General features: G+C 72.1%; 45 protein-coding genes (1 of these 45 running past the window's edge). 27 read left to right on the top strand and 18 right to left on the bottom strand.

The window, feature by feature from the left end; translation table 11 throughout:
• Positions 1–176: 176 nt before the first annotated feature.
• Positions 177–4,598 (bottom strand): Pls/PosA family non-ribosomal peptide synthetase, encoded by a 4,422-nt coding sequence (locus tag N912_RS56630; RefSeq protein ID WP_064745479.1) that lies wholly within the window; start codon positions 4,596–4,598, stop codon positions 177–179.
• Between the two features lie 147 nt (positions 4,599–4,745).
• Positions 4,746–6,041, bottom strand: a complete 1,296-nt coding sequence (locus tag N912_RS0135305) for an aspartate kinase (protein ID WP_051581240.1) — start codon at positions 6,039–6,041, stop codon at positions 4,746–4,748.
• A gap of 199 nt (positions 6,042–6,240) precedes the next feature.
• Between N912_RS0135305 and N912_RS0135300 the strand changes: the two genes are divergently transcribed.
• Positions 6,241–6,987 carry a Clp protease N-terminal domain-containing protein gene (locus tag N912_RS0135300; RefSeq protein WP_028926133.1) on the top strand — a complete coding sequence of 249 codons (747 nt, stop codon included), beginning with the start codon at positions 6,241–6,243 and terminating at the stop codon, positions 6,985–6,987.
• Positions 6,988–7,013: 26 nt separating this feature from the next.
• On the opposite strand, the gene N912_RS0135295 is transcribed toward N912_RS0135300, so the two are convergent.
• Genes N912_RS0135295 through N912_RS56625 form a run of 5 tightly spaced genes read right to left on the bottom strand, consistent with a single transcriptional unit; the run spans position 7,014 to position 9,946 of the window.
• Positions 7,014–7,928, bottom strand: a complete 915-nt coding sequence (locus N912_RS0135295) for an aldo/keto reductase (RefSeq protein ID WP_028926132.1) — start codon at positions 7,926–7,928, stop codon at positions 7,014–7,016.
• Complete coding sequence (locus N912_RS0135290) at positions 7,925–8,380, bottom strand: SRPBCC family protein (protein WP_028926131.1); 456 nt, start codon at positions 8,378–8,380, stop codon at positions 7,925–7,927. Before N912_RS0135290 ends, N912_RS0135295 begins: the two co-directional genes overlap by 4 nt.
• Positions 8,377–8,721: an ArsR/SmtB family transcription factor gene (locus N912_RS0135285; RefSeq protein WP_028926130.1), complete on the bottom strand. Its 345-nt coding sequence runs from the start codon at positions 8,719–8,721 to the stop codon at positions 8,377–8,379. Before N912_RS0135285 ends, N912_RS0135290 begins: the two co-directional genes overlap by 4 nt.
• A gap of 8 nt (positions 8,722–8,729) precedes the next feature.
• Entirely contained in the window at positions 8,730–9,389 is a 660-nt protein-coding gene (locus tag N912_RS0135280; protein ID WP_028926129.1) for a DUF899 domain-containing protein, read from the bottom strand.
• Between the two features lie 35 nt (positions 9,390–9,424).
• Entirely contained in the window at positions 9,425–9,946 is a 522-nt protein-coding gene (locus N912_RS56625) for a winged helix-turn-helix transcriptional regulator (RefSeq protein ID WP_037068145.1), read from the bottom strand.
• An 86-nt stretch (positions 9,947–10,032) separates the two neighbouring features.
• On the opposite strand from N912_RS56625, the gene N912_RS56620 reads away from it, so the two are divergent.
• The 7 genes from N912_RS56620 to N912_RS56610 all read left to right on the top strand — a co-directional run bounded on the left by N912_RS56620 (position 10,033) and on the right by N912_RS56610 (position 17,683).
• Entirely contained in the window at positions 10,033–10,488 is a 456-nt protein-coding gene (locus tag N912_RS56620; RefSeq protein WP_051581239.1) for a tautomerase family protein, read from the top strand.
• Between the two features lie 432 nt (positions 10,489–10,920).
• Positions 10,921–11,574 (top strand): thiaminase II/PqqC family protein, encoded by a 654-nt coding sequence (locus tag N912_RS56615; protein WP_051581238.1) that lies wholly within the window; start codon positions 10,921–10,923, stop codon positions 11,572–11,574.
• 151 nt (positions 11,575–11,725) lie between these two features.
• Positions 11,726–12,634 carry an STAS domain-containing protein gene (locus N912_RS0135260; protein ID WP_028926128.1) on the top strand — a complete coding sequence of 303 codons (909 nt, stop codon included), beginning with the start codon at positions 11,726–11,728 and terminating at the stop codon, positions 12,632–12,634.
• Positions 12,635–12,654: 20 nt separating this feature from the next.
• Positions 12,655–13,044, top strand: coding sequence for an STAS domain-containing protein (locus N912_RS0135255; RefSeq protein ID WP_028926127.1), 390 nt, complete (start codon positions 12,655–12,657; stop codon positions 13,042–13,044).
• A 1-nt stretch (position 13,045) separates the two neighbouring features.
• Positions 13,046–13,456 (top strand): anti-sigma regulatory factor, encoded by a 411-nt coding sequence (locus tag N912_RS0135250; protein ID WP_028926126.1) that lies wholly within the window; start codon positions 13,046–13,048, stop codon positions 13,454–13,456.
• On the top strand, positions 13,449–14,219 hold the full coding sequence (locus N912_RS0135245) for a PP2C family serine/threonine-protein phosphatase (RefSeq protein WP_028926125.1): 771 nt from the start codon (positions 13,449–13,451) through the stop codon (positions 14,217–14,219). The genes N912_RS0135250 and N912_RS0135245 overlap by 8 nt, the downstream gene beginning before the upstream one ends.
• On the top strand, positions 14,216–17,683 hold the full coding sequence (locus tag N912_RS56610; RefSeq protein ID WP_051581237.1) for a SpoIIE family protein phosphatase: 3,468 nt from the start codon (positions 14,216–14,218) through the stop codon (positions 17,681–17,683). Before N912_RS0135245 ends, N912_RS56610 begins: the two co-directional genes overlap by 4 nt.
• A gap of 7 nt (positions 17,684–17,690) precedes the next feature.
• Here N912_RS56610 and N912_RS64715 read toward each other — a convergent pair whose 3' ends face one another.
• Positions 17,691–18,074, bottom strand: a complete 384-nt coding sequence (locus N912_RS64715) for an STAS domain-containing protein (protein WP_051581236.1) — start codon at positions 18,072–18,074, stop codon at positions 17,691–17,693.
• A gap of 187 nt (positions 18,075–18,261) precedes the next feature.
• Here N912_RS64715 and N912_RS0135230 point away from each other — a divergent pair, with 187 nt between their 5' ends.
• A complete protein-coding gene (locus tag N912_RS0135230; RefSeq protein WP_028926123.1) occupies positions 18,262–19,476 on the top strand; it encodes an ABC transporter permease in 1,215 nt (404 codons plus the stop codon).
• A 125-nt stretch (positions 19,477–19,601) separates the two neighbouring features.
• Here N912_RS0135230 and N912_RS0135225 read toward each other — a convergent pair whose 3' ends face one another.
• Positions 19,602–21,230, bottom strand: a complete 1,629-nt coding sequence (locus N912_RS0135225) for a long-chain fatty acid--CoA ligase (RefSeq protein ID WP_245645638.1) — start codon at positions 21,228–21,230, stop codon at positions 19,602–19,604.
• Positions 21,231–21,500: 270 nt separating this feature from the next.
• On the opposite strand from N912_RS0135225, the gene N912_RS0135220 reads away from it, so the two are divergent.
• From N912_RS0135220 to N912_RS0135205, 4 genes are all read left to right on the top strand, one after another.
• Positions 21,501–22,832, top strand: coding sequence for a glutamate mutase L (locus N912_RS0135220; protein ID WP_037068143.1), 1,332 nt, complete (start codon positions 21,501–21,503; stop codon positions 22,830–22,832).
• A 93-nt stretch (positions 22,833–22,925) separates the two neighbouring features.
• Positions 22,926–24,416: an adenosylhomocysteinase gene (gene ahcY / locus N912_RS0135215; protein ID WP_051581235.1), complete on the top strand. Its 1,491-nt coding sequence runs from the start codon at positions 22,926–22,928 to the stop codon at positions 24,414–24,416.
• 2 nt (positions 24,417–24,418) lie between these two features.
• A complete protein-coding gene (locus tag N912_RS0135210) occupies positions 24,419–24,883 on the top strand; it encodes an NUDIX domain-containing protein (protein WP_028926119.1) in 465 nt (154 codons plus the stop codon).
• A gap of 111 nt (positions 24,884–24,994) precedes the next feature.
• Entirely contained in the window at positions 24,995–25,630 is a 636-nt protein-coding gene (locus tag N912_RS0135205; RefSeq protein WP_028926118.1) for a dTMP kinase, read from the top strand.
• On the opposite strand, the gene N912_RS0135200 is transcribed toward N912_RS0135205, so the two are convergent.
• Positions 25,627–26,184: a TetR/AcrR family transcriptional regulator gene (locus N912_RS0135200; RefSeq protein ID WP_037068141.1), complete on the bottom strand. Its 558-nt coding sequence runs from the start codon at positions 26,182–26,184 to the stop codon at positions 25,627–25,629. The genes N912_RS0135205 and N912_RS0135200 overlap by 4 nt on opposite strands.
• A 79-nt stretch (positions 26,185–26,263) precedes the next feature.
• Between N912_RS0135200 and N912_RS0135195 the strand changes: the two genes are divergently transcribed.
• A complete protein-coding gene (locus tag N912_RS0135195) occupies positions 26,264–26,707 on the top strand; it encodes a DoxX family protein (protein WP_028926116.1) in 444 nt (147 codons plus the stop codon).
• On the opposite strand, the gene N912_RS0135190 is transcribed toward N912_RS0135195, so the two are convergent.
• A complete protein-coding gene (locus N912_RS0135190; RefSeq protein WP_028926115.1) occupies positions 26,699–27,574 on the bottom strand; it encodes an LLM class flavin-dependent oxidoreductase in 876 nt (291 codons plus the stop codon). The two genes, N912_RS0135195 and N912_RS0135190, sit on opposite strands and share 9 nt — an antisense overlap.
• A 120-nt stretch (positions 27,575–27,694) precedes the next feature.
• Here N912_RS0135190 and N912_RS0135185 point away from each other — a divergent pair, with 120 nt between their 5' ends.
• On the top strand, positions 27,695–28,567 hold the full coding sequence (locus tag N912_RS0135185; RefSeq protein WP_028926114.1) for a sterol desaturase family protein: 873 nt from the start codon (positions 27,695–27,697) through the stop codon (positions 28,565–28,567).
• Positions 28,568–28,581: 14 nt separating this feature from the next.
• Here the strand turns inward: N912_RS0135185 and gad are convergent, their stop codons facing one another.
• On the bottom strand, positions 28,582–29,991 hold the full coding sequence (gad, locus tag N912_RS0135180; RefSeq protein ID WP_028926113.1) for a glutamate decarboxylase: 1,410 nt from the start codon (positions 29,989–29,991) through the stop codon (positions 28,582–28,584).
• 125 nt (positions 29,992–30,116) lie between these two features.
• Positions 30,117–30,605, bottom strand: a complete 489-nt coding sequence (locus tag N912_RS0135175; protein WP_028926112.1) for a VOC family protein — start codon at positions 30,603–30,605, stop codon at positions 30,117–30,119.
• 45 nt (positions 30,606–30,650) lie between these two features.
• On the opposite strand from N912_RS0135175, the gene mtrA reads away from it, so the two are divergent.
• The 3 genes from mtrA to N912_RS56600 all read left to right on the top strand — a co-directional run bounded on the left by mtrA (position 30,651) and on the right by N912_RS56600 (position 34,826).
• Positions 30,651–31,328 carry an MtrAB system response regulator MtrA gene (gene mtrA / locus N912_RS0135170; RefSeq protein ID WP_028926111.1) on the top strand — a complete coding sequence of 226 codons (678 nt, stop codon included), beginning with the start codon at positions 30,651–30,653 and terminating at the stop codon, positions 31,326–31,328.
• 70 nt (positions 31,329–31,398) lie between these two features.
• Positions 31,399–33,096: an MtrAB system histidine kinase MtrB gene (gene mtrB, locus N912_RS56605; protein ID WP_084211496.1), complete on the top strand. Its 1,698-nt coding sequence runs from the start codon at positions 31,399–31,401 to the stop codon at positions 33,094–33,096.
• The gene (locus tag N912_RS56600) at positions 33,093–34,826 is read left to right on the top strand and encodes an LpqB family beta-propeller domain-containing protein (RefSeq protein ID WP_051581234.1); all 1,734 of its coding nucleotides are present in this window, start codon (positions 33,093–33,095) and stop codon (positions 34,824–34,826) included. Before mtrB ends, N912_RS56600 begins: the two co-directional genes overlap by 4 nt.
• Here N912_RS56600 and N912_RS0135155 read toward each other — a convergent pair.
• Entirely contained in the window at positions 34,814–35,965 is a 1,152-nt protein-coding gene (locus N912_RS0135155) for an FAD-dependent oxidoreductase (RefSeq protein ID WP_028926110.1), read from the bottom strand. The genes N912_RS56600 and N912_RS0135155 overlap by 13 nt on opposite strands.
• Before the next feature lie 154 nt (positions 35,966–36,119).
• Here N912_RS0135155 and N912_RS0135150 point away from each other — a divergent pair, with 154 nt between their 5' ends.
• From N912_RS0135150 to secA, 4 genes are all read left to right on the top strand, one after another.
• Positions 36,120–36,623: a carboxymuconolactone decarboxylase family protein gene (locus N912_RS0135150; protein ID WP_028926109.1), complete on the top strand. Its 504-nt coding sequence runs from the start codon at positions 36,120–36,122 to the stop codon at positions 36,621–36,623.
• A gap of 375 nt (positions 36,624–36,998) precedes the next feature.
• A complete protein-coding gene (locus tag N912_RS56595; RefSeq protein ID WP_156994238.1) occupies positions 36,999–37,859 on the top strand; it encodes a ComF family protein in 861 nt (286 codons plus the stop codon).
• A 219-nt stretch (positions 37,860–38,078) separates the two neighbouring features.
• Positions 38,079–38,747, top strand: a complete 669-nt coding sequence (gene hpf / locus N912_RS0135140; RefSeq protein WP_028926108.1) for a ribosome hibernation-promoting factor, HPF/YfiA family — start codon at positions 38,079–38,081, stop codon at positions 38,745–38,747.
• A 208-nt stretch (positions 38,748–38,955) separates the two neighbouring features.
• Positions 38,956–41,922 carry a preprotein translocase subunit SecA gene (secA, locus tag N912_RS56590; RefSeq protein WP_064745478.1) on the top strand — a complete coding sequence of 989 codons (2,967 nt, stop codon included), beginning with the start codon at positions 38,956–38,958 and terminating at the stop codon, positions 41,920–41,922.
• A gap of 159 nt (positions 41,923–42,081) precedes the next feature.
• Here the strand turns inward: secA and N912_RS0135130 are convergent, their stop codons facing one another.
• Positions 42,082–42,687, bottom strand: coding sequence for an Rv3235 family protein (locus N912_RS0135130; RefSeq protein WP_028926107.1), 606 nt, complete (start codon positions 42,685–42,687; stop codon positions 42,082–42,084).
• Between the two features lie 249 nt (positions 42,688–42,936).
• Between N912_RS0135130 and N912_RS0135125 the strand changes: the two genes are divergently transcribed.
• Entirely contained in the window at positions 42,937–43,959 is a 1,023-nt protein-coding gene (locus tag N912_RS0135125) for an ABC transporter ATP-binding protein (protein ID WP_051581232.1), read from the top strand.
• Complete coding sequence (locus tag N912_RS0135120; protein ID WP_084211480.1) at positions 43,956–44,810, top strand: ABC transporter permease; 855 nt, start codon at positions 43,956–43,958, stop codon at positions 44,808–44,810. The genes N912_RS0135125 and N912_RS0135120 overlap by 4 nt, the downstream gene beginning before the upstream one ends.
• Positions 44,811–45,117: 307 nt before the next feature.
• Here N912_RS0135120 and N912_RS0135115 read toward each other — a convergent pair whose 3' ends face one another.
• The 3 genes from N912_RS0135115 to N912_RS0135105 all read right to left on the bottom strand — a co-directional run bounded on the left by N912_RS0135115 (position 45,118) and on the right by N912_RS0135105 (position 47,870).
• Positions 45,118–45,510, bottom strand: coding sequence for a hypothetical protein (locus N912_RS0135115; protein ID WP_028926104.1), 393 nt, complete (start codon positions 45,508–45,510; stop codon positions 45,118–45,120).
• Positions 45,511–45,789: 279 nt separating this feature from the next.
• Positions 45,790–47,016, bottom strand: a complete 1,227-nt coding sequence (locus N912_RS0135110; RefSeq protein ID WP_028926103.1) for an alpha-hydroxy acid oxidase — start codon at positions 47,014–47,016, stop codon at positions 45,790–45,792.
• A 56-nt stretch (positions 47,017–47,072) separates the two neighbouring features.
• Entirely contained in the window at positions 47,073–47,870 is a 798-nt protein-coding gene (locus N912_RS0135105; protein WP_028926102.1) for a TrmH family RNA methyltransferase, read from the bottom strand.
• Positions 47,871–47,903: 33 nt separating this feature from the next.
• Here N912_RS0135105 and N912_RS0135100 point away from each other — a divergent pair, with 33 nt between their 5' ends.
• The 3 genes in view from N912_RS0135100 to N912_RS61005 are tightly spaced (at most 47 nt apart) and all read left to right on the top strand, a layout consistent with a single transcriptional unit that may run on beyond the window.
• On the top strand, positions 47,904–49,325 hold the full coding sequence (locus N912_RS0135100; protein ID WP_028926101.1) for a WS/DGAT/MGAT family O-acyltransferase: 1,422 nt from the start codon (positions 47,904–47,906) through the stop codon (positions 49,323–49,325).
• A gap of 2 nt (positions 49,326–49,327) precedes the next feature.
• Positions 49,328–49,849 (top strand): DUF6912 family protein, encoded by a 522-nt coding sequence (locus N912_RS0135095; protein ID WP_028926100.1) that lies wholly within the window; start codon positions 49,328–49,330, stop codon positions 49,847–49,849.
• A gap of 47 nt (positions 49,850–49,896) precedes the next feature.
• Positions 49,897–50,913: the start of a serine/threonine-protein kinase gene (locus N912_RS61005; protein ID WP_051581231.1), read on the top strand. The gene runs 1,182 nt beyond the window's last position; 1,017 of the gene's 2,199 nt are visible here — the first part of the coding sequence; it begins with the start codon at positions 49,897–49,899; the stop codon falls past the right edge of the window.

Below are 50,913 nucleotides of genomic sequence, written 5' to 3'. Positions count from 1 at the left end.
GGGAAGCCAGACCCAGCGTGGTCATCTGGCTGTGGTCCCGTCTACAGACGGGACGCAACCGAACCCACCTGACGCGCCCAGCCACCAGCCGGGGACGGCACCAAGCAACCTACAAACTCAGGTCGTCGGAAATCGCGCCAGCGATTTTCGAACGAAACAAATAACGACACGCACGATCACGAACCAGCGTCCCTCATCCTCTTCTCCATCGCGTCCAACGCCTTTTCGAGCTGGGTGATCCGATCCAGTAACTGGGGGACGCTCGGTGCGGGCGGTGGGATGAACGCGGCCTTCGGGACGGGGGCCAGCGCGACGGTCGGAGAGTCCACCGTCCTAGGCCGCTGCACCGATGCCGCGGGGATCGCCACGGTGGGCGGTTCGACACGCGGCGCCGGCGGCCTCGGCGTGAACGCCGTTGTTGGTGCCAGCGCGGCGGCGGCCACCGGCGCCGGCACGGGCACCGCCGCGGTCTCGGGCACCGGCAGGGCGGCCCGGACCTCGGTCGCCGGGTTGCCCCGCCAGCGGGTCCAGGGCGTGACCTCCTCGCCCTTCATCAAGAAGGCATCGGCCTCCAGAGCGGAGCCATCCCCCATCGTGACGCCATAGTGCACGAACGCCTTGACGCCAATGGTGCAGCCAGCCCCCACCGTGGTGTACCCGGACTTGAAGTACCCGTCCTCCAGGGAGTGGCACTGGATCACGGACCCCGCGTTCAACACGGCGTCGTCACCAATGGTGACCAGAGACTTCTCCGGCATCGCCGCGCCGTCGTCGAAGACCCGCCGCCCCATGCGCACCCCGGCCAACCGCCACAGCATGCTCTGGAACGGCGTGCCGCCCAGCGCGGGCGTGGTGTAAACCTTCCACAGTCGCTCGTGCCCCCAGAAGTACTTGTCGTAGATCGAGCAGAACTGCGGGGTCAGCGGCCGGAACCCGAGCACCGCGCGTTCGAGCAGCGCGCCGTAGACCACGTTCACCACCACTGCCGCCACCAACGCCCCGCCGATGGCGAACGGACCAAAACGGCCGTACAAATGCAGGCCCACCACGCCGATCAGCAAGGTGGCCAGGAACCCGATCCAGCGCAGCAGCAGCACGGTGGCGATGGTGCGGGCGTTGTGGCGGTTCTTCGCGGCCAGCCGGCGGCGGACCTCGGCGGGGTCGTTGAGGTAGTCCAGCTCGTCGTCGCGGGCCGGCGAGCGCGGGATCTCGAAGCACGGCGAGCCGAGCAGGCCCACGTTCTCCCGCACCGGGCCGTCCACCGGGACCATCACCTTGGTGGCCAGCAGGACGTTCGCGCCGGTACGCGCCTCGGCCGGGAACGCGATGTTGTTGCCCAGGAAGTTGTTCTCCCCGACGGTGACCTGGGAGAGCCGGAACGCGGTGCTGGAGTAGTCGGCGTTCATCACCGACAGGCCGTCGGACACCATGGTGCCGGTGCCGATCCTGGTCAGGAACGGCGAGTCGTGGTTCATCTCGGTGCCGAAGTTGGAGCCGGTCTGCTCCACCCGGGACAGGTCGTAGCCCAGCCCGACCACGTACCGGACGATGAACGAGCTGTCGCCCAACAGAAGCATGAAGAACTTGGAGTTGGTCAGCCCGGAGACCGCCGAGGCCACGATGTAGTGGAAGCCGTAGAGCGGGTACGAGCGGTCGGGCTTCAGGAACACGTTCAGCAGCCTCGGCACGGTGAACATCACCAGCAGCGCGGCCACCAGCCCGCCGAGGAAGACCAGCATCGACGCGGCCGCCAGCATGACGTAGAAGCCGGGCGTGGCCAGCCGCGCGCTGGTGCCGGAGAGCAGCTCGGCCAGCACCGGGACCTTGGTGACCAGCAGCACCCCGATACCCAGCGCGAGCGGGGCGAGCACCAGCACGCCGAGCAGTTGCAGCGCGCTGAACAGCACCTTGCGGGCGGAACCGGCGTGCTCCAGCGGCATCGTGCGGTAGTTCGCCGTGGTGGGCTCGGCCGGCGAGCCGTGCCAGACCTGGCCGGCCGGCACCCACTGGCCCTCGTGCAGCGACGAGGTGTGCCCGAGCTGCGCGCCGTCGAACATGGAGGTGTTGACGTCCAGCACCGTCGCCTCGCCGACCAGCACGTCGTTGCCCAGGGTGATCGACCCGGTCCGCACCACGCCGGCCTCGACCCGGTACCCGGTGAACGAGCAGTTCTTGTGGATCACGGTGTCGTCGCCGATGTCCAGCAGGTCCGTCACCACCGGGACCACCTTCGACCGGATCACCACGTTGCGGCCGATCTTGGCGCCCAGCGCGCGCAGGTAAACCAGGTACAGCGGGGAGCCGGCGAACAGCACCATCGGGTTCGTCCGCACCAGCGTCTTGACCAGCCAGAACCGTAGGTAAGCCACGCTCCACAGGCGTATCTCGGTGGGCTTCCAGGCGTCCACCAGCAGCCACTTGGCCAGGATCGGCAGCACCACCAGCCCGGCGAACACGCCCGCGCCGAACATCGCCGCGCGCAGGTACAGCTGCCCGAGGTCGGGGGCCGTGGAGAGCCACCGGAAGCCCAGGTGCAGCAGCAGGCCGGCCAGCGCGACACCGGCCAGGAACACCAGCAGCTGGGCCACCCCGGTGAGCGTGTAGCGCGCCGAGCTGCCCGGGGGCACCGGGCGAGCGGCCGAGGCGGGGCCGGCGGGGGCGGCCCCCTTCCCCGCCCCCGCCGCCACCGACGACCCCGATCCGGGGGCCGAGGTTGGGGCCGCGTCGCCGAGCAGCGCGGCGAGCTGGCGGACCGTCGGGTTGAGGTACATCTCCTTCATCGAGATCCCCGGCAGCCCGTGCTGCTTGCGCAGCCGCGCCGAGAACTGGGCCATGAGCAGCGAGTTTGCGCCCAGCTCCTCGAAGAAGTGGCTGTCCACCGAGACCTCGTCCAGGCCCAGGGTGGTGGCCAGCGCGTCGGCCAGGATCTGCTCGGTGTTGCTGGCGGCGGCCACCACCTCGCCGACCGGCGCGCGCATCTTGCGCTGCCCGGGCGGCGGCAGGTTCTTGCGGTCGGCCTTGTCGCTGGTCGTCATCGGGATGACGTCGAGGTACTCCAGGTAGGCGGGCACCATGTACGACGGCAGCCGCTCGCGCAGCAGCTCGAAGATCTTCTCCTCGTCCACCGAGGCGGTGTCGGTGCGCAGGCTGTAGTAGCCGACCAGCTCGATGGTGCCGGGCACCGGCTCGTAGGTGTCCACCACGGCCTGGGCGATGCCGGGCACCTGCAGCAGCACGGACTCGATCTCGGTCAGCTCGATCCGGTAGCCGCGGATCTTGACCTGCAGGTCGATCCGGCCCTGGTACTCGATCTCGCCGTCCTCGTTGACCCGGCCCAGGTCGCCGGTGCGGTAGATCCGCCCGGACGGGTTGGCGGGGATGTCCAGGAAGTCGTTGATGAACGCCTTCTCGGTCAGGTCCTCGCGGTTGAGGTAACCGCAGGCCAGGCCGATGCCGGCGATGCCGATCTCGCCGACCTCGCCGTGCGGCAGCGCGCGGTACGGGTCCTCGGTGTCCAGGATGACGGTGGCGTAGGTGGGCAGCGGGACGCCGATGGTGACCGGCTTGTCCGGGTGCACCTCGCTCCAGGTCGCGGTGACGGTGGCCTCGGTCGGGCCGTAGACGTTGAGGAACCGCCGGCCGGGGCGGTGCCAGCGGGCGATCAGGTCCTGCGGGCAGGCCTCGCCGGAGACCAGCAGGAATCGCAGCAGCGGCAGGTCCTCCTCGATGGTGGCCAGCAGCGTGGGCACGCAGCACATGGCGGTGATGCGGCGGCTGGTCAGGAACTCGTGCAGGTCGGCGCCGAGCAGGCTGGCGCCGCGCGGCTTGGGGACCAGGGTGGCGCCGGCCAGCCAGGGCACCCAGATCTCCTCCACGGAGAAGTCGAAGGCGATGGTCAGGCCCTGGTAGACCCGGTCGCGGGAGCGGATGCCGTAGACCTCGGCGGCGACCCGGATGAAGTTGCAGATGCTGGGGTGGTCGATCGCGACGCCCTTGGGGCGGCCGGTGGAGCCGGAGGTGTAGATGATGTACGCCAGCTCGTCGGTCGCGACACCGCGTTCGAAGTTCAGCAGCCGCTCGTGGCGCTGCTCCTCGATGAGCGGGGCGGCCTGGTCGATGAACAGGACCTCGGCGCCGAGCTCGTGGACGTCCGGGACTCGTTCGGTGACGCTGGACATGGACAGGACCAGGGAGACGTTCGCGTCTTCGATGATGTACGCCATCCGGTCGGACGGGAAGCCGACGTCCAGCGGCACGTACGCGGCGTTGACCTTGAGCACGGCCAGCATGCCGAGGTAGGAGTACACCGGCTGGTCGAACAGCAGCGCGATCCGCTCGCCGGCGTTGACGCCGCGCAGCCGCAGGTAGCGGGCGAGCTGGTTGGCGCGGGCGTCGAGCTGGTCGTAGGTCAGCGACAGCTCTTCGGAGTCGACGGCGAGCTGGTCGGAGCGGCCGTACGTGCGGTTCCAGTCGCAGCGCTCCTCGAACAGGTGGTCCATCCGCTCACCCCGGCGCGCCCGCCAGCCGTGCGGGGAGTCGTGCGCGACCAGGACCAGCCGGTCGGTGGACGGTAGGTTGGCGAGCTGGGTGCTCGTCATGGCGTCTCCCTGAGCGGTCTTCGGCGTGTGCATCGAGTGTGGTCGCGGGACGGCCGGGGGACGATCGTGCGTGCCCCCGGAACGGATGGGCTGACCCCCGGAGTGGGGGTAGGGCCAGCCCTACCCATGGTCGCCCGTCGGCGCTGGTCAGGCGGCCGCCGGCACGGGGTCGGGCTCGTCGGCGGTGGCGTCGGCGTCGGCGTCGGTCGGGATGAACGTGTCGTGCAGCAGCCGGACCGCGTCGGCGACCTCGCCGGAGGCCACGTGCACCGACACCCGGCCGGGCGTGGTGGTCACGAACCGGGCCTCGATCCCGGCCCGCTCCAGGGTGGCCAGCGCGCGGGCGACGATGCCCGGCTTGCGGGCGATGCCCAGGCTGACCACGCTCACGGTGCCCAGCTCCTGCTCGGTCTGCACCGGCACGCCCAGGTCGGCGATGGCGGCGGCCACCTCGGCGGGGTCGACGCCGGGCACGGTGAACCGCACGGTGTCCTCGGAGCCGTCCGGCACGATCGCGCCCACCGCCGCGCCCCGCCCGGCCAGCGCCGTGGTGACGCCGGCGGGGGTGACGCCGCGCGCGGAGTACAGCGGCTCCTGGAACCGGTGCGCGACGCCGGCCACCGTCGTGTTCTCCGCGCCCGCGTCCGGAGCTCCACGCCGGATCCAGGTACCTTCCTGGGAGCTGAAGCTGGAGCGCAGGTGGATGTCCACGCCGTGCGCGGCGGCCAGCTCGACCGACCGGGGCTGCAGCACGCCGGCGCCGGCCTCGGCCAGCTCCAGCATCTCCTCGTGGCGCAACGCGGGCAGCGGCCGCGCGCCGGGAACCACCCGTGGGTCGGCGGTGAACACGGCCGGCACGTCGGTGAAGATCTCGCATTCGGTCAGGCCCAGCCCGGCGGCCACCGCGACCGCGGACGCGTCCGAGCCACCCCGGCCGAGCGTGGTGACCTCGCCGTCCGGCGAGACCCCCTGGAACCCGGTCACCAGCACGATCGCTCCCTCCTCCAGCGCGGCGACGACCCGGTCCGGGCGGACGTCGCGCAGCCTGGCGTTGCCGTGCATGCCGTCGGTCAGCACGCCGGCCTGGGCGCCGGTCAGCGACACGGCGTAGGAACCGAGCTCGTGCACCGCCATCGCGGCGAGTGCGCAGGAGATCGACTCGCCGACCGCGAGCAGCGCATCCATCTCGCGCATCGGCGGGCGAGCGGACATTTCGTAGGCCATCCCGGACAGCTCGTCGGTGGCCTTGCCCATCGCCGACAGTACAGCGACCACCCGGTGGCCGGCACGCTGCGCGTCGACCATCCGGCCGGCGACGGCCCGCAGCCGGTCGTGGTCCGCGACGGACGTGCCGCCGAACTTCCACACCAGCGTGCGCCGCCGGTCGTCGCGGGTGCCCAGGTCGTCCCGGGTGTCCAGTCGCATGGCGGCCGACGTGCTCATCGCTTCCTCCTCGATCCGGCGCCGACGCGAACCCTCGGCGTCGCTATCAGAGGTTGCCGTTGTGGTGCGGTCCCGGGCGACAGGGAGCGCCCCCGATCGCCGGGTGCCATCCCGTCAAACTCGGGTAGGGAAGGCCCCAGACAAGATCGCGTCAACTTCTGGTTGACGCTCGCGGGTGCGTCAACCTATGGTTGACGGCATGACGGACCCAACGCCGGTGGCCGGCCAGGTGCGGCTCGACGACCTGATCGGCGCCATCAAGAAGGCGCACAACGACCCGCTCGAACAGCTCTCCGACGCGGTCATTGCGGCCGACCACCTCGGCGAGCTGGCCGACCACCTGATCGGCCACTTCGTGGACCAGGCCCGCCGCTCCGGGGCGTCCTGGACGGAGATCGGCCAGAGCATGGGCGTCACCAAGCAGGCGGCGCAGAAACGGTTCGTGCCGAAGAGCGAGCTCGACGCGAGCCAGGGGTTCAGCCGGTTCACCCCCCGGGCCAGGAACGCCGTGGTGGCCGCGCAGAACGAGGCCCGGGCGGCGAGCAGCGCGGAGATCCGGCCGGAGCACCTGGTGCTCGGGCTGCTGGCCGAGCCGGAGGCGCTGGCGGCGCGGGCGATCGTGTCGCGGGGCGTGGCGCTGGAGGAGGTGCGGCGGGCCGCGACGGCGAAGCTGCCGCCGGCGGCCGCGGAGATGCCCGCGCTGGTGCCGTTCGACGCGGCGGCCCGCAAGGCCCTGGAGCTGACGTTCCGGGAGGCGCTGCGGCTGGGCCACAACTACATCGGCACCGAGCACATGCTGCTCGCGCTGTTGGAGCAGGAGGACGGCGCGGGGGTGCTCACCGAGCTGGGCATCGACAAGGCCGGCGTCGAGGCCAACGTCACCGAGGCGCTCGGGCGGCTGACGAAAACCCCGACTCACCCTGACGAAAACCCCGACTCGCGGTGACGGTGCGCGCGCGGGCGGGCGGGTGGTCAGATCCAGGGGAGGGAGGCGCGGGTGGTCCAGTAGGTGGGTGGGGGTTCGGCGAGCTTGGCCAGGTCGGCTAGGTCGGACTGGGTGAGGGTTACGGACCGGGCGGTTAGGTTGGCGTGCAGTTGGTCGACGGAGGACGGGCCTAGGAGGACGGTGTCGGCCCAGGGTTGGGAGAGGGCGGCGGCCAGGGATATGGCGTCGGGGGTGGTGCGGTAACGGGCGGCCAGTTTGAGTACGGGCTCCGGCGCGTTCACCGCTAGGCGGCCGTTGGCCAGGGGTTCTTTGACCAGGACGCGCAGGCCGGCGGCGTGGGCCTCGGCCAGGCGGGCGGCGGCCGAGGGTTCTAGGGGGTTCCAGGTGGACTGGACCGCGGTGAACACCTCCAGGTCCATGGCGCGGGCGATGGTGTCGGCCTGGTTCGGGCCGGACGTGGAGAAACCCAGCGGCAGGCCGGAGTCGACCATGGCGGCGAGCAGCTCGCGGTCGGTCAGGAGCGGGCTGTCGGGCGTCAGCGAGTGCACCTGGTAGAGGGCCAGGCGCTCGCCAAGGAGTCGGCGCGACTCGTCCAACTGGGCGCGGAACCGGGCCAGCGAGTGTTCCTTCTGCTCGTGCACCGGCGCGTCCAGCCGCCAGCCGCCGACGTAGGCGTAGCCCCACTTGCTGGACACCGTCACGTCGCGGTGGCCGCGTGCCGCCAGCCAGCCGGCCAAGAACTCCTCGGCCCGGCCGTACGAGCGGGCCACGTCCACCCAGCGCAGCCCGGCGGCGTACCCGGCGTCCAGCACCTCCCAGCTGGCCGCGCGCAGCTCGTCCACCGTGCGGTCGGGCGGCAGCGCGTCGGTCCGGCCCAGGTTGATGTACGCCGGGCGGCCCAGTGCGGCCAGCCCGAGGCCCAGCCGTTCGCTCGCGTTCACGTACCCATCGTCGCGAGGTGCGCGGCCAGGTTGTCGAAGCCCCCCGACCAGCCGTCGGCGTGGGCGTCGCGTTCCTCGGCGGTGCCGAAGGCGGCCTGGTGGAACGTCATGACCGTCTTGCCGTCCTGGTCGGCAAGGCCGATGGTGATCACCGACTCGTCGACCCTGGTGCCCGGCGGCCGCTCCCAGGCGAACGTGAACACCAGCCGCTCGGGCGCGCGCAGCTCCAGGTAGACGCCGCCGGCCCACTGGTCGGCGTCCAGCTCGGGGTGGCCGATGCGGATCCGCCACCGGCCACCGACCCGGGGCTCGGACTCGGCGGACATCGTCGTCGCCCCGGCCGGTCCCCACCACAGGGCCAGGTGCTCGGGGTCGGTCCAGGCCCGGAACACCAGCTCGCGGGGCGCGTCGAAGGCGCGGGTGATGGTCAGCTCCCGGCCGGCGGCGGTCATTCTCGGTCTCCGTCCTGTAGCCGTCGCAAATGTTCGTCCAGGCGGTCGAAGCCCTCGTCCCAGAACCGCCGGTAGCCGAGCACCCAGGTGGCCACGTCGGCCAGCGGGCCGGCGGCCAGCCGGCACGGCTTGGCCTGGGCCGCGCGCCCCCGGGTGATCAGGCCGGCGCGTTCGAGCACCTTGAGGTGCTTGGCCACCGCCGGGACGCTCATCTCGAACGGCGTGGCCAGCTCGGTGAGGGTGGCCTCGCCGGCGGACAGCCGCGCCAGGATCGCCCGCCGGGTGGGGTCGGCGAGCGCGGCCAGCGTGGCGCTGAGCGGGTCGGTGGCGGTGTCGGGCATGTCGGCCTTTAGTTGGCGGCGGTCTCGTAGCTGTCGTGCAGCTTCCACCAGTGTCCGGGGCCGTCGGTGCCCCGGCTGTTCGGCTCCCAGGCCTCCTGGCGGCCCAGCGCCGTCAGGTCCAGGTAGCGCAGCGTGCCGATCAGCTGGTCGCCGCCCCGGCCGTTGGTGAAGTAGGTGCGGTAGACGTTGTCGCCGTCGCGCAGGAACACGCTGATCCCGTGGTACTTCGGGGCGCCGCAGTCGGCGGAGAACGTGCTGCCGTACGCGGAGTACCACGGCACCGTCCAGCCCATCCGCTGTTTGTACTCGGTGAGCTGGGCCAGCGGCGCCGGCGAGGTCATCACCAGCGTGGTGTCCCTGGCGTGCAGGTGCGCGAGGTGTCCGATGTTGTCCGCGATGATCGAGCAGCCGGGGCAGCGGTGGTCCGAGCCGGCTTCCATCATGAAGTGGTACACGATCAGCTGGCGGCGGCCCTCGAACAGGTCCAGCAGGGTGGCCCTGCCGTCCGGGCCGTCGAACTCGTAGCCGGCGTCCCAGGCGACCATCGGCAGCCGCCTGCGCTCGCCGGCCAGGGCGTCCAGCGCCCGGGTCATCTCCTTCTCCTTGACCAGCAGCTCGGCCCGCGCCCGCTGCCATTCCTGCTCGGAGACCACCTGTGGCAGGTCCATCGTCGTGCTCCTTCCGTGTTTAACCGAGTAGTTTATTAACTACTTGGTTTATATACGGCAGGTGGGCCGGGTGTCAAGCGGGCCAGCACCCGGGTGCCGGGGGCGGCGGCCGCGCCGGGGCCCGGTTGCGCCTCGATGTCCCGGCCGGTGACCGGCTCACCGCAGGACGAGCAGGTCACCTCGGGGGTGAAGCGGTGGCCGCAGGCGCGGTGCACCACGCGCAGCGGCGGGCCGCCCGGCGGGGTCGCGTGCCGGTCGCCCCAGGCCATCAGGACCAGCAGGGCGGGCGCCAGGTCCCGGCCGGCCTCGGTCAGGTGGTACTCGTGGCGGACCGGGCGGGTCTGGTAGGGCCGTCGCTCCAGGATGTCGTGCTCGACCAGGTAGGCGAGCCGGCGGGTGAGCAGGTTGCGGGAGATCCCGAGGTCCTCGGCGATGTCGTCGAAGCGGTGCAGTCCGAGGTGGACGTCGCGCAGGATCAGCGGCGTCCACCACTCTCCGACGATCTCCAGGGTCTGCGCGATCGAGCAGTGCATCTGGGCGAAGCTGGTTCGTTGCACGAGGTCATCCTATGGGTTGACTCACTGAACTGACCCCCGCTAGCGTCTTCGTACGTCGGATGGGTTCAATGAAAGGACTAACTGCGATGCCTTTTGTCGAGCTGTTCGCCCCGAAGGGCGCGCTGGACTCCGAGCGCGGACGGGCGGCGAAGCGCGAGCTGGTGGCCGAGGTGATGAAGGCCGAGGGCGCGCCGGACACCCCGGCCGCGCGGGCGATCTCCTGGCTGGTGGTGACCGAGCCGGAGGGCTGGTACGTCGGCGGGGAGGAGGCCGGCGCCGGCGAGCCGCCGCGCTACGTGGTGCGGGTCAGCGTGCCGGCCGGGTCGCTGGACGACGCCAAGCGCGCGGACATGATCGACCGGGTGACCCGGGTGCTGGCGGGTGCGGAGCCCGACGGTGAGCGGCTGTACCGGGAGCCGGTGGCCTGGGTGTTGATCAACGAGGTCGCGGAGGGGAACTGGGGCGCGGTCGGGCGGGCCGTCGGGCTCAGCGACATCGTCGGGTTCGTCGGCACCGGCCAGCTCGCGCCCGCGCCGGCCTGACCGTCGGCGTCGGTGGCGGCGCGGGCACGAAAAGGGCCGGGTAGCCGCAGTCACGCCGTTTGCGGGTAACGGTCGTCGACCAGGCGGCTACCCGGCCAGGCAGGCCGGCTGGGTGCTCGGAAGCGTTGAGCCCTCGGGCCGGCCGAATCAAGGTGAGGTTGTCGCGGTGGTTCCCCCTGCCCAGGGCGTACCCACACGCCCGGCGCGGTACGGCCCCCTCGACCCGGCCGGCAGGTTGCGAGTGATCAGCAACACACCGCCCGGGCCCTGATCGAGAATAGCCGCAGGATTGTTGTCGGGTCAAACAAATTCGGTGACGCCCCGTCCGCGCCCGTTCGCCGAACCGATCACGCGGTAACTGGAGCTGCCCCTCGCCACACCGGTCCCGGCCATGCCAGGGTGGTGCCCGGGGACCGACCAAGGGGGGTGGCGATGGACGCGGCGACGCTGTGCGCGGGCGTGCGCGAGGACCTTCGGGACGTCGAGGCGAAGATCCGGGACAACCGGTGGCTCGCCGAGGCGGAGGCCGGTCGGTTACCCGTGTCGGCGCTGCGGGCGTTCGCCGGCGAGCAGCTCGCGGTGATCCCCAGCGACGAGCGCTCGTTCACCGCGTGCGCGCAGCGGTTCGGCGACGAGCCGGCGCACGGCTACCTCACCGGGATGGCCGCCGGCGAGCGGGTCGCGCTGGCCGCGCTGGACTCGTTCGCCACCGCCGTGGGGCTGGATGCGGACGCGCGCGCGAGGTACGAGCCGCAACCCGGGTGCCAGGCGTACCCGTCCTATGTTGCCCGGCTGGCCAGGGACGGCTCCCCGGCCGAGGTCGCCGGCGCGTTCCTGGTCAACCTGGAGGCCTGGGGGGACTGCTGCCGGCGGCTGCACGCCGCGCTCGGCGAGCACTACGGGCTCGGCGAGGCGGACCGCGCGTTCCTCGCCCACTTCGCCGGCCCGACCGACGAGCTGGAGCGCATCAGCCTGGAGGTGATCGACGCCGGGCTCGCCGCCGGCGTTCCGGCAGCGGCGGTCGCCAGGGCCGCCCGGCTGCTGCAGGCCTACGAGCTGCAGTTCTGGGGTGGGCTGCCATGCTGAGACCGGACGTGACGAACACCCATGTGGTCGCTGGTTTGCCGCGAGGCTTCGGCGGTTACCCTCGTGCGGGATTGTGGCGGCCGTCATGACCCTCCGGGTGAACTCGGCGGGTCGAACGGCCGCCATCCGGTTCATAGAAGGTGGTGGTGTGATGTCGGAGGTACCGTCGGTTCCGGACGCGTCGGTGCTTGCGGCCGAGCCGGCGATATCCAGCGAGGCCCTGCTCCCGCAGCTGGTTGAGCACCTCCGGCAGAACCGCACGGTGCTGCGCGAGGAGTGGGCCCGACGGATCACCGACGCCCGGCTGTTGACCGCGATGACCCCGGAGGAGATCTTCTCCGAGGCCACCTCGGTCTACGACAACTACGTCGAGGTGCTGCAGACCGGCAGCGTGGAGGCCCTGCAGGCCTACGCCCGCAACCTCTCCGAGCGGATCATCCCTCGTGGCGTCGAGACCGACGAGGTCGTCGGCATCGTGCTGCTGCTGCGCGACGTGCTCTCCCGCTCCCTGTTCGAGAAGTACCAGTCCAACTTCGACCTGCTCAACCGGGTGCTCGACGCCTACGAACCGGCCGCGAACCGGATCGCGAACACCGTGGCCGTCAGCTTCGTGCAGGAGCGCGAGCGGATCATCCGGCAGCAGCAGGAGGCCATCCGCGAGCTGTCCACGCCGGTGCTGCAGGTGCGCGAGCAGCTGCTCATCCTGCCGATCATCGGCGTGCTGGACGACCAGCGCGCGCGGCAGCTGACCGAACAGTTACTGCTGGCCATCAGGGCGAACCGGGCCAAGGTCGTGGTCATCGACTTCACCGGCGTGCCGACCATCGACTCCACGGTGGCCAACCACCTGGTGCAGACCGTCGACGCGTCCGGGCTGATGGGCGCCAGCGTGATCATCACGGGGCTGTCCTCCGAGATCGCGCTGACCCTCGTCACCATCGGTCTGGAACTGTCCAAGATGAACGCGGTCGGGGACCTGCAGGGCGGCATCGAGGAGGCCGAGCGGTTGCTCGGCTACGAGGTGAGCCGCACCAGCGAACGCCTCCGCGACTCGCGCTGACGGGTGGGGCGCCTCCCGCCATGTTGGTCCCCATCCTCAAGCAGGGCACGTACCTGATCGCAACCGTTCAGGCGGCGATGTCCGACGCCGACGCCCAGCAGCTCCAGGACGACCTGATGGAGCGGGTGAGCCGGTACCGCGCGCAGGGCATCATCGTCGACGTCACCGCGATCGACGTGATGGACTCCTACGCCGCCCGCTCGCTGCAGACCATCGCGCACATGACCCGGCTGCGCGGTGCGGACACCGTGATCGTCGGCCTGCAACCCGAGGTCGCGTTCACCATGGTCCAGCTCGGGCTGGCCTTCGACGACATCCACACATCCCTGGACCTCGAGGACGGCCTGGCTTTCCTGGACCGTCAGGCCGAGCTGCGGCGCCGCCAGGGCACGACAGACGGCAGCCGCTGACGTGACCGATGGCATGGTCGTTGCGGTGGACGGCCCGGACGACATAGTCACAGCTCGTCAGGCCGGTCATGCCATGGCCGTCGAGCTCGGGTTCTCGCTCACCGACGTCACCATGATCGCGACCGCGATCTCCGAGGTGGCCCGCAACATCACCAGCTACGCCGGTCACGGCGAGGTGCGGCTCAACGTGGACAACCGCAGGGGCCGCGACGCGCTGGTGGTGGAGGCCGCCGACGAGGGGCCCGGCATCGAGGACGTCACGCGGGCCATGGAGGACGGCTTCTCCACCAGCTCCGGGCTGGGGCTGGGGCTGCCGGGGGCGCGCCGGTTGATGGACGGGCTGGAGGTTCGTTCGGAGCCGGGGCGGGGGACACTCGTCACGATGTGGAAATGGGTGCCGAACAGTGCGTGACGAGGGGCGCCTGGGGCCCATCGAGTGGGCGGTGGCGGGCCAGCCGGTAGCCGGGGAGGACGTATCCGGCGACCATTGGGTCGTGGTCGACGCGGGCGGTGCGGCGCTGGTCGGGGTCATCGACGGCCTCGGGCACGGCGAGCGGGCCGCGGAGGCCGCGCACCGTGCCGTGGCCGTGCTCTCCGAGCGCCCGGGCCAGCCGTTGGACGCGCTCATGCAACGCTGCCACGATGCGCTCACCCAGAGCCGGGGGGCCGCGATGTCGCTGGCGTTGATCACGTACGGCACGGACCTGCGGGCCGCCGGCGCTCCGGTGGGCGCGGACGCCCGGTCGGTGGCCGCCGAGGCTCGCGGCGGCAACGGGTCGCTGGGTTCCGAGGCTCGTTCGGTCAACGGGTCGCTGGGTTCCGAAGCTCGTTCGCTGGACGGGCCGCGCAGCGCGTTGACCTGGCTCGGGGTCGGCAACGTGCGCGCCAGCCTGGTGCGGGCGGTGCCGGGCGGGCCGGTGAGCAGGGCGGCGGCGCTGTTGCACGGCGGGGTGGTCGGCTACCGGCTGCCCTCGCAGCTGCGCGCCCAGACGCTGACCATGCGCCCCGGCGACCTGCTGGTCATGGCCAGCGACGGGCTGACCGACGCGTTCGCCGACGACCCGCCGCTGGCGCAGTCCGCCGGCAAGATCGCCGAGGACATCCTGGCCAGGTACAACAAGGGCACCGACGACGCGCTGGTGCTCGCCGCCCGGCACCGGGGCACGCCGCCATGACGCCCTCGGTCGACGAGTTCCGGCTCGCCTACGGCGCCGCGCTGCGCCGGCACCTGGCCATCGGCGACGAGGCCAGCCTGGTGGCGGGCCACGAGCTCGGCCGGAAGGCGCTGACCGACGGACTGAGCATCCTGGACGTGACGGAGAGCCACTTCCGGGTGCTCGCCGAGCTCACCGACCACTCCGACCCGACCCAGGACGTCGCGCTGCGGTTCCTGCTGCAGACGCTGGCCGCGCTGGACATCGCCACCCGAGGGTTCCTCGACCGCACCCGCGGCTACCAGCAGCAGCGGGCGCGCGCCGAACAGCTCGCCGAGCTGGACGCCGCCAAGAGCGAGTTCTTCGCCAACGTCAGCCACGAGTTCCGCACCCCGCTGACCCTGATCACCGCGCTGGCCGAGGACAGCCTCGCCGACACCGACCGCCCGCTGCCCGCCGAGCAGCGCGAGCGCGTCCAGGTGGTGCGGCGCAACGCCGGGCGGCTGCGGCGGATGGTCGACGACCTGCTCGACTTCGCCCGCATCGAGGCCGGCCGGCTGCGCCCCGAGCTGGTCGTGGTGGACCTGTCCGCGCTGACCCGCGAGGTCGTCGAGTCGTTCGCGCCGGCCGTCTACCGCTGCGGCCTGGAGCTGCGGGTGGACTGCCCAAGGCTGCCGGCGCCGGTCGCGGTGGACATCACCATGTGGGAGAAGGTGCTGCTCAACCTGCTGTCCAACGCGGTGAAGTACACCCTGGACGGGCGGATCTCGGTCACCCTGCGCGCGGTGGACGGGCACGCCGAGCTGGCCATCGCGGACACCGGCACCGGCATCCCGGCCGACGAGCTGCCGCACGTCTTCGAGCGCTTCCACCGGGTGCACGGCCAGGGCGGCCGCTCGCGCGAGGGCGCCGGGATCGGGCTGGCGCTGGTGCACGAGCTGGCCGAGATCCTGGACGGCGGCGTGGCCGTCCGCTCCACCGAGGGCGTCGGCAGCACCTTCACCGTCCGGCTGCCGCTGACCCCGGCCCCCTCGGCGCCGGCGGCCGCGCCGGTCACCCCGTCCCCGCCGAGGCGGCACACCCCGGTGTACCTGGAGGAGGTGCTCGGCTGGGACGCCCCGGCCAGCGACGGGGCCGGCGAGGTCACCGGGCCGGTGGCGGGGCCGACGGTGCTGGTCGTGGAGGACAACCCGGACCTGCGGCAGTACCTGAGCCGGCTGCTGGCCCCGCACTGGCGGGTGCTGACCGCCGTGGACGGCCTCGACGGGCTGCGGCTGGTGCACCAGCACCGGCCCGACCTGGTGCTCGCCGACGTCATGATGCCGCGACTGGACGGGTTCGGGATGCTGCGCCGGCTGCGCGCGGACTCGGCCACCGCGTCGATCCCGGTGGTGGTGCTCTCCGCGCGCGCCGGCGAGCAGGCCGCCGTGCGCGGGCTGGACGCCGGCGCCGACGACTACCTGCACAAGCCGTTCTCCGGCCCGGAGCTGATCGCCAGGGTGCGGGCCAACCTGGAGCTGGCGCGGCTGCGCACCAGGGAGGCGGAGTTCCGCCGGCTGCTGGTGGAGTCCCTGCAGGAGGGGTTCTTCATCGCGGACGGCCAGGCCAGCATCCTGGAGGTCAACTCGGCGTTCCTGGAGCTGACCGGGTACGGCGCCGAGGGCCTGCCGTACCGGTGGCCGCACCCCTGGCTGCCCGAGGACGCGCGCGGGCGCGCGGAGATCGAGGCGGCGCTGCGGGCCTGCCTGCGCGGCGGCGGCGGACGGTTCACGCTGCCGATCCGGCGCCGGGACGGCTCCCGCGCGTGGCTGGCGGCCAGCATCAACTCCCTGGCCGAGCAGGACGGCGCCGGGCGGGTGTACGTCGGCACCATCCGCGACATCACCGCCGAGCGCGCCTCGGCCGCCCGCGAGCACGCCGCCGCCCGGCTGACCACCGCGCTGGGCGGCGCCACCGGGGTGGCCGACGTGCTCGCCGCCGGCCTGGAGGGCTGCCGCGCGGCGCTGGACGCCCAGCGGGCGGTGGCCGCCGTCTGGTCCGAGTCCGGCGCCGACCCCGAGGTCTATACCGAGAAGAGCATCAGCGGGACGACGAGCATCGGCAGGCCCGTCGCTCCGGCCGGCATGGCGTGGGCGGACGTGGACGAGCGCACCCGCGAGGTCCTGGAGCGCGCCCGCCACCAGACCGCGCTGACCGTGACCACCGTGCCCGCGCCCTCCGACACCGAAGCCGGTGCCCACGGCGTGGTGGTGCCGATCAGCGCGAGCGGCGATGCGGCGATCTGGCTGGAGCTGCCCGGCCCGCGCCCGGTCACCGCCGACGAGCGCGCGCTGGTGGCGCTGCTGGCCAGCCACCTGATCCTGGCCTTGCAGCGGGCGCGCAACTACGAGCAGGCCCGTACCGTCTCGCTGACCCTGCAGCACGCCATGCTCGGCCCCTCCGACCTGCCGCCCGGGTTCGCGGTCCGCTACGAGCCGGCCGTGCAGCCGCTGGAGGTCGGCGGCGACTGGCACGACGTGGTGCCGCTGGCCGACGACCGGATCGCCGTGGTGGTCGGCGACTGCGTCGGCCGGGGCCTGGAAGCGGCCGCCGTGATGGGCCAGCTGCGCAGCTCGTGCCGGGCGCTGCTGCTGCGCGGCGCCGGCCCCGGCGAGGTGCTCGACGACCTGGACGCGGTGGCCGCCCGCATCCCCGGCGCCCGCTGCACCACCGTCTGCGCCGTGATCATCGACCCGGCCCGGGGCGAGCTGCGCTACAGCAGCGCGGGACACATGCCGGCGCTGCTGGCCACCCCCGGCGCCGCCGGCCGCCTCCTGGAGGACGCCAGGGCCGCCCCGCTGGCCACCGGCGCCCGCGCCCCCCGCCCCGAGGCCACCGAAGCGCTCCCGCCCGGCTCCACCCTGCTGCTCTACACCGATGGCCTTGTCGAACGCCGCCGGGTGTCCATCGACGTCGGCATCGATGCCGCCGCCGCGCTGCTCGCCGGCGCCGCCGAGACCACCCCGGACGACGTCAGCGACCAGCTGCTGGCCGAGCTGCGCCCGGACGGCGGCTACGACGACGACGTCGCGGTGCTGGTCTACCGGCAGCCCCCGCCGCCGCTGCACGTCGACATGGCCGCCGACGCCGTCCAGCTGGCCCCCATCCGCCGCCGGCTGCGGGCCTGGCTGGCCGCCGCCTCGGTGCCCCCGGACACCGCCGCCGACGTGGTCACCGCCGCCAGCGAGGCCTGCACGAACAGCATCGAGCACGCATACCGGGGCGAGGCCGCCGGCCGGGTCACCCTGACCGCGAGCGCCGACGACGGATCCGGCCTGGAGGTCACCGTCGCCGACACCGGCACCTGGAAGACCCCGGCGGCCGACCCCGGTCACCGGGGCCGGGGCATCACGATGATGCGCGCCCTGACCGACACGGTGAACATCGACCGGGTCCCCAGCGGCACCTCGGTCCGGATGACGAAGAACCTCCGCCCGAGCGCCTAGAGCGCGCTCAGTTGGCCGGCACGTCCAGGGCGGTCAGGGCCTCGGCCACGGTGGGGTAGACGTCGAACATCGTGGTCATACCGGTGATCTCCAGCGGGCGGGCCACCAGGTGGTTGGCGCTGCCGGCCAGGACCATCCTGGTGTCGCCGGCCAGGTCCAGGGCTTCGGCGAGGGTGGCCAGGCCGGAGGAGCCCAGGAACTCGACGGCGGCCAGGTCGACCACCAGGGAGCGACAGCCGGAGCTGAGCTGCTCGCGCAGGGCTCGGGCCAACGCCGGTGCGGTGACCATGTCGAGCTCGCCGTCGACGTGCAGGATGCGGACGCCGTTGGCGGCGTCGATGACCTGGAGTCCGACGGTGCCCTGAGGGTCGGTGGGCCGAGAAGACGTCACAGCGACCTTCCCACAAACACTCCCAGACGCTCGTTCACGCACGCCCCCACGCCGGGGGCAGAACCATCGGACACCATACACCGCACCGCCGCCGCGACGAGCCGAACCGGTCGACCGGGTTATCGATCCAGGTGGTTCCCAGGGTCTGTGCAGGGAGCTTTCAGGGTCCGCTGGGAGCGTCGGGCCGGTGAACATCCGCGAAGCGTTCGTCATCGCGTCGCGCAGCCTGCGAGCGAACAAGCTCCGCTCGGTGCTGACCACCCTGGGCATCATCATCGGGGTGGCCGCCGTGATCGTGCTGGTGGGGCTGGGGGACGGCATCAAGTCAGGGTTCAACGAGTCGTTCGGGAAGATGGCCAACCAGATCACGGTGTCCAAGGTCAGCGGCAGCGTGATCGGCGGCGGGGTGCGCAACCTGACCGACGCGGACGTCCGTGCGCTGGAGAACCCGGCACAGGCGCCGGACGTGGCCAGCGCGACCCCGGTGGTGACCGGGACCGCGCTGGCCACCTACGACCAGCGCAAGTACCAGACCTCGATCACCGGTTCGACCAGCGACTACCTGCGGGTGTCCGACCGGGGCGTGGTGGTCGGGCAGATGTTCACCCCGGCCCAGGAGCGCGCGAGCGCCAAGGTGGCGCTGCTCGGGCCGAACGCGGTGGCCACCCTGTTCGGCGGCGACGCCGGCGCGGCGCTGGGCAAGCAGGTACGGCTGGGCCGGGCCAACTTCACGGTGATCGGGGTGCTGGAGAGCAACGGGATGGGTGACGACGCGGCGCTGGTGCCGATCGGCGCGGCGCGCAGCTACCTGGTCGGCGGGGCGGACACGGTCAACCAGATCATCGTCAAGGCGACCAGCCCCGCCACGGTGCAGGCCGCGCAGGACCAGATCACCCGCACCCTGGACGACCGGCACCACATCGGCGACCCCACCCAGCGCGACTTCAAGCTCATGGCGTTCCAGAACCAGCTCGACCGGATGCGCGAGACGCTCACCTTCCTGACGGTGTTCACCGTGGCGATCGCGAGCATCTCGCTGATCGTGGGCGGCATCGGGGTGGCGAACATCATGCTGGTCTCGGTGACCGAGCGGACCAGGGAGATCGGCATCCGCAAGGCCATCGGCGCCCGCCGCAGCGCGATCATGAAGCAGTTCCTGATCGAGTCCACCGTGCTGGCCGGCATCGGCGGTCTGGCCGGCGCGGCGGTCGGCGTCGGGCTGACACTCGGCGCGGCCTACGTCATCCCGAAGCTCGCACCGAACTTCGGCACCCCCGACGTGTCCGTGCCCGCACTGGCCGTCTCGTTCGTGTTCAGCCTGGTCATCGGCCTGCTGGCCGGCGGCTACCCCGCGCTGCGGGCGGCCCGCCTGCGTCCCATCGAAGCGCTCAGGTTCCAGTGACCACCGTTTCCCCAGCTCACGACCCGTGAGTGGATAGAGGTGCTATGGCACCTCTATCCACTCACGGCATCTGACCAGCGGAAACGTGGTCGTTAGGCGTGTTCGTGCTGGTCGGGGAGCGCCGGTTATGAGGACGTCTCCGGCAGCGTGTAGCCGGCGAACTTCTCCCGCAGCTGGCGTTTCGAGAACTTGCCGACGCTGGTCTTGGGGATCTCGTCGATGAACTCCACGGCGTCGGGCAGCCACCACCTGGCGACCCGGGGGCGGAGGAACTCCAGGAGCTCCTCGGCGGTCAGGGTCTCGCCGGGTTTGGTGACCACGCAGGCCATCGGGCGTTCGACCCAGCGTTGGTGCGGGATGGCGATCACGGCGGCCTCGGCGACCTTGGGGTGGGCCATGATCTCGTTCTCCAGCTCCACCGAGCTGATCCACTCGCCGCCGGACTTGACCAGGTCCTTGGTGCGGTCGACCAGGCGGATGAAGCCGTAGGAGTCGGCGGTGGCCACGTCTCCGGTGCGCAGCCAGCCGTCCTCGGTGAACTGGGCACCGCCGCCCTCGCCCTTGTAGTACTCGCGGGCCACCCACGGGCCGGCGGCCTGGATCTCGCCGCTGTGCTGGTCGTCCCAGGGCACCTCCTCGCCGGTGTCCGGGTCGACCAGGCGCAGGTCGACCAGCGGGAAGGCCTGGCCCTGGCGGGCGCGGACGTCGGCGCGCTGGTCCTCGGTCATCGCGGCGTGGTGGCTGCGCACGGTGGAGGCGGTGGCGATCGGGCTGGTCTCGGTCATGCCCCAGGCGTGCAGCAGCGGCATGCCGAGCTTCTCCCGGTACGCCTCGGACAGCGCCTTCGGGGCCGCCGAGCCGCCGCAGAGCAGCGCGCGCAGGTGGGACAGGTCGTAGTCGTCGAGCAGCGGCAGCGCGCCCATCCAGATGGTGGGCACCCCGCCGGTGAGGGTGACCTTGTGCTGGGCGATCAGCTCCAGGATGGCCTTGGGCGTCATGTTCGGGCCGGGGAAGACGATCGTGGAGCCGGCCAGCAGGCAGCCGTAGGGCAGGCCCCAGGCGTTGGCGTGGAACATCGGCACGATCGGCATCACCGTGTCCCGCTCGGACAGCGCGGGGCCGTCGGCGGTCAGCGAGATCAGCGAGTGCAGCATCGTCGAGCGGTGCGAGTAGACGACGCCCTTCGGGTTGCCGGTGGTGCCGGAGGTGTAGCACATGGCGGCGGCGGTGTTCTCGTCCTCGATCTCGAACCGGCCGGCGAACGGCTCGGACTCGGCGAGCAGCCGCTCGTAGCCCAGGATCCTCGGGTCGTCGGGAAGGTCGGCGCCGACTGTGCCATCCTCGATGATCACGAAGTAGCGGACGGTGGGGAGCTTGGCGGCCAGTGGCCACAGCGCGCCCAGCAGCGAGCGCTCCACGAAGATGATCTCGTCCTCGGCGTGGTTGACGATGTAGGTGAGCTGGTCGGGGAACAGCCGGATGTTCAGCGTGTGCAGCACGCGGCCGGTGCACGGCGCGGCCAGGTACAGCTCCAGGTGCGCGGCGGTGTTCCAGCAGAACGTGCCGACCCGGGCGTCCGCGCCGATGCCCAGCCGGTCCAGGGCGGTGGCCAGCCGGCGCACCCGCACCGCCCATTCGGCGATGGTGATCCGCCGCTCGCCGCCGCCCGCCGTGGCGGTGATGATCTCCTTGTGGCCGAACAGCTGCTCGGCGCGGTGGAACATGTGCGGTAGGGCGAGGGGACGGTCCTGCATCAGCCCGAGCATGTCGCTCTCCCGTATGCGATCCGGCCGCTGTGAGGCGGCACCATTGCCGTGTCTTGCCGTGTCTCTAGCCGTGTCTGCCGTGGTAGAGGTACCTCTATGGGCGCAGACCGTACCCCGAGTTTGTCACCGCGTCCCAGGTCCGCAAGGTAACGACCGCACACCGGTCGGCTCGCCACAGGATCGACTCGGCGCACGATCGGTCCTGGTCAGGCGACTTGGTGCGGCCGTCTTGACCGATCATGGATAGTGTGCTCGGCCATGACCGCCCGGCCATCCGTCTGCGTCGACGTGGGTTCGGGGTGGACCAAGGCGCTGGGCATCGACCCCGACGGCGAGCCGACCGGCTGCGCCCAGCACCCGACCACCCCGCACGACCTGCTCGAAGGCGTGCACGCGGCGGCCGCCGCCGTTGGCGTGGAGGGGCCGCTGACGCCCAGGCGGGCGGCATCTGACGCGGAGTTGCTGGCGTGCTCGTCGGCCGGCGGTGGGTTGCGGCTGGCGGTGGTCGGGCAGGAGCGGCTGGCGTCCGAGGAGGCCGGCCGCCGCGCGGGCTGCTCGGCGGGCGCCCGGGTGGTGAACGTGCAGGCCGGGCTGTTGGAGCCGGCGGGGGTGCGGGCGTTGCGCTCGGCGCGCCCGGACGTGGTGCTGCTGGTGGACGGCGTCGGCACCGAGGCCGAGCAGACCGTGCTGCGCAACGCCGCGCGGCTGGCCAGGGCGCGGGTGCGGGCGCCGATAGTGCTCGCGGTGCGCGCCGGCGTGCGCTCGGACGCGATGGCGGTGCTGCGCGCCACCGGCCGCACGGTGCTGGCCACCGACGCGGTGTTCCCGGCCGAGGGCGAGATCGTCCCGGAGCCCGCGCGGGTGGCGATGTCCGAGCTGCTGGCCGGGCACCTGGTGGGCGGGCGGGGCACCGCGACCACCGCCAGGTTCCGCCGGCTGGCCAAGGAGACCACACCGGCCGCCGTGTGCCGGGGGCTGGCCGAGCTGGTCCGCGCCCGGGGGGCCGGCGGCGGCGCCGTGCTGGTGGTGGACGTGGGCTCGTCCACCACCGACGTGTACTCCGCGCTGCCCGCCGCGTCCGCCGATGACGTGTCGATCAAGGGCACCGCCGAGGCGGACCTGGGCATGCGGCCCACCGTGACCGGCATCCTCACCGAGGGCCAGGCCGAGGGCGTGGTGGACCCGGTGGAGGCGGACCTCCTCGGCCCGACGGCGCGCCGGCTGGCCGAGGAGACCGACTTCCTGCCCACCGACGCGGGCGGGCGCGCTGAGGACCGCCGGCTGGCCGCGCTGGCCTCGGTGCTCGCGGTGCGCCGGCACCTGCGGGTGGCCGGGGCGGAGCTGGCCGAGGCCGGCGTCGGGCTGGTGCTGCTCACCGGCGGGGTGTTCCGCCAGCCCGACCAGGCGGGGCTGGCCGCGATCCGGATGACGCTGCGCTGCGACGAGGGCCTGCGCGGGATGATCGGGGACGCCCCGGTGGCGGTGGACGACGGCTACGCGCTCGCCCCGGCCGGGCTGCTCGCCGCTCGCGGGCGGGCCAAGGCGGCGCGCACGGTGCTGGACGCCGCGATCGCGCCGGACCAGACGTAACCGCTGAACAAGTATTGCGGCGTCATTCACCGGTGGCGGCCCGTCGGCGGTAGCGTGACCTTCGCCGATTCCGATCGAGGAGGACTTGAGTAGATGAGCGCACCGACGACCGAGGCGGACCGGTCGGGTGGCCGGTTCCAGCGGGTGGGCGACCTGGACTTCGCGGTGGCGAACCTGGGGTTGGCCGAGTTCGGACGCAAGGAGATCCGGCTGGCCGAGCACGAGATGCCGGGGTTGATGTCGCTGCGCCGGGAGTACGCGGAGGCGCGGCCGTTGCACGGGGCGCGGGTGTCGGGGTCGCTGCACATGACCGTGCAGACGGCCGTGTTGATCGAGACGCTGGTCTCGCTGGGCGCCGAGGTGCGGTGGGCGTCGTGCAACATCTTCTCCACCCAGGACCACGCGGCCGCCGCGGTGGTGGTGGGCCCGCACGGGACTCCGGAGGCGCCGCAAGGCGTGCCGGTGTACGCCTGGAAGGGCGAGTCGCTGGAGGAGTACTGGTGGTGCACCGAGCGGATGCTGGCCTGGCCCGAAGGCGCCGAGCCGAACATGATCCTGGATGACGGCGGGGACGCCACGCTGCTGGTGCACAAGGGCGCGGAGTACGAGGCGGCCGGGGTCGTGCCGAGCGCCGCCGACGACGACCCGGACGAGTACAAGGTCATCCTGGACACGCTGCGCGAGACGCTGGCCGCCGACGGGCAGCGCTGGACGCGGGCGGCGGCGGCGATCCGGGGCGTCACCGAGGAGACCACGACCGGGGTCAACCGGCTTTACCAGTTGGCCGAGCGCGGGCAGCTGCTGTTCCCGGCGATCAACGTCAACGACTCGGTGACCAAGTCGAAGTTCGACAACAAGTACGGCATCCGGCACTCGCTGGTGGACGGCATCAACCGGGCCACCGACGTGCTGATCGGCGGCAAGGTCGCGGTGGTGTGCGGCTACGGCGACGTGGGCAAGGGCTCGGCGGAGGCGCTGGCCGGGCAGGGCGCGCGGGTGATCGTCACCGAGGTGGACCCGATCTGCGCGATGCAGGCGCTGCTGCAGGGCTTCCAGGTGGCGCGGCTGGACGACGTGGTGGGCCAGGCCGACATCGTGATCACCACGACCGGCAACAAGGACATCGTGACGGTCGAGCACATGGCCCGGATGAAGCACCAGACGATCCTGGGCAACGTCGGCCACTTCGACAACGAGATCGACATGGCCGGTCTGGCGCGGTACCCGGGCATCAGGCGGACGGTGATCAAGCCGCAGGTGGACGAGTGGGTGTTCCCGGACGGGCACTCGATCATCGTGCTGTCCGAGGGGCGGCTGCTGAACCTGGGCAACGCGACCGGGCACCCGAGCTTCGTGATGAGCGCGAGCTTCGCGAACCAGACGATCGCGCAGATCGAGCTGTTCACCAAGCACGAGGAGTACAACAAGGACGTCTACCGGCTGCCCAAGGCGCTGGACGAGAAGGTCGCCCGGATCCACGTGCAGGCGCTCGGCGGCGAGCTGACCAAGCTCACGAAGGACCAGGCCGAGTACATCGACGTGGACGTCGAAGGCCCCTACAAGCCGGAGCACTATCGCTACTGATCATGAAATTTGACGGCCCCGGGGACGGCTGGGCCTGGTGCGAGCTCGGCCACCGGCATTGGGGCCTGTACGGCGCGGCCGGGCTGCTGCTGCGGCACCGGTCGGCCGACGGCGAGGACTGGGTGCTCATGCAGCACCGGTCGTGGTGGAGCCATCACGGTGACACCTGGGGTCTGCTCGGCGGGGCGCGCACGCCCGGCGAGTCCGCCGAGCAGGCCGCGGCCAGGGAGGCCTGGGAGGAGGCCGGGCTGGCCGCCGCCGAGTACGCGGTCACCGGCAGCTACCTGGACGACCACCGCGGCTGGTCGTACACCACCGTGCTGGCGCACGCCGAGAAGCTCGTGTCCGTCACCGCCCGCACCGAGGAGAGCGCCGAGGTCCGCTGGGTCCGCCAGGACGACCTGCCCACTCTCCCCCTGCACCCCGGCTTCGCCGACACCTGGCCCGCCGTGGCCGCCCTGCTCTGACGGCCCGGCACACAGCGAGTTGCCGCCGCACACACGCCCCAACCCGTGTGCCGCGACGCGACGGTGTGTGCGGCCGGGGTGCGGCGGGCGCGGCGGATACGCTTGGTGACCGTGGGACGGCTGGTGGCGGTCGAGGGGCTGGACGGGGCGGGGAAGCGGACGCTCACCGACGGGCTGGCCGGGGCGCTCGCGGCGCGCGGGCTGGTCGTGGAGCGGATGGTGTTCCCCCGGTACGGCGAGGACGTGTACGGACCGCTGGTGGCCGACGCGCTGCACGGCCGGCTCGGCGACCTGACCGACTCGGTGTACGGCATGGCGATGCTGTTCGCCCTGGACCGTCGCGCCGCCTCCGCCCAGGTCAGGCGCGCCCTGGCCCACGCCGACGTGCTGCTGGTGGACAGGTACGTGGCGTCCAACGCGGCGTACGGCGCGGCCCGGCTCAAGCAGGACGCGGACGGCGAGTTCGTCGACTGGGTGCGCGCGCTGGAGCTGGACCGGTTCGAGCTGCCGGCGCCGGACCTGCAACTGCTGCTGCGGGTGCCGCGCGAGCTGGCCGCCGAGCGCGCGGCCCGCCGCGAGTCGTTGGACGCCACCCGCGCTAGGGACGCCTACGAGTCCGACGACGAGCTGCAGCGCCGCTGCGGCGAGGTGTACGACCAGCTCGCCGCCGCGTCCTGGGTCAGCCCGTGGCAGGTTCTGGACGGCGTGACGTCCGTACCCATCACCGACCTGGCCGCCCGCCTCTAGTCCAATCGCAGCTTGCGGGTCACCACCCGCGCGAGGTCCTCCACGCTGCTGTTCGGAGCCGGGGCGATCACGCCGTGGCGCAGCAGCGTGGCCAGCCCGTGCACCAGCGACCACGCCGCGGTGGCCGTCGCCCGGTCGCCGGCGCCGGACAGCAGCGGCTCGCCGGCGCGGTCGCGGGCGGCCACCAGCTCGGGGTCGTCGTCGTGCAGCAGCTCCGGGCGGAACATCACGGCGAAGTGCGCCGGGTGCTCGCCGGCGAACCGCACGTAGGCCACCCCGACGTCGGTGAACCCCCCGGACCTCGCGGCGGCGGTCAGCGCGGCGTGGAGCAGCTCGTACCCCTGCACGGCCACCGCGGTGAGCAGGCCCGCCTTGTCCCCGAAGTGGTGGGTCGGCGCGGCGTGCGAGACCTCGGCCCGCCGCGCCACCGCGCGCAGGCTCAGCGCCCCGGCGCCGTCCTGCTCGATCGCGGCGACCGCCGCGTCCAGCAATGCCCGCCGCAGGTCGCCGTGGTGATAAGGCCGTCCCGTCACACCGAATAGCGTAGCCCGCATCTTTACGTTGACAAGATAGCCGCGCCGCGCGCAAACTTGTCACTGACAAGATTGACCGCTGTGGAAGAGGGGTCCGGAGATGGTGCTGTTCGTTGCGTTGTTCGGCGGCTGGGGGCTGTTCCGGCTGCTCGGCCTGCTCGGGGTGTCGTGGTTCGACGGGTGGGCGCCGGCGCTGGCCGGTGGGCTCGCGCTGATGTTCCTGCTGACCGGCACGGCGCACTTCTCGTCCAAGCGGCGGAACGACCTGATCGCGATGGTGCCGCCGTCGCTGCCGTTCCCGGCCCGGCTGGTCGACGTGACGGGGGTGCTGGAGCTGGCCGGCGTGGTGGGGCTGCTGCTGCCGCCGACGTCCCGGCTGGCCGCCGGCTGCCTGGCCGTGCTGCTGGTGCTGATGTTCCCGGCGAACGTCTACGCCGCGCGGCACTCGCTCGGTGTCGGCGGCGAGCCGGCCACGCCGCTGCCCCGGCGCACCGTCGAGCAGTTCGTCTACATCGGTGCCTGCGTGGCGGTCGTCCTAGCCTGAGGTGACGTCGACCGCCGAGGCCAGCCGGCGCAGCTGGTCGGCCTCCGGCGAGCACGGGAACAGGATCAGCTCGTCGCAGCCGGCCTCGGTGAAGGCGGCCACCGCGTCGCGCACCGCCGCCTCGGTGGTCAGCGCGCCGGCCACCACGTGGTCCGCGTACGCCCCGGCGAAGCCGTAGTAGTCGCGCAGGTAGCCCTCGGCCAGTCCGGCGGCGTCCGGGCCGAGCGCGTAGTACGCCAGCGCGGCCAGCCGGGGAGAGCCGTCGCGCCCCGCCTCGGACCAGGCGCGGCGGACCGGCCCGGCGCCCTTGCCGAACGCGTCGGCGCCACCGCCGCCGGAGATCCACCCGGCGCCGTGCTGGACGACCCGCCGCACGGCCGCCTTGCTGTTCCCGCCGATCAGCAGTGGCGGCCCACCGGCCCGCGCCGGGGCCGGCCCGATCGGCCCGGCGTGACCGCGCGGGGCGCCGCTCCACACCGCCCGGAACTCGGCGAGCTGCCCGTCGAACACCGCGCCCCGGCCCTCGAAGTCGCTGCCCGACGCGGTGAAGTCGTCGTCGCGCCCGCCGACCGCGATCCCGACCGTCAACCGCCCGCCCGCGAAGCTGTCCACCGTGGCCAACTGCTTGGCCAGCAGCGCGCCGTTGCCCCGGTACGGGCCGATCAGGATCGCCGTGGTCAGGTGGATCTCACTGGTCACCGCCGCCGCGGCGGCCAGCGTGGGGATCGTCTCGTGGTTGCCGTACACCAGCCGGTCCAACGTCCCCAGGCTGGCGAACCCGGCCGCCTCCGCCTCCCGCGCCCAGGTCAGCACGTCCGCACCGGTGGCCGAGGGAATGGTCGAGGGCAGCCCGACGCCAAGATCCATGCCGCCGACCCTACCGACGGCCACCGCCGCGGCGGTAAGTTACCGACGAGTTCGTACCCGTGAGTGGCTAGGGCCGCCATAGCGGCCCTGGCCACTCACGGGTAGTCCGAGGAGGTCGGCGTGTTCGAGTCGATGGCGGAGCAGCTGCGCGACCCGGTCAGCTATGCGTTCCCGGTGTTCCTGCTGTTCATCGTGTTCGAGCTGGTCGCGCTGCGGCACGGCGACGGCGACGGCGACGAGCCCGACCGGCCGCCGCGGCGTGGGTACGAACTGCGCGATGCCCGTACCAGCCTGTTGATGGGCGTGATCGGCTCCGGGGTGGCCATCGCGTTCCGGACGGTGTCGCTGGTCGGGTTCGCGGTGTTGTACGTCTACGTCGCGCCCTGGCATCTCCCCGCCGACGCCTGGTGGACCTGGGTGCTGCTGATCGTCGGCGTGGACCTGCTCTGGTACTGCTACCACCGGCTCTCGCACCGGGTCCGGCTGATCTGGGCGGCGCACCAGGCGCACCACTCCAGCGAGTACTTCAACTACACCACCGCGCTGCGGCAGAAGTGGAACCTCTGGTTCGAGACGCTGATCTGGGTCCCGCTGCCGGCGCTGGGCATGCCGCCCTGGATGGTCTACACCGGCTTCTCGATCAACCTGATCTACCAGTTCTGGGTGCACACCGAGGCGATCGACAAGCTGCCGCGCCCGATCGAGTTCGTGTTCAACACCCCGTCCCACCACCGGGTGCACCACGGCAGCGACCCGGAGTACCTGGACAAGAACTACGCCGGCATCCTGATCATCTGGGACCGGATGTTCGGCACCTTCGCGGCCGAGAGGCACCGCCCGCGCTACGGCCTGACCAAGCCGGTGAACACCTACAACCTGCTCAAGCTGCAGTTTGGCGAGTACGCCGCGATCGCCCGCGACGTCCGCCGCGCCCGCACCTGGCGCGACCGCTGGGCGTACGTCTTCGCCCCACCCGGCTGGCAACCGGGCTGACCCCGCCGCCCGAGTCAGTGGCTCGTCGAGCCGGCGCCGTGGGCAAACCCGGCGGACTCCGTACCCCGCACCGGCCCTGGCTGCGCGCCCAGCCGAGGCAACGCGCGGCGCAGGTCGGCGAGCAGCATATCGGCCATGTCGTGGCTGAAGCCGTTGCGGACCACGAACCGCAGCGTGGCCAGGTCGGTGCGGTTGGCCGGGAAGGTGTACGCCGGCACCAGCCACCCGTTCTCCCGCAGCGCCGCCGCCACGTCGAACACCGAGAACCCGGTGACGCCCTCGTTCAGCGTGCACGCGAACACCGGTAGCTGGTCACCGCCCGTGAGCAGCCGGAACGGGCCGAGCGCGGCGATCTCGCCGGCCAGCCGGGTGGCCACGTCCCGGCAGTGCCGCTGCACGACCCGGTAGCCCTCGAACCCGAGCCGCAGGAAGTTGTAGTACTGCGCGGCGACCTGCGCCCCCGGCCGGGAGAAGTTCAGCGCGAAGGTCGGCATGTCGCCGCCGAGGTAGTTGACCCGGAACACCAGCTCCTCGGGCAGCGCCGCCGCGTCCCGCCAGACCACCCAGCCCACGCCCGGGTACACCAGTCCGTACTTATGGCCAGACGTGTTGATCGACGCCACCCGTGACAGCCGGAAGTCCCAGTCCAGCTCCGGGTCCAGGAACGGCGCGATCATCGCCCCGGACGCGCCGTCGACGTGGATCGGGACGTCCAGGCCGGTGCGCTCGGCCAGCTCATCCAGCGCGGCCGCGATCTCGGCGATCGGTTCGTAGGAGCCGTCGAACGTGGAGCCGAGGATGGCCACCACGCCGATGGTGTTCTCGTCGACCAGCTTGACGGCCTCCTCGGCGGACAGCGTGAACCGCTCGCCCTCCATCGGCACGTAGCGCGGCTCGACCTCCCAGAAGTTGGCGAACTTCTCCCAGCAGATCTGGACGTTGATGCCCATCACGATGTTGGGCTTGCCGGACCCCTTGCCGGCCAGCTGCCAGCGGCGCTTGAGGGCCAGGCCGGCGAGCATGCACGCCTCGGACGAGCCGGTGGTGGAGCAGCCCACGGTGGTGTGCGGGTCCGGGCAGTGCCACAGCTTGGCGAGCATCCGCACGCACCGCTCCTCCAGCTCGGCGGTGCGCGGGTACTCGTCCTTGTCGATCATGTTCTTGTCGAAGCACTCGGACATCAGCCGGGTGGCCTGCGGCTCCATCCAGGTGGTGACGAAGGTGGCCAGGTTGAGCCGGGCGTTGCCGTCGAGCATCAGCTCGTCGTGGGTGATCTGGTACGCGATGTCCGGGTCCATGCCGTGTACGGGCAGCTCGTCGCGGGCGACCCGCAGCGGCTCGCGGGCGAACACCGGGTTCACGCCCAGGTCGCGCCGGCCGCGATGGGCGGGATGGCCGGGATGGCCGGGGTGGGTCAGCGGCATGGCGCGCACGGTACTGCGGCCGGCGGCGCGGGTCGGTGCGGACGCGCGGCGGGCCGTGGCCGGTCTGCTGGAATCCGCGACTCACCCTGACGAAATCCCCGACTCGCGGACGAGCGCGTGCGGGCTTAGGCCATGCCTACGAGGTCGGGGCCGTACTTGGCGATCTCGGCGTCCAGGTTGAGGGGGCGGGTGGTGGGGGCGGACTTCATTTCGGTGGTGACGTGTTGGGCGGGGACCAGCCAGGAGACTTCGAACTCCAGGCCGTCGGGGTCGTGGGCGTAGAGGGCCTTGGTGGTGATGTGGTCGGAGGCGCCGACCAGGGCGCCTGCTTCACGGAGTCGGCGTTCGTGGTCGGCCAGGTCGGCGAGGGTGGGTACGGACCAGGCCAGGTGGTAGAGGCCGACGGCGCCCCGGCCGGCGGGGGAGTTCGCGGCGTCCGCGCCGACCTGGAACAGGCCCAGGTCGTGGTCGTTGTCGGAGTCGGGCGCGAGCAGGAACGCGGCGCCCGGCAGGCGGTGCACTTCGCGGAAGCCGAGCACGTCTCGGTAGAAGGTCACGCTGCGCTCCACATCGCGTACGTAGAGCACCGCGTGGTTGAGCCTTCTAATACCCATACCTCCAGGGTAAGGCGGTTGGGAGGGGATGACACGATGTGCGCTATGAAGTCGCGCGTACTGGTGGTCGACGACGACCCGGCGCTGGCCGAGATGCTCACGATCGTGCTGCGGGGGGAGGGGTTCGACACGGCTGTTGTGTCCGACGGTCCGCGCGCGATGCCAGCGGTCCGCGAGCTGCGCCCCGACGTGGTGCTGCTCGACCTGATGCTGCCCGGCATGAACGGGATCGACGTCTGCCGGGCGATCCGCGCCGAGTCCGGGGTGCCGATCGTCATGCTCACCGCGAAGAGCGACACGGTGGACGTGGTGCTCGGACTGGAGTCGGGCGCGGACGACTACGTGATCAAGCCGTTCAAGCCCAAGGAGCTGGTGGCCCGCATCCGGGCCCGGCTGCGGCGCACCGACGCCGAGCCGGCCGAGATGCTGACCGTCGGCGAGGTGAGCATCGACGTGCCGGCGCACCAGGTCACCCGCAACGGCCAGCCGATCTCGCTGACCCCGCTGGAGTTCGACCTGTTGGTGGCATTGGCCCGCAAGCCTCGACAGGTGTTCACTCGCGAGGTGTTGCTCGAGCAGGTCTGGGGCTACCGGCACGCCGCGGACACCCGGTTGGTGAACGTGCACGTGCAGCGGCTGCGGTCCAAGGTCGAGCGTGACCCGGAACGACCCGAGGTGGTGCTGACCGTGCGCGGCGTGGGGTACAAGGCCGGCCCGCCATGATCCGCAGCGGGGTGCTGTGAGCCCTCGTCCCGACCGCGGCGGCTTCCGGCGGACGCGGGCCGTGTACCGCATGGTGCGGCGCGCGACCGTCGAGGTCAGCGCGATCTTCGGGGCGATCTGGCGGCGGTCGCTGCAGCTGCGGGTGACGGTGAGCACGCTGGCGCTGTGCAGCGGCGTGGTGCTGGTGCTCGGCCTGGTGCTGCAGACCCAGATCGCCGACCGGCTGGTCCAGGGCAAGATCACCGCTGCCCGGGCGCAGATGGAACAGGCCACCGCGGTGCTGGAGCGCGACCTGTCCGGGGTGAACCCGGACGACGAGTACGTGCAGGGCACCCTGAACAAGGCCCTGGACCGGCTCAGCGCGGCCACCATGACCGACCAGCCGCGCGCGGAGAACGCCGGCGACTTCCGCCCGGTGCTCACCACCGGCGACACGGTGAACGGCGTGCGCTCCGCCGGCGACCTGCACCTCATCCCGCCGGACCTGCGCCGCGCGGTGCAGAGCGGGGTGCTGGCCCGCGAGTTCCAGACCGTCGACGGCGTGCCGATGGTGATCTACGGCCAGCCGGTCCGTACCGCCGGCCGCGACCTGCAGTTCTACCTGCTGTTCTCGATGGCGGCCGAGCAGCGCACGCTCGGGCTGGTGCAGAGCACGCTGATCGTCGGCGGGCTGGTGCTGATCCTGCTGCTGGCCGCCGTGGCCAGCCTGGTCACCCGCCAGGTGGTGCGCCCGGTGCAGCAGGCCGCCGAGATCGCCGAGCGGTTCGCCGACGGGCATCTGGAGGAACGGATGCCGGTCAAGGGCGACGACGAGGTGGCCCGGCTCGCCGAGTCGTACAACGAGATGGCGTCCAGCATCCAGAACCAGATCCGCCAGCTCGAGGAGTTCGGCGCGCTGCAGCGGCGGTTCACCTCGGACGTCAGCCATGAGCTGCGGACCCCGCTGACCACCGTGCGGATGGCCGCCGACGTGCTGCACGCCAGCCGCGAACAGTTCGGCGGCGGCCTGGCCCGCTCGGCCGAGCTGCTGGTGGACGAGCTGGACCGGTTCGAGTCGCTGCTCGCCGACCTGCTGGAGATCAGCCGGCTGGACGCGGGCCAGGCCGAGCTGGGCGCCGAGCGGACGGACATGCACGGCGTGGTGCTGCACGCGGTGGAGGCGGTGCGGGTGCTGGTCGAGGAGACCGGCACCGAGCTGGAGCTGGACGTGCCGGAGGGCATCTACGCCGAGATCGACCCGCGCCGGGTGGAGCGGATCGTGCGCAACCTGGTGGCCAACGCGATCGACCACGGCGAGGGCAAGCCGGTGAAGATCCGGCTCGGGTGTGACGAGCGGTCGGTCGCGGTGCTGGTCAGGGACCACGGGCTGGGGCTGAAGCCGGGCGAGGCCGGGCTGGTGTTCAACCGGTTCTGGCGCGCGGACGCCTCGCGGGCCCGGCGCAGCGGCGGTACCGGGCTGGGGCTGTCGATCAGCCTGGAGGACGCGCGGTTGCACGGCGGGTGGCTGCAGGCGTGGGGCGAGCCGGGGCGCGGCGCGGCGTTCCGGTTGACCCTGCCCCGGCAGCGCGGCGGCGAGCTGGAGGGAAGCCCGCTGCCGCTGGTGCCGACCGAGGAGCCGCTGGAGCCGGCGCCGCCCGCGCTGGCGGTGGTGGCGTCCGACGACGAGCCGGACGTCGACGATGTGGACGTCGATGACGTGGATGTTGACGACGCGGATGTTGACGACGCGGAGCGGGTCGGTTCGAGCGGGACGGGCGAGCAGCGGTGAGGAGCCCTCGCAAGCACCCGCTCACCGTCCTGGTCATCGCGCTGGCCGCGGTGGTGGCCACCGCGACCGGATGCGCGTCGGTGCCCGGCGACTCCCCGGTGCAGGTGATCCGCAAGGTCACCGAGGGCGACCGTCCGGTACTCCCGCCGGGGCCCAGCGACAACGCCAACCCGCTCGACCTGGTCCGGGGCTTTGTCAACGCCTCCGGCAGCGCCGAGAACCGGCACGCCGCGGCCAGGCGCTTCCTCACCGACCCGGCGCAGAGCTGGGACGACAACTCCTCGCTGACGGTGCTCTCCGAGCAGTTCGGCACGGTCTACGCCCGCTCGCCCGGGGAGGGCGACCGCGCCGTGGTCAGGCTGCGCGGCACCCAGCTCGGCCGGGTGATGGCCAACGGCAGCTTCGTGCAGGCGCAGGCGCCGATCGAGATGGACATCCAGGTGGCCCGGATCAACGGCCAGTGGCGCATCGACGGCCCGCCGAGCGGGACGATCGTGCGGCTGTCCGACTTCAAGTCGAACTTCAAGTCCGTGCGCATCTACTTCCTGGACCCGATGCGCCGCAGCCTGGTGCCCGACGTGCGGTACCTGCCGTCCACCCCGGCCCGCACGCTGCCCTCGCGGGTGATCGACCAGCTGCTCGACGGCCCGTCCGAGGCCCTGACCGGCGCGGTCGTGACCGCCGTCCCGCACGCCGCCCGGTTGCGTTCCAACGTCGCCGAGAGCCAGGACCGCGCGCTCATGGTCGACCTCACCGAGCTCGGCGACCTGGACGACGGCCAGCGCCGGCTGCTCGCGGCCCAGGTCGTGCTCAGCCTCGCCGAGGTGAACGTCCCCAAGGTCCGCCTCTACGTCGACGGCGCCCCGCTGGTCGTCGACCACCCCGACCTGACCAGGGAGTTCTTCGCCGACCTCGACAACGCCGACGGCCCCCGCTCGGACGTGCCCGGCCTGGTCGTGGTCGGCGGCAAGGCGCGCACCCTGACCGCCGGCGAGCTGGGCGGCCCGCTGGCCGGCCCGACCGGTTCCGGCGGCTACGACCTGACCGCCGCCACCATGTCCCCCGACGGCCAGCGCCTCGCCGCGGTGAACCGCCAGTCCGGCCGCCAGCTCATGATCGGCAGGATCGGCGGCCCGCTGGCCCCGACCGGCGTGCAGGGCGGCGCCCTGACCCGCCCCACCTGGACGCCGACCGGCAACGAGATCTGGACGGTCCGGGACGGCAGGTCCGTGATGCGGGTGCTCGACCCGGCCCGGCACGCCGTGGTCGCTCCGGTCGACGCCGCCGAGCTCACCGTGCTCGGCCCGGTCAACGACCTGCGGCTGTCCAAGGACGGCATGCGGGTCGCGGCCGTGGTGGGCGGCATGCTGGCCGTGGCGGCGGTGTCCCGCTCGTCCAACGGCACCGCGGCCCTGCGCAACGTCCGGCTGCTGCGCCCGGCCGAGCTGAACACCCTGCTCGCGGTGGACTGGCGCGCTTCCGACCAGCTCGTGGTGGCCGGGCGCACCGCCGACTCAGCCGTGACCGTCGTGTCCGTGGACGGCCTGGACATGCACTCGCTGTCCACCAACAACCTGACGCCGCCGGTGTCGGCGATCGCGAGTTCCCCCGGGCGGCCGCTGCTCGTCACCGACCAGAACGGCCTGTGGACCTACGGCGCCGACGACCTGGGAAGCTGGCGCCAGCTTGTCGGCGGGTCGGCGTCGTCGATCGCCGGCTACCCGGGCTGAATCGGGTCCGCCCCGAGGGTGCGGGTCGCGTTCGCCGCCGAGACGCGGACCATGCGGAAGCCTTCGGTGGTCATTGCGTGCTCGTAGTCGCCGATGGCGTCCAGGAGTGGGCGGTGGTGGGTGAGCGCGGCGGCGAGTGCTGAAGTGAGCTCCGAGGCGTCCCGGAGGGCCATGTTGGCGCCCGCGCCGGCGGCCGGGCTCATGGCGTGGATCGCGTCGCCGAGCAGCGTCACGTTCGACGGTTTCCAGGGCGGGACGGGGACGCTGGTGTGTACGACGACGGGGTGGACGCTGTCCGGGTCCCAGGCGTCGACGATCCTGGTCATCAGGGGGTGCCAGCCGGTCAGGTGTTCTTGTACGAGGTCGCGCAGGTGGTGGCCGGGCGCGGCGCGAAGGTCGTGGTCGGGCAGGCCCAGGCGTTCGCGGCGGCAGCCGAACATCACGGCGAGGGTGTCCGCCACCGGCGCGATGCCGACGAAGCGCCGGTCCGGGCCGAGCACGGAGTTGAACACGCTGAACATGGCCGGTGGGAGGGTGCGGCGCAGTTCGGGGGTCAGCGGCACCCGGCCGTAGATCAGGCGCGCCCGGGTGTCCATGACCCGCGCGTGTGGCAGCCGGCGCGCGCGTATCGCCGAACTGATGCCGTCCGCGCCGACCAGTATCGAGCCGGTCGCGGTGCTGCCGTCGTCGAACCGCGCGGTGACGCCGTCGCCGTTGGTGTCGTAGCCGACGCAGCGGCGTCCGTAGTGAACGACGTCCTCGATCCCGGTCAGCAGGATCCGCCGCAGGACGTGCCTTTCGATCACGGTGTGCGCGGGCATCTCGGCGTGACCGGGCTCCGGCGTCGGGTCGTCCAGGGGGAACACGCCGGTGGCGCGCAGGTGGTGGTCGAATCCGTTCACTCTCGGCGCCGGCCGCCGGATGGTCGCGGCCAGGCGTGAGAACAGGTGCTCGGGCAGGGTCGCCGCCAGGGCTTTCCGGCCGCGCGCGTCGATGTGCAGGCGGTGACCCTGGGGGCGGGCGGACTCGTCGACGTCGCGTTCGTAGACGGCGACGTCGATGCCGGCGCGGCGCAGCCCGTGCGCAAGGCACAGCCCGCCCAGGCCGGCGCCGATCACGATGACGTGGGGGTTGATCAAGACATACCTCACCGGAGTCGGGGTTCGACTCCCACCTTCTTGATGCCGTGTGACGTCAAGAAACCTGTCGGTGAGGCGCGCGGCCTGCGAGAACCCTGTGGGCTCTCCGGTGAGAAGACGTCTCCAACCTACCTGAGGGTCATAGGCTCCGTGCGTGGCCCGCATTCCGTACGCCGACGCCTCCGCCCTGCCCGCCGACCTGCGGGAGTGGCACGCCAGGCTGCCGCCGAACTCGAACCTGTTCCTGATGGTCGCCCACGCCGAGGCGACCGCGGGGACGCTGATGCGGCTCGGGATGCAGCAGGTCACGCAGCTCGCGTTGCCGGCGCGGCTGCGTGAGATCGCGACGCATGCGGCCGCGGCGGTGCTCGGGGACGACTACGTGCGCGCCCGGCACGTCCTGTCGGACGATCCACTTACGCTGGCGGAACGGGACGCGATCTACCGGGGGGACGAGGCCGCGTTCGGTGGGGTGGATCTTGCGGTACTCAGGTTCGCGACGGCGGTGGCGCGGGGGCTGAGGGTGGACGATGCGACGTTCGCGCCGGTCCGTGCCGCGTTGAGTGACCGGGAGATCGTCGAGCTGGTGCAGGTCGTGGGGTACTACTGGATGTTCGGGCAGTTCGCGAGGGTGCTGGGGGTAGAGCCGGTCAGATAGGCGTGTCGAGCTCGCCGGCGCGGACGGCGACCCTGCCGTCGGGTAGGAGCGCGACCTCGACGCACGGATCATCCGCACGGTGACGATCTTGCGCAGCCGCTCCGGGGGTACCTGCCGTGCGCATGGGTCAACCGCCGCATACCTACCTGGGGTCCCGCACACCCCGCGCCATGCGCGAGACCCCAACAAGCCACGCGGTCAAGGCCACCCCGCGGGCGTTCGCCCGAAGCCACACGCAGAACTCCTGAGTGCGGACCCGCTCCCACTGTCAAGGCCCGCCCCCGATCCATGTGGACAACCGGCCCAATGTGGACAACCCAGACATGTTGATCTTCAATCGCCCCGGCGTCAAGGCCGATCCGCCACGCTGGCCACATGACCCACGCACAGCTCTCCCGCTCACGAGGCTCCCCGCCCTCGCGTCCCCGCTCACTGCTCGCCGGCCTGATGGACCTCGTGCTCCCGGTGGTGTGCGGCGGATGCGGCGCGGCGGGCCGCTCCTGGTGCGCCAGGTGTGCCACCGGCGCCGGCCCGCCCCGGCTGGTGTGCGGTCTCCGGGGGCTGGCCGCCGTGCCGCCGACGCTCGCGGTGGGCGGGTACGCCGGCCCGTTGCGCGCCGCGCTGCTGGCCTACAAGGAGCACGGCCGGCGCGAGCTCGCGGCGCCGTTGGCCGCGATGCTGGCCGCCGCGATCCTGGCCGCCCCGCCCGCCTGGGGCGCGACCGGTGGCGTCGCACCGCTCGCGCGGCCGTGCTGGCTGGTACCGGCGCCGTCGCGGGCGGCCGCGATCCGCTCGCGCGGGATCGACCACGTGCTGGTGCTGGCCGAGCAGGTCGCGGAGCGGCTGGCCGCCGAGGGCGGCTCGGTCGGGGTGAGCGCGGCGCTGCGGATGCGCCGGGGCGGGCGTGACTCGGTCGGCCTCGACCCGGCGGCGCGCTGGGCGAACCTGCGCGGCCGGGTGCTGCCGCGTCCGGCCGGGTTACCGCCGCCCGGAGTGACGGTCCTACTGGTGGATGACGTCGTGACCACCGGGGCCACGCTGCGCAACTGCGTCGCGACGCTCGCCGAGGCCGGCGTGACCGTCCGCGGCGCGCTCGTTCTCTGCGACGCGACCGGTTCGCGTGACGCCGAATTCGTCGGCCGGCGACGTAATGACACTTTCGGAGGACGATTGCACGCCGCCCGGTTTGCCCAGGTCAGAGCCGGGTCCGGCGAGCCGCGACGGGGGTGGTCGTAAACGAGCCCAACCATCCCAGCCTAGCCATTCGGGGCCGATCAGGGAACCGTCTCCGCCCAGGTGGGGGCTCCTGTCCGGTAGGGGGTGTTCTCGCAACGTGATGCAGGTTACGGTGCCTCCCACCGCCTGAACACGTGGTGAAGGACGAGTGACCAGCTCGACGGGTGCTACCCAACCGAGCGAAGAGTTTTCCCGACGCGGAGTGCGAGGGAGGTCCGAGTGGAGATAGTCGTCACTGGTCGGAACGTCGAGGTTCCGGATCACTTCAGGGTCCATGTCGCCGACAAGCTCGCCCGACTGGAACGGTACGACCACAAGATCGTGGGAATGGAGGTCGAGCTCTTCCACGAGCCGAACCGCCGGCAGGCGAAGAGCTGTCAACGGGTCGAGATCACCGGACGCGGGTGCGGGCCCGTCGCCCGGGCAGAGGCTTGCGGCCCGGACTTCTACGCGGCCCTGGACAGCGCGGTCGGCAAGCTCGAGTCCCGGCTGCGCCGCGCGCACGATCGTCGCAGGGTTCCGTACGGCCGCAGGGCACGCGGCACGGTCCGCACCATGAGCGGCGCGGGACCGGTCGCCGGCACCGCGGTGCTGGACTCGGAGACCATGAGCGAGTCGATCGGCGAGTCGATCGGCACAGAGCACGGTGAGCGGATGCCCGAGGTGGACATCCCGTCGCCGCGCAACGCCGTGGACCATGAAAGCCAGCCCGGCCGGATCGTGCGGGAGAAGGAACACCCGGCCAAGCCCATGTCGCTGGACGAGGCGCTGTCCCAGATGGAGCTCGTCGGCCACGACTTCTACCTGTTCTCCTGTGCCGAAACCGGGCTGCCCAGCGTCGTGTACCGGCGAAAGGGCTACGACTACGGGGTGATTCGGCTAGCCTGAACGGGTCGCGGGCGCCCTCGATCCCGATACGCGGAGGAGCGTGCCCGCCACTTCGGCGCCGATCATCGGACAACTGGACATCAATGCTGAGGAATCCGAAGGCACGGGCGGTAAGCCCGTGCCTTCGGTGCGTCCAGGCAGTGCCTACCATGGTGGGGAAAGGCGGCCGCTCAGAGCGGCGCATCGCGAACAGAGCTGAGGTCTTCCGGTGGTCCTGAACCGTCTGCTCCGTGCTGGTGAGACGAAGTTGGTGCGCCGGCTCGCGCGTCTTGCCGACTATGTCGAGACCCTCGAACCCGAGGTCAAGAAGCTCTCCGACGCGGAGTTGCGGGCCAAGACCGACGAGTTCCGGGAACGCCACGAGCAGGGCGAGTCGCTCGACGACCTGCTCCCCGAGGCGTTCGCGGTGGCTCGGGAGGCCGCCGTGCGCACCATCGGGCAGCGCCCATTCAAGGTGCAGCTGATGGGCGGCGCCGCGTTGCACAGGGGCAGCGTCGCCGAGATGAAGACCGGTGAGGGCAAGACGCTCACCTGTGTGCTCGCCGCGTACCTCAACGCGATCTCCGGCAAGGGCGTGCACGTGGTCACGGTGAATGACTACCTGGCCAAGCGCGACGCGGAGAACATGGGCCGCATCCACCGGTTCCTCGGGCTGACCGTCGGGGTGATCCTGTCCGAGATGACGCCGGCCGAGCGGCGCGTGGCGTACACCTCGGACATCACGTACGGCACGAACAACGAGTTCGGCTTCGACTACCTGCGCGACAACATGACCTGGCTGACCGAGGACATGGTCCAGCGCGGGCACAACTTCGCGGTCGTCGACGAGGCGGACTCCATCCTCATCGACGAGGCCCGTACCCCGCTGATCATCTCCGGGCCGGCCGAGCAGAGCGCGCGCTGGTACACCGAGTTCGCCCGGCTGGCGCCGCTGATGCTGCGCGACGTGCACTACGACGTGGACGAGCGCAAGCGCACCGTCGGGGTCAGCGAGGAGGGCGTCGCCTACGTCGAGGACCAGCTCGGCATCGACAACCTCTACGAGGCGGCGAACACCCCGCTGGTCGGCTACCTGAACAACGCGCTCAAGGCCAAGGAGCTGTTCAAGCGGGACAAGGACTACATCGTCCGCGACGGCGAGGTGCTCATCGTCGACGAGTTCACCGGCCGGGTGCTGATGGGCCGGCGCTACAACGAGGGCATGCACCAGGCCATCGAGGCCAAGGAGAAGGTGGAGATCAAGGCCGAGAACCAGACCTTGGCCACCGTCACCCTGCAGAACTACTTCCGGCTCTACAAGACCCTGGCCGGGATGACCGGTACCGCCCAGACCGAGGCGGCCGAGCTGCACCAGATCTACAAGATGAACGTGGTCACCATCCCGACCAACAAGCCGATGATCAGGGAGGACCGCTCCGACCTGATCTACAAGACCGAGCCGGCCAAGTTCGACGCGGTGGCCGACGACATCGCCGAGCGCAACCGGGCAGGCCAGCCGGTGCTGGTCGGCACCACCAGCGTGGAGAAGTCGGAGTACCTGTCCAAGCTGCTGGTCGCGCGCGGCGTCCCGCACGAGGTGCTCAACGCCAAGCACCACGAGCGGGAGGCCATCATCGTGGCGCAGGCCGGCCGGGCCGGGGCGGTCACGGTGGCCACGAACATGGCCGGTCGAGGCACCGACATCATGCTCGGCGGCAACCCCGAGTTCATGGCCGACCTGGAGCTGCGCGAGCGCGGGCTGGACCCGGTGGAGACGCGCGAGGAGTACGAGGCCGCCTGGGACGCCGCGCTCGCCGAGGCCCGCGCCGAGGTCGCCGCCGAGGCCGAAGAGGTCAAGCGGGCCGGCGGGCTGTACGTGCTCGGCACCGAGCGGCACGAGTCGCGGCGGATCGACAACCAGCTGCGCGGCCGGTCCGGCCGGCAGGGCGACCCGGGCGAGTCCCGGTTCTACCTCTCGCTCGGCGACGAGCTGATGCGCCGGTTCAACGGCCAGGCCGTCGAGTCGATCATGAACCGGCTGAACGTGCCGGACAACGTGCCGATCGAGGCCGGCATGGTCACCAAGGCCATCCGCAGCGCGCAGACGCAGGTCGAGCAGCAGAACTTCGAGATCCGCAAGAACGTCCTCAAGTACGACGAGGTGATGAACAAGCAGCGCATGGTGATCTACGACGAGCGCCGCCGGGTGCTCGCCGGGGAGAACCTGCGCGAGCAGGTCGAGCACATGCTCGCCGACGTCATCGGCGCGTACATCGACGGCGCCACCTCGGACAACTTCGCCGAGGACTGGGACATGGACGCGCTGTGGACGGCGCTGGGCACGCTGTACCCGATCAGCATCCGCTGGCAGGACCTCATGCAGGACGAGGACGAGACCGGCGAGGTCGTCGAGCTGACCCGCGACCTGATCTACGACTCCGTCCTCGCCGACGCCAGGGATGCCTACCAGCGGCGTGAGGCCGAGATCGACGAGACGATCCCCGCGCAGGGTGGCATGCGCGAGCTGGAACGGCAGATCCTGCTCACCGTGCTGGACCGCAAGTGGCGCGAGCACCTCTACGAGATGGACTACCTCAAGGAGGGCATCGGCCTGCGCGCGATGGCCCAGCGCGACCCGCTGATCGAGTACCAGCGCGAGGGCTACGACATGTTCGCTGCCATGATGGACGGGATCAAGGAAGAGGCCATCGGCTACCTGTTCAACGTCCAGGTGGCGCCGGTGGAGGAGACCACCCGCCAAGGCATGCCGTTCGCGCCCGCGAGCAACGAGAGCAGCGCGGCCGAGCCGGCCAGCGGCGTCACGCCCTCGGCCGCGCCCGCCACCGACGGCGCGGCGGCGACCGGCGGCACCCCGTCCGGTAAACGTGGCCGCCACGCCGGCCCGGCCACCGACCCGACCGCGGCCGGGGACGTCGAGGACGACCCGACCCGCAACGTGCCCGCCGCACTGCGCGGCGCCGGCATCGGCGGCCCGACCAACACCGGCGCGCTGCAGTACAGCGGCCCGGCCGAGGACGGCAGCGAGTCCCGCAGCGGCGGCGGTGGTGGTCGCGGGGGCCAGGGCGCCGGTCGTTCCGCGGGCGGGGCGGAGCCGTCCCGCAACCAGCCGTGCCCGTGCGGCTCCGGCCGCAAGTACAAGCACTGCCACGGCGCCCGCACCGGCGCCCCCCGCTAGCCACGCCACCGCCCGCGCCCACGCCACCACCGTGGACGCCCACGCCACCGCCCGCGCCCACGCCGCCGGGGGCACCGGCACACCACGTTCGTACGCGGCGCACATGCCGCAACATGTGTGCGGCGGCAACTCGCTGTGTGCGGGCGGCCGGGTTGGTGGTCAGCCGAGGCGTAGGGCTGTGCAGCACCAGCGGGGTGGGCGGGTTTTGGCGGGGTTGTCGGTGTCGGCGGGGTCGGGCTCGGGGACTTCGAGGTCGTCGGGGACGAGCTGGTCGAGGCTGAGCAGCTCGAAGCGGGCGGCCAGGGCGCGGCACCGGCCTCGGTACCGCCACACGGCGCTGACCTCGGCGACTCCGGCGGCGGGCCGGCACACCCGGATCGGGCCGAGGGCCGGACCGGCGTAGCCGGCGGTGGTGGCGCGGGCGGTTGGGTTGGTGCGGGCGGGGCGGGGTGCGGCGCCGGGGCGGTAACGGGGCTCGTCGAGGCGGCCGGTCGCGGCCAGCACGTAGCGGCGGACCGGGGCGGTGACCAGGCCGGTCAGCTGGGCGATCGGGCGGCGGCGGTCGAGGACCTCGATGATCAGCCGGAGCACGAGCACGGCGCGCGCTCGTACCTCGCGCTCGTTCGGGTCGGGGCCGGGCGTGGGCTCCGGGGCGGGCGGCGGCGGTGGCGGTGGCGGGTCCGGCGCGGCGCGGAACAGCTCGTCGGCAAGTCGGCGTACCACCGGGCGACCCGCGCCGGCAGGCTTGTCGATCGTCGAGGTCATGTCTCTCCCGAGCGCGCACGCGCGCATTCGATAGCTGGGCTACGGAGAGACGACCGGGCACGACCGGACGCCGGATCACCGCCGAACGGGCATCGGCGAGGCGGGCGCGATCAGTATGGACGGCGGGCGGCCACGCCCGGGGGCGTTTGGCGAAATCGCGGGTGCGGACTCCGGAGGTTGCGCGATATCGGTGGCCGGTTGGGCGTGGACAGGCCAGGCTGTGCGGATCGTCTCGAAGAGGGGGGAGCGATGTCCGGCAACGGTTTCGCGCGCGACCGCGAGCACGGCGAGGAGCTCGCGGTGGAGGTCGACCAGCTGGTCAAGCGGTATCCGAAGAGCCCCGTCAACGCGGTGGACGGGCTGTCGTTCACGGTGCGGCGCGGCGAGGTGTTCGGGCTGCTCGGGCCGAACGGCGCCGGCAAGACGACGACCGTGGGCGTGCTCACCACCCGGGTGGTGCCCACCGGCGGGGTGGCCAGGGTGGCCGGGCTGGACGTGGTGCGCGACAGCGTCGCGGTGCGCGGGCGGCTCGGCGTGGTGCCGCAGCGGGTCAACCTGGACCGGTCGCTGTCCACCCGCAACAACCTGATCTTCCACGCCGCGTACCACGGCATGTCCCGGGCCGATCGCGCCGCGCGGGCCGACGAGATGCTCGAACGGATGGGGCTGGCGGACAAGGCGAACCAGAGCGTGGACAACCTCTCCGGCGGCCAGTCGCAGCGGCTGATGATCGCGCGCGGGCTGATGCATCGGCCGGAGGTGCTGTTCCTGGACGAGCCGTCGACCGGGCTGGACCCGCAGGCCCGGCTGTTCGTGCACGACCGGGTGCGGGCGCTGCACGAGGAGGGCGTGACGGTCGTGCTGACCACGCACGACATGGACGAGGCCGCGAAGCTGTCCGACCGGGTGGGCATCGTCGACCACGGCCGGATGCTCACCTTGGACACGCCCGCCGCGCTGGTCAGGTCGTTGCCGGGCAGCGCGACCCTGGAGGCGAGCGTGCGCGCCGACGGGGTGGCGGTGGACGGGCTGGCCGCCGCGTTGGCCGCGCTGCCGGGGGTGGAGCGGGTCGAACCGCTCGGTGCCGCGGCGGAGGACGACGGCGGTGGGGCGTGTCGGTTGCGCGTGTATGTGACCGATGAGCCGGCGGCGGTGGTGGGGCCGGTGGTGTCGGCGCTGTCGGCCCGGGGCGCGTCGGTCGCCGACCTGTCGCTCGGCGAGTCGACGTTGGAGGACGTGTTCATCCACCTGACCGGGAGGGAGCTGCGATGAGTCGTTCGGTCGAGCGGACGTCACGGCGGCCGTGGGCGAGCGAGCCCGGCGGACCGGGGCCGGACGCGGCGGGGCAGCCGTCATCCTCGGCGCGGGTGTTCCTCGCCGTGCTGAGCCGGGACGTGCACGTCACCGGTAAGGAGCTGGGCGCGTTCCTCGCGCAGGTGTTGATCCAGCCGTTCTTCTTCCTGTTCATCTTCGCCACCGTGCTCGGCGGCGCGGGGTTCGTGACCGGCGACTACGGGCGGATCATGCTCCCCGGGCTGCTCGCGCTGAACGCGTTCTTCGGTGCGCTGCAGGCGGTGGCGTTCCCGCTGGTCCTGGACTTCGCCTGGACCAGGGAGATCGAGGACCGGCTGCTCGCGCCCATCCCGATCCCGTGGGTCGGGGTGGAGAAGATCGTGTTCGGCGCGTTGCGCGGGCTGCTCGCGGCGGTGCTCATGGTGCCGGTCGGGTTCCTCGTGCTGGACGACGTGTCCTGGCCGGTCGGCGGGTTGGCGCCGGCCCTGCTGAGCACGGCGCTGGGCGCCCTGCTCGGCGGCACGATGGGACTGACGATCGGCACGCTGGTGCCGGCGCGGCGGATCAACGTGCTGTTCGCGGTGATCTTCGCCCCGCTCATGTTCACCGGTTCGGTGCAGTTCCCGTGGCAGGCCCTGACGAACGTGCGGTGGTTTCAGGTGCTCTGCGCGCTCAACCCCCTGACCTACGTCAGCGAAGGGATCCGGGCATCGCTCGTGCCGTCGGTCCCCCACCTGCCGTACTGGTTGTGCCTGCTGGTCACCGTGGCGGCCATCGTCGGGTTCGCCTGGCTCGGCCTCAAGGGCTTCCTCCGCCGGGCGCTGGACTGAGGCCGTTCGCGGTGGCCACAAGTCGTCGCTTGTGGCCACGGGTGGTGCGGTGGCCACAAGCTGTTGTTTGTGGCCACGGGGTGTTCGGTGGCCACAAGTGACCGTTGGTGGCCACGCGTGGTGTGATGGCCACAAGTGATCTTTTGTGGCCATGGGTCGTTCGATGGCCACAAGTCGCTGTTTGTGGCCACGGGTGGTTCGGTGGCCACAAACAGCCGTTGGTGGCCAGGCCCGGTGTGATGGCCACAGATGGTGGTTTGTGGCCACGGGTGGCCGCCGTGACCGTGGCCACGGGGGCGGGCGTGGATCACCGGACCGGTGCCGCCCCGTCGGGCCGAGCGGACGTGGCGCCGGCCGAAATCGGGGACCCGGAGCCCGCTGTGGCCGGTGGGTCGAGCTTGTCGAGGGTGTCACGCAGCGCAACCAACGCGCCGGCGAGGGTGTGTTCTTCGTGGGCGGTCAGGCCCTCCCGGCCGGTCTCCCTGAGCACCGTGTCGAGGGCCTCGACATAGCGCTGCCAGGACCGCAGCTCGGCCAGCGAACGCCGGCCGGCGAACTCGGAGAGGGACTCGATTCGAGTGTGCAGCTCCCAGGAGAGCCGGTGCAGCGGCAGTTCGCCGGTGCCGAACGAGGCGATGGTGTCGCGCAGTCCGTCCGCGACGAACCTGACCAGCGGGTACTGCATGACGTTGTTTTCCATGACGGCAGTCATCGGTGAATCCAGACAGACAGGGCCGCCCGCACCGCATGCGGGCATGACCAGGACATAGTTAATGAACCTGGCCTCCGCGGCACCTTCCCACCGAGACCTCACAGGCCCGTCGAGCTACGGCGGACAACGGCACACCGACGCTCTTCGCGACGAGCAGGCTCACGATAACCGTCGAAACGACGTCCGGTCAACAGCCCGACCACCGCGCTCGCACCTTGCCGAATCCGGCGCGAGCGCGGCAGTGAGCGGGCGTGGACCGGGCGAGGGTCAGCGGCCGGGGCGCAGGCTCACGTGGTCGGGGCGGAGCTGGCCGATCTCGGTTACACCGAGTAGCGCCATCGTCCGCGCGACCTCGTCGGCCAAGATCCGTACGGCGCGGGCGACGCCGCGTTCGCCGCCGGCCATCAGGCCGTACAGATAGGCCCGGCCGACCAGGGTGCCGTGCGCGCCGAGCGCCATCGCGGCCACCACGTCGGCGCCGGTCGTGATGCCCGTGTCGACCAGCACCTCGGCCTGGCCGTCGAGCTCCTCGCGCACGGCCGGCACGAGCTCGAGCGGCACCGGGGCGCGGTCGAGCTGGCGGCCACCGTGGTTGGACAGCAGCACCGCATCGGCGCCCGCGGCCACGACCGCCTTGGCGTCGGCCACCGACTGCACGCCCTTGGCCACGAGCTTGTGCGGCCAGTGGCCACGCAGCCACTCCAGGTCGGCCAGCGTGATGGCCGGGTCGAAGACGCGGTCGATGAGCACGCCCGGGGTGCCGTCGCTGGCGCCGGCCAGGTTGGCGAACGTGAGCGGCTCGGTGGTGATGAAGTCGAACCACCAGCGCGGGTGCGTCGCGCCGTCCAGGAAGGTGCGCAGGGTCAGCTGCGGCGGGATGGCCAGGCCGTTGCGGACGTCGCGCAGCCGGGCGCCGGCCACCTTGGTGTCCAGGGTGAGCATGAGCGTGTCGAAGCCGGCGGCGGCCGCCCGCTCGACCAGGTCCTTGGCCGGCGCGCGGTCGCGCCACAGGTAGAGCTGGAACCACTTGCGGGCGTCCGGGCCGGCGGCGGCGAAGTCCTCGATCGTGGTGGTGCCCATGGTGGACAGCGCGTACGGGATCCGCTCGCGCTGCGCCACCTTGACCACGGCGCGCTCGCCCTCGGTGTGCATCATCCGGGTGAAACCGGTCGGGGCCAGCGCGAACGGCTGCGCGGACGGCTTGCCCAGGATGGTCGTCTCGGTGTTCACCCCGGAGACGTCGGTGAGCACCGTGGGGTGGAACTCCAGGCGCGCGAACGTCTCCCGCGCCCGCCGCAGCGCCAGCTCGCCGACCCCGGCCGCGCCGTCGGTGTAGTCGAACACCGCGCGCGGTGCCCGCCGGCGGGCGAGCGTGCGCAGGTCGCCGATGGAGGCCGCCCGGTTGAGCCGGCGCTCGGTGGCGTCCAGTGTGAACGGGGCCGGGCGGAGCAGCTCACGGAGCTCGGACGGGCGAGGCATGCGTCGGTGCACCATGCGCTCAGCTTAAGAGCCGTGAGTGGTAAGCGTTGCCCTGACATCGTGAGACAACGCTAACCACTCACGGGGTGGCGCAGGCGGTAGGCGGCCACGGCGGCGGCGCAGGCCACGTTCAGGGACTCGACGCCGGCGTGCATGGGGATGGCCACGGTGCCGTCGAGGTGGGCGCGGACGTCGGCGGACAGGCCGTCGGTCTCGTTGCCGAGTACGAGCGCGAGCCTGGGCGGGAGTTCGTCGGAGAGCAGGTCACGGGGTGCGTCGCCGGCCAGGCCGAGGACGGTGACCCCGGCGGCGCGCAGGGCGGCGCAGCCGTCGGCGGCGGTGGAGGCGCGCAGGACCGGGGCGCGGAAGGCCACGCCGGCGGAGGCCTTGATCACGAGCGGGTCGATGGCCGGCACGCCTCGGCGGGGGACCAGCACGCCGTCCAGGCCGGCCGCGGTGGCGGTTCGGAGCACCATGCCGACGTTGGCCGGGTTGGTCACGGCGTCCAGGACGAACAGGGCGCAGGGCGCTTGCGGGTCCAGTGCGTCGAGGTAGTCGGCGACCGGGCGCATCTCCGGCGCGACCACGTCGGCCAGCACGCCCTGGTCGTGGTGACCGTTGCCGGCCAGCACCTTGACCCGGTGCGCGCTGGCCCGGCGCACCGGCACGTTCCGGCCGCGCGCGGCGGAGAGGATCTTCGACAGGGAGTCGCCCCGGGCGTTGTCCGCCGCGATGACCTTGTCCACCGTCAGGGTGGGATCGGACAGGGCTTCGAGCACGGGCTTGCGCCCGTACACGGTGATGAACGTGTCCTTGGGGCTGCGTTGATCGGCGGGTCGATCGGCGGGTTGATCGGCGGCGGCGTTCACCTGTTGAGCATGACACTGTGCGAGGATCGCGCCATGCCGGATCGCCTGTCGGCGTTGGACGCCTCGTTCCTGTACCTGGAACAGCCGTCCACACCGATGCACGTCGGCGCTGTCGCGATCTTCAAACGTCCCCGGTCCGGGTTCGACTACCAGCGGCTGCTGCGGCTGATCGAGCAGCGGATCGGCCTGGTGCCCCGGTATCGGCAGAAGGTGCGCCACGTCCCCGGCGGGCTGGCCAGGCCGGTCTGGGTGGACGACCCGGACTTCGACCTGGCCTACCACGTGCGCCGCTCCGCGCTGCCCAAGCACGGCACCGAGCGCGCGCTGCACGACCTGATCGCCCGGCTGATGTCCCGGCCGCTGGACCACACCCGCCCGCTGTGGGAGATGTACCTGGTCGAGGGCCTGGGGCAGAACCGGATCGCGATGTTCACCAAGACGCACCAGGCGCTGGTGGACGGCATCAGGGCGGTCGACATCGCGCAGGTGATCCTGGACGACTCGCCCGCGCCCGGCGAGGACTTCGGCGTCGACTGGGAGCCGCGCGAGGAGCCGAGCGGCCTGCGGCTGATGGCCGACGCGGTGTTCGACGCCTGGCAGCGGCCCAGCGAGGTGGTGGACAACGTGCGTTCCGCCGCCGGGGACGTGGCGGCCACCGCCGGCAAGGTGGTCGACGTGATCGGCCAGGTCGCCACCGTGGTGCGGACCGCGACCAGCCGCGCGCCGGGCAGCCCGCTGAACGTCTCGGTGTCCGCGCAGCGCCGGTTCGCGGTGGCCCGCACGAAGCTGGACGACTACCGCGCGGTGCGCGCCGCGCACGGCTGCGCGGTGAACGACGTGGTGCTGGCGGTGGTGTCCGGCGCGATGCGCAACTGGCTGCTGGCCAGGGGCGAGCCGGTGACCTCGTCCAGCTCGGTGCGCGCGATGGTGCCGCTGTCGGTGCGCGCCTCACCGGAGTGGGCGGCTGCGACGGATGGCGACGCGGCCACCGGCGCGTTGGGCAGCCGGGTGGCGTCGTTCCTGGTGGACCTGCCGGTCGGCGAGGCGAACGCGGTGGTGCGGCTGCACCAGGTGGCGCACCAGATGCGCGCGCACGCGGACAGCGGGCGGTCCGTCGGGGCGCAGGTGCTGGTCAAGCTGGGCGGGTTCGCGCCGGCGACGCTGCACGCGCTGGGCGCGCGGGCGGCCAGCGGGATGTCCAGCCGGATCTTCAACATGGTGGTCACGAACGTGCCGGGGCCGCAGGTCCCGCTGTATGCGGCCGGCGCGACGATGCTGGAGATGTTCCCGGTGGTGCCGCTGGCCAAGGGGCAGGGGCTGGCCATCGGGCTGACCTCGTACCACGGCGGGGTGTACTACGGGCTCAACGCCGACCGGGACGCGATGGGCGACGTCGACATGCTTGCCGGCATGATCGGGGAGTCGCTGGACGAACTGCGGAGCGTGGTGAGCTGAGAATGCGCGTCTACGTACCGGCGACGCTGCCGATGTTGCGCCGGCTGGTCGCGGACGGGGTGCTCGACCCGCTCGGCGGCACCGCGTTCGCGCTGACCCCGGCGCTGCGCGAGGCGTACATCGGCGGCGACACCGAGGAGCTGGAGTACGTCGCGATGCGCGACGCCGCGCGCGCCTCGCTGCGGCTGCTCGCCGGGGAGCTGACCGGCGAGCTGGTCGCCGACCAGCCGGCCTGGCCTCGGCGGGTCGTGGTGGCAGCGGACACGGACAACGCGGTGGCCAGGCCCGACCTGGACGACGGGGCGGTGCGGGTGTCCGGGTCGATCCCGATGTCGGCGGTCGCGGCGGTGCACATCGACGACCCGGAGGCGGAGCACGCCGTTCGCCAGGCCGCCGAGTTCGTGGACGCCGCCGACCTGGGCGACCCGGACGCGGAGTTCCTGCTCGGCGAGGCCGAGGACTACGAGCTGGCCTGGTACGACCCGTCCGAGCTGCCCTTCCTGCTGGAGCTGCTCGACCTCTGAGCCTCTGTTCACCCGCGGTTGGGGTGCACGATGTTGAATGACGCTTCGTGGAACCGTTGCGGGCGGAGGACCCGGCCGAGCTGGGTCCGTTCCGGCTGTGCGGCCGGCTCGGGGCCGGGGGGATGGGCGAAGTGTTCCTCGGTCGGGGAGTGGGCGGTTCGCTGGCCGCGGTGAAGGCGATCCACCCTGGGTATGCCGCCGACCCACGGTTCCGGACGCGGTTCGCGCGGGAGGTCGCCGCGGCCAGGGCGGCCGGTGCGCCGTGGGTGGCGAAGGTCATCGACGCGGATCCGGACGCGCATCGGCCGTGGCTGGCCGTCGAGTACGTGCCGGGGTTGACGTTGGAGCAGGCGGTCACGGAGTCGGGGCCGTTGCCGGCGGGGGCGGTGGAGGTGCTGGCCGCGCGGTTGGCCGAGGCGCTTGCCGCCATGCATGCCGCGGGCGTGGTGCACCGCGACCTCAAACCGTCCAACGTGCTGCTCTCGGGGGACGGGCCGTATCTGATCGACTTCGGGATCGCGCATGCGCTCGGGTCTACGGTCATCACGCACACCGGGGCGGTGATCGGCCCGCCGGGGTACATGTCGCCGGAGCAGGCGCGGGGGGATCGGGCGGGGGCGCCGTCGGACGTATTCTCGCTGGCCGGGGTGGTTGTGTGTGCCGCCGCCGGGCATGGGCCGTTCGGTGAGACGGCGACCGCGGTGGCCATGCTCAGGAAGATCGTCGATGACGTGCCCGACCTGTCGGGAGTGCCTGACGTTGTGCGCGGTTACCTGGCTCCGTGTTTTGCGCGTGACCCCGCCGCCCGCCCGAGCGCCGCCGAGCTCGCGGTCCGGCTGTCGGCGCGGGCTCGTGCCGCCGGTCCCGACGCCTGGCCGCCGCCGGCCGTGACCGAGAGCCTGGCCACGCAGGTCACGCCGTTCACCGAGCCGTCGGTGTCCGTGTCCGTGTCCGCCGAGCCCGGCGAACGCGGGTCGTCGGCGTCCGTACCCGTGCCCGCCGAACGCGGATCGTCGGCGTCCGCGCCTGCCGCCCGCGCCGAGTCCGAGTCCGCCCAGTCCGCG

Source organism: Actinospineispora acaciae DSM 45401 (assembly GCF_000620785.1).
Classification (GTDB): domain Bacteria; phylum Actinomycetota; class Actinomycetes; order Mycobacteriales; family Pseudonocardiaceae; genus Pseudonocardia; species Pseudonocardia acaciae.
Note: the sequence above shows the minus strand (reverse complement) of the source record. Positions and strands in the feature narration are given on the sequence as shown.

Excerpts from the sequence above, each read along its gene's own strand:
- N912_RS0135255 (WP_028926127.1), top strand. The coding sequence starts at position 12,655 with ATGTTGGTCCCCATCCTCAAGCAGGGCACGTACCTGATCGCAACCGTT.
- N912_RS0135095 (WP_028926100.1), top strand. The coding sequence starts at position 49,328 with ATGCGCGTCTACGTACCGGCGACGCTGCCGATGTTGCGCCGGCTGGTC.
- N912_RS0135305 (WP_051581240.1), bottom strand. The coding sequence starts at position 6,041 with ATGAGCACGTCGGCCGCCATGCGACTGGACACCCGGGACGACCTGGGC.
- N912_RS0135110 (WP_028926103.1), bottom strand. The coding sequence starts at position 47,016 with ATGGTGCACCGACGCATGCCTCGCCCGTCCGAGCTCCGTGAGCTGCTC.
- N912_RS0135175 (WP_028926112.1), bottom strand. The coding sequence starts at position 30,605 with ATGGGTATTAGAAGGCTCAACCACGCGGTGCTCTACGTACGCGATGTG.
- N912_RS0135285 (WP_028926130.1), bottom strand. The coding sequence starts at position 8,721 with ATGCCCGACACCGCCACCGACCCGCTCAGCGCCACGCTGGCCGCGCTC.
- N912_RS0135190 (WP_028926115.1), bottom strand. The coding sequence starts at position 27,574 with ATGGATCTTGGCGTCGGGCTGCCCTCGACCATTCCCTCGGCCACCGGT.
- N912_RS56595 (WP_156994238.1), top strand. The coding sequence starts at position 36,999 with ATGACCCACGCACAGCTCTCCCGCTCACGAGGCTCCCCGCCCTCGCGT.
- N912_RS0135225 (WP_245645638.1), bottom strand. The coding sequence starts at position 21,230 with ATGCAGGACCGTCCCCTCGCCCTACCGCACATGTTCCACCGCGCCGAG.
- N912_RS56610 (WP_051581237.1), top strand. The coding sequence starts at position 14,216 with ATGACGCCCTCGGTCGACGAGTTCCGGCTCGCCTACGGCGCCGCGCTG.
- N912_RS0135195 (WP_028926116.1), top strand. The coding sequence starts at position 26,264 with ATGGTGCTGTTCGTTGCGTTGTTCGGCGGCTGGGGGCTGTTCCGGCTG.
- mtrA (WP_028926111.1), top strand. The coding sequence starts at position 30,651 with ATGAAGTCGCGCGTACTGGTGGTCGACGACGACCCGGCGCTGGCCGAG.
- N912_RS0135290 (WP_028926131.1), bottom strand. The coding sequence starts at position 8,380 with ATGACCGCCGCCGGCCGGGAGCTGACCATCACCCGCGCCTTCGACGCG.
- N912_RS0135115 (WP_028926104.1), bottom strand. The coding sequence starts at position 45,510 with ATGGAAAACAACGTCATGCAGTACCCGCTGGTCAGGTTCGTCGCGGAC.
- N912_RS0135260 (WP_028926128.1), top strand. The coding sequence starts at position 11,726 with ATGTCGGAGGTACCGTCGGTTCCGGACGCGTCGGTGCTTGCGGCCGAG.
- N912_RS56615 (WP_051581238.1), top strand. The coding sequence starts at position 10,921 with ATGGACGCGGCGACGCTGTGCGCGGGCGTGCGCGAGGACCTTCGGGAC.
- N912_RS0135100 (WP_028926101.1), top strand. The coding sequence starts at position 47,904 with ATGCCGGATCGCCTGTCGGCGTTGGACGCCTCGTTCCTGTACCTGGAA.
- N912_RS0135280 (WP_028926129.1), bottom strand. The coding sequence starts at position 9,389 with ATGGACCTGCCACAGGTGGTCTCCGAGCAGGAATGGCAGCGGGCGCGG.
- N912_RS0135130 (WP_028926107.1), bottom strand. The coding sequence starts at position 42,687 with ATGACCTCGACGATCGACAAGCCTGCCGGCGCGGGTCGCCCGGTGGTA.
- ahcY (WP_051581235.1), top strand. The coding sequence starts at position 22,926 with ATGAGCGCACCGACGACCGAGGCGGACCGGTCGGGTGGCCGGTTCCAG.
- N912_RS56620 (WP_051581239.1), top strand. The coding sequence starts at position 10,033 with ATGCCTTTTGTCGAGCTGTTCGCCCCGAAGGGCGCGCTGGACTCCGAG.
- N912_RS0135210 (WP_028926119.1), top strand. The coding sequence starts at position 24,419 with ATGAAATTTGACGGCCCCGGGGACGGCTGGGCCTGGTGCGAGCTCGGC.
- N912_RS56630 (WP_064745479.1), bottom strand. The coding sequence starts at position 4,598 with ATGACGAGCACCCAGCTCGCCAACCTACCGTCCACCGACCGGCTGGTC.
- N912_RS0135125 (WP_051581232.1), top strand. The coding sequence starts at position 42,937 with ATGTCCGGCAACGGTTTCGCGCGCGACCGCGAGCACGGCGAGGAGCTC.
- N912_RS0135120 (WP_084211480.1), top strand. The coding sequence starts at position 43,956 with ATGAGTCGTTCGGTCGAGCGGACGTCACGGCGGCCGTGGGCGAGCGAG.
- N912_RS0135300 (WP_028926133.1), top strand. The coding sequence starts at position 6,241 with ATGACGGACCCAACGCCGGTGGCCGGCCAGGTGCGGCTCGACGACCTG.
- N912_RS0135200 (WP_037068141.1), bottom strand. The coding sequence starts at position 26,184 with ATGCGGGCTACGCTATTCGGTGTGACGGGACGGCCTTATCACCACGGC.
- N912_RS0135220 (WP_037068143.1), top strand. The coding sequence starts at position 21,501 with ATGACCGCCCGGCCATCCGTCTGCGTCGACGTGGGTTCGGGGTGGACC.
- mtrB (WP_084211496.1), top strand. The coding sequence starts at position 31,399 with ATGGTGCGGCGCGCGACCGTCGAGGTCAGCGCGATCTTCGGGGCGATC.
- gad (WP_028926113.1), bottom strand. The coding sequence starts at position 29,991 with ATGCCGCTGACCCACCCCGGCCATCCCGGCCATCCCGCCCATCGCGGC.